This is a genomic window from Kitasatospora terrestris, from assembly GCF_039542905.1.
In the GTDB taxonomy this organism is placed as follows: domain Bacteria; phylum Actinomycetota; class Actinomycetes; order Streptomycetales; family Streptomycetaceae; genus Kitasatospora; species Kitasatospora terrestris.
The window spans coordinates 4,285,994-4,342,331 of record NZ_BAABIS010000001.1 but is presented as its reverse complement, the minus strand read 5'-3'; the positions used below and the strand labels follow the sequence as shown (position 1 = coordinate 4,342,331).

The window sequence follows — 56,338 nt, the reverse complement described above, 5'->3', positions numbered from 1 at the left end:
CTCTTCCCCGGCGATCCCGGCAGGCGCAGAATCTCCCGTTGCCACCGTGTTCCGCGCCATCCTGCACGACCGAGCGCAGCCACGGAACCGGTGTGCCCGAAGGGGGAGTCAGCCGATGGTCATCGGCATCGCGGGCGCCGTCGTGGCGTCCATCATCGTCCTGATCGTGCTGTTCAAGCTCATGTGGCGGGTCGCCGAGCCGAACGAGGCGCTGATCATCTCGGGGTCCAAGCACGGCGAGGGGCTGGGCTTCCGGACCGTCACCGGCCGGGGCACGCTGGTGCTGCCGGGCATCCAGGTGGTTCGCCGGCTGTCGCTCGACCTGAACGAGGCCGAGTTGGACGTCGAGTGCGTGACGAAGCAGGGGATCCCGGTCCACGTCAAGGGCGTTGTGATCTTCAAGGTGGGCGACGACCCGGTGTCGATCGCCAATGCGGCCCGCCGTTTCCTGGACCAGCAGAAGGCGATGGGGCAGCGCGTGCACAACGTGTTCGCCGGTCATCTGCGGTCCATCGTCGGCGGGTTGACGGTCGAGGACATGATCCGCGACCGCGAGCGGATGACCGGGGAGACCCGGGCCGCGTCCGGGTCGGAGATGGAGAAGCTCGGCCTGATCATCGACTCGCTGCAGATCCAGGAGATCCTGGACCCGACCGGCTACATCGAGAACCTGGCCGCGCCGCACGCCGCAGCGGTCCACCGGGACGCCCGCATCGCGGCCGCGGAGGCGGACCGGGCGGCCACCGAGGCGGAGCAGGAGGCGGCCGCCCGCAAGGCCGAGGCGACCCGCAACTCCGGCATCCAACAGGCCGGTTACCAGGCGGAGCTGGACACCGCGGCGGCCCGCGCGCAGCAGGCGGGTCCGCTCGCCCAGGCGGCGTCCCGGCAGGAGGTCGTGGTCCAGGAGACCAAGGTCGCCGAGCTGGAGGCGCACCACCGGGAGCAGCAGCTGCAGGCGGACGTCCGCAAGCCGGCCGATGCCCGGGCGTACGAGACCCGGACGAAGGCGGTGGCGGACCGTGACGCGCGGATCTCGGCGGCGGAGGCGCTGGCCCGGGAGACCGAGCTGAAGACCGCGGCGGAGGCGAACCGGGTGAAGGTCGCGGCGACCGCGGAGGCGGAGGCGACCAGGGCCCGGGGCCTGGCCTCGGCGGAGGCGACCCGGGCGACCGGTGAGGCGGAGGCCGCGGCGGCGGAGGCGCGCGGTCTGGCGCAGGCCGAGGCGGCGCGGGCGCTGGGTCTGGCCGAGGCGGAGGCGATCAAGGCCCGTGCGGCCGCGCTGGCGGAGAACCAGGAGGCGGTGGTCGCGCAGCAGTTGGCGGAGAACTGGCCGCAGATCGTGAAGGCCGGTGCCGAGGCGTTCGGCAACGTCGAGCACATGGTGCTGCTGAACGGCGCGGACGGCATGGCGGACATGTTCGCCAAGGCGCTGACCATGGGCGGCACCGGCCTCGGGCTGGCCCGTCAGTTGCTGGCCACCATGGGGGCGGACGGGGCGAAGGCCGAGCCGTCGGCGACCGGGAAGCCGCCGGTCCCCCAGGTGATCCCCGTGCAGCAGGAGCAGGCGCGTTCCTGAGCACCGTGCGGCGGGTGGCCGGTTTCCGCATGCCGCCCGTCGCACGGACCGGTGCCCCGCCGCTCACTCGGCCTCGGCGATCACCTGGTCGGCCATCCGGCCGGCCACCGCGTTGCCGGCCAGGACGCCCAGGCCGATCGCGGCGAGCAGGATGACGGTGCCCAGCCACACCATGGTCTCCACCGGCACGGTGTAGGCACCGGCCACCTTGGCGACGCACTCGGCGAGCAGCGCACCGCCCCAGATCAGCGAGAACAGCCGCTCCCGGCGGGCGAAGCGGGCGTCGCCGGCGGCGAGCCGGTCCCAGGCGGCGGCGCGGGCGGCCCGGCCCTTGACGATGAAGGGCCGCAGTCCGGCGGTCATCAGCGGTCGGCCGACCAGGGCGGAGACCATGACCGAGACGCCGATCACGCCGGTGGTCGCGCCGTCCTTGGCGAGCATCAGCCGCGGGTCCCCGGCCACCGCGGAGAGCGCGATGCCGACCGTGTTGACCAGCAGCATCAGCAGCGCCAGCCCGTTGACCCGGCGCTCGCGGAGCAGCGCGGCGGCGGTGCGGACGGCCGGGACGGCGCTGCCCAGGGCGAGCGAGGCGACCAGGCCGAGGCCGAGCGCGGAGTGCGCGACGTAGTAGGTGGCGAGCGGGACGGCCACGTCGATCGCCAGCGGCCTCAGCGCGGCGGTGCGCGACTCGTTCTGCCCGGTGGTGACGTGCGCGGTGGTGGCGTGCGCGGTGGTGGCGTGCGCGGTGATGGTGGCCATGGTCCGTCTCCCCTGTCCGGTCGTTCTCCCGTTGCCCCCAAGGCTCCCGCGGCGGCCCGGTCGGTCGGCAGTGTCGCCCGTGCCGGAAAGCGCATGACGGATGTCATGGTTGGGCACCGTCCCCGGGCCCGGCTGAGTACCCGTACTCAGGCCGGCGACCGGCCCGGGGCCCGACCATGGCTGGCATGGACCTCCACTTCACGCGCGTGGGCATCACCGCGGTCGGATCCTGCCTTCCGGAGCGGGAGTTGACCTCGCAGCAGCTCCAGGACGAGGTGACGGCCGGCAGCGGGCTGCGCCTGCCGGAGCGGACCTTCGAGAAGGCGACCGGGATCCGCACCCGGCGCTTCGTCACCGACGGCGAGTACGCCTCGACCCTGGCCCTCGGCGCGGCCCGCCGGGCGCTGGCGGGCGGCGGGTACCTCCCGGCCGACATCGACCTGCTGGTGTACGCCTCCGCCACCCGGGACGTCTGCGAGCCCGCCACCGCCCACCTGGTGCAGGCGGAACTCGGCTCCCGGGCACACGCGTTGGACGTATCCAACGCCTGCAACAGCTTCCTGAACGGGATCGACACGGCACGCGCCATGATCCTGGCCGGCCGGGCCCGCCGGGCGCTGGTGGTGACGGGGGAGACCCCGAGCCGGGCGATGCGGCGCGACCCGGGCGGCCTCGCCGAGTTCCGGGACGGCTTCGCCGGGTACACCTTCGGCGACGCGGGCGCGGCGGTGGTGGTGGAGCCGGTGGCGCGCGGCGGCATCCTCGACGTGGAGACCGAGACCGCGTCCGAGCACTGGTCGGTCGGCGGCATCCCGGGCGGCGGTTCGCGTCACCCGCGCGGCGACGAGTGGAGCTATTTCCGGGGCGGCGGGAAGGAGTTGCGCGGCGTGTTCGAGAAGATCGGCGGCGACATCCTGACCCGGACCGCCGCCCGGACCGGCTTCGGCTGGGACGCGTACGCGAAGGTGCTGGTCCACCAGGTGACGCTGCCGTACCTGGAGCGCTTCGTGGAGCTGACGGGGGTGCCCGAGGAGAAGCTGGAGGTCACCGTGGCCGAACTCGGCAACCTGGCGAGCGCCACCATCGGCGTCCAGCTCGACCGGGTCCAGCCCGGCCTGGCGCCCGGCGACCGGGTGCTGATGGTGGGCCTCGGCGGCGGGGTCAGCCTGATGACGATGGTCTGGGAGAAGTCATGACCGAGCTGTGGGTGGTGGTCCCCGCCTACCAGGAGGCCGCCCGGATCACCGGCACCCTGGAGGCCCTCGCCGCGCAGCGGGACCGGGAGTTCACCCTGCTGGTGGTCGACAACGGCTCCACCGACGCGACCGCCGAGCTGGTCCGGTCGTTCGCCGCCCGGGCGCCGTTCCCGGTCGAGCTGCTCACCGAACCGGAGAAGGGCGTCGGTTCGGCGGTGGACACCGGCTTCCGGTACGCCATCGCGCACGGGGCCGCCCTGCTCGCCCGCACCGACGCCGACTGCCTGCCGCAGCCCGGCTGGTCCGCCGCCGCCCGGGCCGGGCTGGTCGCCTCCCGCGGCCTGGTCTGCGGCCACATCACCGCCCGCCCCGACGAGCACGGCCCGCTCGGCCGGTCGGTCTTCCGCACCCTCGTCGTGCTCGGCGCGTTCTTCGGCCGGATCCGGCCCGCGCACCACCGCCGGCACGGCTACCTCACCCCGTACCGGATGCACGCCGGCAACAACATGGCGATCACCGCCGAGCTGTACCAGGCGGTCGGCGGCATGCCGCGGCGTCCCTCGCCGACCGACCGGATGTTCATCAACGCGGTCCGCCGGCACACCACCGCGATCGTCCACCGCCGCGACATGGTGGTGCAGAACTCCACCCGCCGGATCCGCGCCTACGGCGTGCTCGGCACCGCCCGCTGGTACCTGGAACGCGGCGCCGGCGCGCGCGGCGTCGACGTCCGCTGAGGAGAGCGCCGTGCTCGACCGCCTCGACCACACCCTGCGCACCGGCGGCAGCCGGCCCGCCCTGCTCGGCGCCACCCGCGGCGGCCGCCCGCGGGTACTGGCCCGCTGCGACGAACTCGCCTCCGCGGCCGACGGGCTGGCCGCCGCCCTGCACCACCGGTACGGGCTGCGGGCCGGCGACACCCTCGGCGTCGCCGTCCGTCCCGGGCCGCGCGCGCTCACCGTCCTGCTCGCCGCCCACCGGCTCGGCCTGCGCGCCGCGGTCCTGGACCCCGCCGCCGGGCCGGACGTGCTGCGCGCCCGGCTCGCCCTCGCACCGCCCGCCCTGGTCCTCGCCGACGCCGCCGCCCAAGCGGTCGCCGGCTGGGCCCGCCCGCTCGCCCGCCGCGCCGACCTCGCCCTGCCCCCGCTGCGCACCCTCGGTCCGGTCGCCACCCTCGGCCCCCGCCGCCCCGGCTGCGCGCCCGCGCTCGCCACCGCCGCCGCCCCGCCGCCGGCGCCGTACGACGGGGACGGCGACGCCGTGATCGTCTTCACCTCCGGCACCACCACCGCGCCGCGCGCCGTGGTCCACACCCGCGGCGGCCTGGCCGCGGGCATGCGCGGCGTCACCGCACTGGTCGACCCGCGGCCGGGCTCCGCCGTCCTCGGCGGCACCTTCTTCGTCCTCGCCCCCGCCCTCGCCGCGGGCGCCACCGTCGCCCTCCCGGCCCGCTCGGCCCGCACCCTGCAGCGCCAGATCGACGCCCTGCGGCCGGACGAGACCTACCTGACGCCGCCCCAGCTGCGTTCCCTCGACCGGTTCACCGGCCGGGTCTGGACCGGCTCCGCCCCCGCCTCCGCGGCGCTGCTGGCCCGGGTCCGCCGGTCCGGCGCCCGCCAGGCCTGGGGCGTGTACGCGCTCACCGAGCTCTTCCCCGCGGCCGCCGTCGAGGCCGCCGACAAGGCCGCGTTCACCGAGGACGGCGACCTGCTCGGCCACCCGCTGCCGGGGGTCAGCACCCGGCTCGGCGACTGCGGCGAACTGCTGCTCGCCGGCCCCGCGGCCCGCGACCGCTACCTCGGCGAACCGTCCGACCCCTGGATCCGCACCGGCGACCGGGCCCGGATCGACCCCGGCGGCCGGATCGTGCTGGCGGGCCGGCTCAAGGACATGGTGCTGCGCCGCGCCGAGAACATCTACCCCGGCCTGTACGAGCCCGCCCTGCACCTGCCCGAGGTCGAACTAGCCGTCCTGGTCGGCGTCCCCGACCCCGACCGGGAGGGCGACGAACGCCTGGTCGCCCTCGTCCAGGCCCGTCCCGGCGCCGATCCCCGCCGCCTGCGGGCCGCCCTCCAGCAGCCCCTCGCCCGGATGGGCAGCGCCCGCCCCGACGCCCTGCTGCTCGCCGACGTCCCGCTCGCCGGCCGCTCCCGCAAGCCCGACCGCGCCGCCGCCGCCCGCTACTGCGCGCAACAGCTGGGCACCCGATGACCACTCCCGCGCCTCTCCCCCCTCGCGGCTGCCCCGCCCACGCCCACTCCACCGACCGCGTGCCTGCCGACGTCGACTCCGCGCCAACCGCGGCCGACCGGGCACCAGGGCGCTCCGCCTCCGCGCAGCGGCCGTCCGCCGCCCCCGGGTGCCCGGAGCCCGCCCACCCCGTCGACCGCGCCCTTCCCACCGACCGCACCCTCCCCGAAGCCGGCTCCCCCGTGCCCGCCGCAGCCTCCCGTCGCTCCGCCGCCCGGCGGGCGGACCGGGGCGTGTACCTGGCCTCGCACCCGGTGCTGTTCGCGCTGCTCGCGGCCACCCGGCGCCGCCCGGTGCTCCGGCTGGGCCGGACCGTCCTGGTGCACGACCCCGACGCGTACCGCCACGTCCTCACCCGCGTCCCGCTGGACCGCACCGCGGAGCACACCACCGGCGGCGCCGCCGCCCGCCTCACCGACGGCGGCGGCCTGCTCTTCGACCAGGACGGCACCGAGCACCGGGCCGCCCGCCGCGACCTCACCGCCCGGCTCGGCGCCCGGGCCGTCGCCGAGCTGCGGCCCGCCTGGCAGCGGCTGCTCTCCGACCGGCTGGGCGAGCTGCGCGGGCCGACCGACCTGGTGCCGGTCGTCCGCGAGCTGGCCGGTGCCACCGCCGCCGCACTGACCGGCAGTCCGGCCCCGCCGCAGGTGCTGGCCGACGCCGCGCTGGACGCCGCTGCAGCCGCCGCCCGCGACCACCTCCCCACCCTCCGCCCCCGTAACGGAACCGCCGAGCGGGCCGCCGCCCGGCTGAACGCGCTGCTGCCGGACCCGCGCGACGCCATGCTCGCCGTGGCCGCCGTCAACACCACCGTCGCCGCGCTCCCGCGCGCCGCCGCCTGGTGCGCCCGGGCCCGGCTCTGGGACCGGACCGGTCCCGAACTCGCCTCCGAGCTGCTCCGGTTGACCGCGCCGTCGCCGATCCTGCCGCGGGTCGCCGCCGCCGACGCCACCGTCGCCGGCACCCGCATCCGTCGCGGTGACCGGCTGGTCCTGGTCGCCCGGCACGCCGCGCAGTCCCACCGCGACTCCCCCGCCGATCCGGCGGCGGCCGCCCAGGCGGTCTTCGGCGCCGGCCCGCACGCCTGCCCCGGGGCGGCCCTGGCCCGCGTCCAACTCACCGACTTCCTGGTGGCCCTGGCCCCGCACCGGCCCGTTCTGCTCCGGTCCGTCCCGGCCCGCCGCACGGCGCTCCCCGGCTACGCCGAGGTGGTCGTCACCGGCGAGCGGTACCACGGCAGGACTCCATGAGCCACCGTCACCACGAGCGAGAGGCAGCAGGCGTGCGCATCGCCATCACCGGGGCGTCCGGTTTCTGCGGCGCCCGGGTCGCCCTCGCGGCGGCCGACCGCGGCGCGGACGTCCGCTGTCTGGGCCGCCGGCCGGGCCCGGTGGGCACGCACGTCCGCTGGGACGCGACCGCCGAACTCCCCGACCTCGGCGACGCCGACGTGGTCGTGCACTGCGCGGCGGCGGTCGGCGACCACCTCCCGGGATCGCCGGCCGAGGCCGAGCAGTTCGCCGTCAACGTGGACGGCACCGCCCGGCTGCTCGAAGCCGCCGCCGGCCGCCCGGTGGTCTGGGTGAGCAGCGCGAGCGTCTACGACCCGCGCCGGGACCGCTCGTCGGTGACCGAGGAGCACCCCACGTCCGGTGGGCACCTGAACGCCTACGGCCGCAGCAAGGCCGCCGGTGAGCGCCTCGCGCTCGCCGCGGGCGCCGTGGTGCTGCGTCCGCGCGCGGTGTACGGGCCGGGCGATCCGCACCTGCTCCCCCGGCTGCTGGCCCGGGTCCGCCCGGGCGGGGTCCTCGCGCTTCCGGGTCCGGATGTCGGGTTGAGCCTGACCTCGGTCCACAACCTGGCGGCCGCCTGCCTGGACGCCGCCGGCTGGCCCGCCGGCGCGTACAACATCGCCGACGCCGTCCCCTACCGGCGGGACGCGGCGCTGCGCCGGGTGCTCGCCGCGCACGGGGTCCGGGCCCGGATCCTGCACCTCCCGCTGCCCCTCACCGGGCTGGCCCGGCTGGCCCGTTCGCGCACGTCGACCCCGTACGCGATCGACCAGCTGGCCCGCAGCGTGGTGCTGGACACCGCCAAGGCGCGTGCCCTGGGCTGGCGTCCGGTCCACGACCTCGACGGCTTCTGCCGCGACAGCGCGGAGCGCCCGCACACCGGGGGTGTGCGGGCGCTCGGTGAGCGGGAGTCGGGCTAGCTCTTGGCTGCCTTCTTCACCAGGATCACCACGGCGGCGGCGATGCCGACCAGCAGCAGGACGTTGATCAGGAAGCCGACCAGGCCTGCGACGACGCCGATCACGAACCACATCAGCTTCCAGGCGACCACCAGCGCGATGATCGGGACGACGATGTTGCGCACCCACGAGGGCAGCGACTTCCAGAGCTCAGCCATGTCCGTTCCTTCTCTCCCCTCGGGCTCGGCGTCGGTCTGTTCCGCCGCGGTCCCGCTGTCTTCCGGTACTTCGACCGTACAGGGACGGCAGAGGGGAAACGAGGGCTCACGGCCCCGAGAGAACCCGGAGATCACCCCGAGACCCGGTCTGGGGGGCATCCCCCATCCGGCGGGTCGGGCCGGTCAGACCGGCCAGCGCTCGCCGCGCCAGGCGGCGTCCCAGAACATCCACTCGTAGCGCGAGGTGGTGGCGAAGTGCTCGACCGCGCGCCGCCGTTCGGCCGGGGAGATCTCCTCGCCGAGCCGGTCGGTGAGCTCCAGCACCCGGCGGACCACCGACTGGAAGGCCTCGTCGCCGTAGGTCGCGATCCACTTGGCGTAGAGCGGCTCGGGGGAGGACTTGGCCAGCAGTTCCTCGCCGACCCGGGCGTAGATCCAGTAGCAGGGGAGGACCGCGGCGACGGCCTCGGCGAACGAGCCGCCGTACACGGTGGCCAGCAGGTAGCTGGTGTAGGCGCGGGTGGTGGGCAGCACCGGCTCCTCGGCGGCCTGTTCGGCGCTGCCGCCGAAGGCGGTCATGAACTCGGCGTGCATGCCCTGTTCGGCGGCGATCGCGCCGACGGCGTCGTCGGCGAAGGCCCGCACCTCGGCCTCGCCGGGTGCCTTGGCGGCGCAGACGGCGAGCGCGCGGGCGTAGTCGCGCAGGTAGTGCGAGTCCTGGACGACGAAGTGGCGGAAGGCGTCCTGCGGCAGCGTGCCGTCGGTCAGGCCGCGCAGGAAGGGGTGGTCGAGGATCTCCGCGTAGATCGGCTCGATCGCCGCCCACAGCTCGTCGGTCAACTTCACGGGAAAACGCTCCTCACAGGCTGGTTCACGGTTCCGGCGGCGAGAACACGACCAGGACCCGCAGTTCCTCGGTGATGTGGTGGAACCGGTGCGGCACCCCGGCGGGGACGTAGGCCACGGTGCCGCGGGCGACGGTGGTGGTCTCGTTCCCGACGGTCAGCTCGGCCCGGCCGCTGATCACCTGGTAGATCTCGTCCTGGTCGTGGGGCGTCTGCGGGTCGGTGTCCCCGGGGGAGAGCGCGAACAGCCCGGCGGACATGTTCCGCTCCTTCAGGAAGCGCAGGTACGCGCCCCGGCCGCCCGCCCGTTCCACGTCCAGCTCGTCCAGCCGGAACACCTTCATCGGCGCCGCTCCTCTCCGGGTCCGGCCCCATTGAACAACATCGCCGCCGAGAGCTTCCCAGCGGCCGCTCGGCCTGCGACGATCCGCTGCATGAAGAGTTTCGTGGTCAAAACGCTCATCAACGCGCTGGCGATCTGGGTGGCGGCCTGGATCGTCACGGGCATCACGCTTTCCGGGGACGACTGGCAGCAGAAGACGGTCACGGTGATCGCGGTGGCCCTGATCTTCGGGCTGGTGAACTTCCTGATCAAGCCGTTCGTGAAGCTGTTCTCCCTGCCGCTGTTCGTCCTCACCCTGGGGCTGATCACCTTCGTGATCAACGCGCTGATGCTCTGGCTGACCTCCTGGGCCTCGGACAAGCTCGACCTGGACTTCCACGTGGACGGTTTCTGGGCCGCGCTGCTCGGCGCGCTGATCATCAGCGTGGTGTCCTGGGGCCTCAACCTGGCCCTCGGGGACGACTGAGCCCGGCGCCGCGGAGCACGAGGGCCCGCCGCCGGATCGACTCCGGCGGCGGGCCCTCGTGCTCCGTGCCCCTCAGCCCGCGTTCTCGCAGCCCGGTGCGGAGAGGATGCTCGCCAGCTGCGCGTCGAGCTCGCCGCCGCTGAGCTCCTGGCCCATCGGCACGATCCGGTCGGTCCGCGCCAGGAAGGCGATCAGCGGCGCGGCCGCGGCCCGCAGCATGGCGTCGCCCTCGGTGGAGTGCAGCACGATGCACACCTCGCCGAGGTCGTCGCCCAGCGGGTGGATGTGCACGTCTCCCTCCCCGGTGGGCCGGCTGATCCCGTCCACCAGGAGCTCCCGGGCGAAGACCCAGGTGACCGGGGCGTCGCCGGGGAGGTGGAAGGTGAGGGCGACCGCGAACGGGTCGTCCGCGTCGTACTCCAGGTCGACCACGATGCGGAAGGAGAGCTCGGTCGACGCCACGAGGTGCATGACCATGTGGGCTTGGACTGTGCTGTGCATGCGCCAGTACCTCTCGTGTTCACTGCGGTGGAACGGCTTGTGGGGACGGTTTGTGAAGTTTGTGTCCCTGAGTCCCCGTTCGATCCTCATCGTCCACGTTTGGCAACGATCCGGACAAGATGAGGTTTTTCAAATGGTGAACGAACACGGGCGGATGTCAGCGAACGAATGACGGGGACATCGCGCCGACCAGCGAGCGCAGCCGTCCGGCCGCGGGCACCAGCCGCTCGGACTGCTCCAGCGGCAGCGAGATCGCCATGGTGGCGACCGCCGAGCCGATCGTGATGGGCACCGCGGCGCACACCGTGCCGAGCGCGTACTCCTGGCGCTCCAGCACCGGCATGGTCGGCCGGGCCGAGGCCAGCCGACGCATCACCACGGCCGGTTCCGCCACGGTGGAGGGGGTGAGGGCGTCCGGGCGGTACCGGGCCAGGTGGTCGCGCCGCTCCTCCTCGCCGAGCTGGGCGAGGAGGCAGAGTCCGATCGCGTGCGCGTGCGCGGTGGCCCGGAAGTCGGCCCACTCCTCGACGGCGGGGCGGCCGCCGTCGGCGACCACGTCGACCACCCGGATCTCGCCGTCCTCGTAGACGGCGTAGTACACGGCGGCGTCGAGCTCGTCGCCCAGCTCCTCCATCCGGCTGCGGAGGTCGGCGCGCTCGGCCTGCCGGGAGTCGGCGCGGCTGATCCCGTCGACCGAGTCGCCGTAGAAGAACTTCCCGCCGATCCGGCGCAGGTAGCCCTCGTGGGTGAGGGTGCGCAGCAGGTGGTAGGTGGTGCCGAGGGGGAGGTCGGCGGCGCGGGCGAGCTGCTTGGCGGTGGCGCCCTGCAGGTGGTTGCCGACCGCCTCGAGCAGGCGCAGCGCGCGCTGCACCGAGGCGATCAGGGTGGGGGAGCGGGGCGTCCGTATGCCCCGCTCCCCCTGCCCGGCCGCCTCCGCCGTCTGGTTCACGGCCATCACTTCCCCCTAGCCACGAGGAGCGGTTTGCTCCACTTCCGCCCGGTAGCGGCTCATTGCAGCACAGGGCCACCCGGCCTGCAATTATTTCCCTGCACACAGAGGCCTTTTCACCTTCATTTCGAAGGTGCAAGGTGCGTTCGGCGCCACGCTGGTGGATTCCTGGCATCGATCAGCCTCGACATCGAAGATCCACTCGCACAGGTTCCATCGACCGACCCTGACACACCCGGGCATGCCGGATCCACCGTTCGGCGGAACCGGCCACTCCGATTCGTTCGTCTGTACGAGTTTCACCCCCTCCGCCGCGCGGGAGACTCCCGCACAACGCTCGCGCCCCGGAGGTGGCAGCATGGTCGGCCCGGTCCGCCCGGTCGTCAAACGCACGGCCAGGGCGATCCTGCTGGAGCTGGACCCGGACAACCCGCACGCGCCCGCCACCATCGTGCTGATCAAGCGCGTCCGGCCGGGCTCCCCGCACCCGTACTGGATCACCCCCGGCGGCGGCGTCGAGCCCACCGACCGGAGCGTGGTCGACGCCCTGCACCGCGAGGTGGACGAGGAGCTCGGCGGCAAGGTCGAGGACGTGGTCCCCGCCTTCGTCGACACCGTCGCCCACTCCCACCACGAGGACGGCACCCTGGCGCACCCGCACGGGGTCAAGGTGCAGCACTTCTTCGTCTGCCGGCTCACCGGGATGGACCCGGCCCGCCGGCACGGGCCCGAGGTCGACGAGCCGCACGGCGAGTACGAGATCGTCCGGCTGCCCTTCACCCGGGAGGGCGTCACCTCGGTGAACGTGGTCCCGCCGAGCCTGCGCCGCTACCTCGCGGCCAACATCGAGGGCGTCCGCGCGCTGCTCGCCCCCGACCTGGGCTGACCGGCCGGGGCCGTCAGGCCAGGTCGTCCACCAGGTCGTGGTGGATGTCCCGGCTGCGCAGTCCGGAGCGCTTGAGCGCCGCCGTGCCGCGCCGCACCATGGCCGGCGGCCCGCTCAGGTACGCCCGGAAGCCGTGCCACGGCGCGTACCGGGCCACCACCTCGGGCAGCTCCCCGGCCAGCGCACCGCCCGGCACCGCCTGCTGCTCGGAGACCACCGGCCGCACGGTGAGCCAGGGGTGCAGCTCGGCCAGGCCGCGCAGCCGCTCCAGCTCGTACAGCTCGGAGCTCTGCCGGGCGCCGTAAAAGACCTCCACGGAGCGGCCGGCGGCCCCGTGCTCGGCGACCTCCTCGATCAGCGCGCTGATCGGCGCGATGCCGGTGCCGCCGCCCACGCAGAGCAGATTCGCGTGCGCCGCGTGGTCGACCACCATGCCGCCGGCCGCCGGACCCAGCCGCAGCACGTCGCCCGGGCCGGCCCGGTGGACCAGGGCGTTGCTCACCCAGCCCGCCTGCACCGCCTTGACGTGGAAGGTGAGCAGGCCGTCCGGGCGGGGGGCGGTGGAGAAGGAGAAGTGCCGCCACACCCGCGGCCACCAGGGGGTCTCCACGGTGGCGTACTGGCCGGCCCGGTAAGGGTAGGCCTGGTCGGGGCGCAGGGTGAGCACCGCGATGTCCCGGGTGCGCCGCTCGTGCGCCACCACCTCGGCCTGCCACCAGGGCGGGGAGGTCCGGGCGGCCTGCTCGGCGGCCCCGATCATGATCGAGGAGACCAGGCCGTAGACCCGGCGCCAGGCCAGCTCGGTCCGGGTGTCCCAGCGGCTGCCGCAGTAGCGGGCCAGCGCGGCGATCAGGCACTCGCCGACCGGGGCGTAGTGCCCGCTCAGGGTGCCGTACTTGCGGTGCCCGCTGCCCAGCCGGGTCAGGTAGGCGGTCAGCCCGGCGGGGTCGTCGGCGCTGGCGGCGGCCATCAGCAGGGCGTGGAACAGCCGGTCGCGCTGGACGTCCATGGCCGCCGGGAAGAGCGCCCGGACCTCCGGGTGGTTGACGAAGATCAGCGCGTAGAAGTGGGCGGTGGCCCGGTCCGCGACCGGCTCGACCACGGCCAGCGTGGCACGGATCAGCTCGATGTCCTCGGCGGTGGGCGGCTGCAGCGCGCCCGGCTGCCCCGGTGCGGCGGCCGGGGCGGCGGGCGCCTCGGCGAGCGTCTCCAGCGCCCAGGCCCGGCTCCAGCTGTCACCCGGGCCGGCCCAGTTGAGGCCCGGCGCGTCGGTGAACAGCGGCTGGTAGCCGGTCGGGTGGACGTCCTGCGGCAGGCTCGGCGCGGGAATCAGTGGCGGCTCGCTGGGCTTCGCCGGAATGGCCGGCAGCGCGGCCGCCGCCGTACCGCCGTCCTCCTCGGCCGGCCGGTCCACGGCCGCCTCCGGCTCGGGCTCCGGCTCCGCCTCGGCGGGCTCCGCGGCCGGTGTCGCCGGTGCGGCCGGTGCCGGCGCCGCCGGAGCGACGGGCAGCAGCCCCGGTACGTCGGATGCCGCCATCGAACCGTGTCCGGCCCGGACGACCTTCAGCGGCCTGCTTTTCAGCGCGATCTGACGAGTGCCCAAGAGAATCGTTTCGCTTCCGGTCGACCAATCTGCTGACGCCTTCAGCACATTGGCACCACGCGTGAAGCTCATCCGACAAATCCCGCGAATCCCGGACACCCGCGCCCGGCGCACGCTAGGCTCGCTCGACCTGTGGCCACCTTGCGCAGTGGAACCACCACGCAAGGTGACCGGTCGCCGCCCCTCAGAGCCTGCGCAGCAGCGTCCCGGGCTGCTCGACGCAGTCCGCGACGAAGCGCAGGAAGCCGCCCGCCGTGCCGCCGTCGCACACCCGGTGGTCGAAGGTGAAGGACAGCTGGGTGACCTGGCGGACCGCCAGCCCGCCCTCGTGCACCCACGGCTTGGGGGTGATCCGGCCGACGCCGAGCATCGCCGCCTCGGGGTGGTTGAGGATCGGCGTGGAGCCGTCCACCCCGAAGACCCCGTAGTTGTTGAGCGTGAAGGTGCCGCCGGTGAGCTCGGCCGGGGTGAGCGCGCCCACCCGGGCGGCCTCGGTCAGCCGGGCCAGTTCGACGGACAGCTCCTCGGTGCGCAGCAGGTGGGCGTCGCGCACCACCGGCACCACCAGGCCGCGCTCGCTCTGCGCGGCGAAGCCCAGGTGGACGGCGGAGTGCCGGCGGATGCCCTCGGCGACCACGCTGGTGTTGAGGTCGGGGAAGCGCTCCAGCGCGGCGGTGCAGATCCGGGCCAGCAGGGCGAGCACGCTGACCTTGGGGCCGGGCGCCTCGTTGAGCTGCCGGCGCAGGGCCATCAGCTCGGTGGCGTCGGCGTCCACCCAGCAGGTGGCGGCCGGGATCTCCTGGTGGCTGCGGGTGAGCTTCTCGGCGATCGTCCGGCGCAGCCCGCGCAGCGGGACGACCTCGTCGGCGGTGGCCGCTGTTTCACGTGAAACAGCGGGCGCCGGGGCCGGGGCGGACAGCGCCCGCTCCACGTCGCGCCGCATGACCAGCCCGTCCGGGCCGCTGCCGGCCACGGTGGCGAGGTCGATCCCGTGCTCGCGCGCCATCCGGCGCACCAGCGGCGAGATCACCGCCACCACCGCCGGAGCCGCTGTCACGGTCACGGTCGCGCTCGCGGTCGCGGTCGCGGCGGGAGCCACGGGCGCCGGAGCCGGGGCCGGAGCCTGCGCGGCGGGTGCCGCGGCGGCGTTCGCCACCACCCGGCGGCGCCGGGCGCCCTTGCCGCCCTCGGCGACGCCGTAGCCGACCAGCGGCCGTTCCACCTCGGCCACCGGCGCGCCGTCCGCCGGGGCGACCGCGACGGTCACCAGCGGGGCGCCGACCGGAACCTCCTGGCCGACCTCGCCGAACCGGGCGGTGACCACCCCGCCGTACGGGCAGGGCACCTCGACCACGGCCTTGGCCGTCTCCACCTCCACCACCGGCTGGTCCACGGCGATGACCTCGCCGACCTCCACCATCCAGCGGACCACCTCGGCCCCGGTGAGCCCCTCACCGAGGTCGGGCAGCGTGAATTCCCGTACGACCGGCATGGCCATCAGTCCTCCCACTGGAGCCGGGCCACGGCGTCCAGGATCCGGTCCACCCCGGGGAGGTGGTGGTGCTCCAGCATCGGCGGCGGGTAGGGGATGTCGAATCCGGTCACCCGCAGCACCGGGGCGGACAGGTGGTGGAAGCACTTCTCGGTGAGCCGGGCGGCGATCTCCGCACCGGCCCCGCCGAAGCCGCTCGCCTCGTGCACCACGACGGCCCGCCCGATCGAGCGGACCACCTCGCAGGCGGTCGCCTCGTCGAACGGCACCAGGGAGCGCAGGTCGAGCACGGCGAGGTCCCAGCCCTCCGCCCTGGCCGCCTCGGCGGCCTCCAGGCAGACCGGCAGCGAGGGGCCGTAGGTGATCAGCACCGCGGAGTGCCCGGTACGGCGCAGCACGGCCTTGCCGATCGGCTCGACCGGCGCGGTCGGGTCCCACTCCGTCTTGCCCCAGTAGAGCCGCTTGGGCTCCAGGAAGACCACCGGGTCGTCGGAGGCGATCGAGGCGCGCAGCAGCCCGTAGGCGTCGGCGACGGTGGCGGGGGTGACCACGTGCAGGCCGGGGGTGTGGGCGTAGTACGCCTCGGAGGCGTCGCTGTGGTGCTCGACGCCGCCGATGCCGCCGCCGTAGGGGACCCGGACGGTGATCGGCAGCGGCAGCTTGCCGCCGGTGCGGTTGCGCATCTTGGCGACGTGCGAGAAGAGCTGCTCCAGCGCCGGGTAGGCGAAGGCGTCGAACTGCATCTCGACCACGGGGCGCAGCCCGTACATGGCCATGCCGACGGCGGTGCCGAGGATGCCGGCCTCGGCGAGCGGGGTGTCCAGGCAGCGCTCGGGACCGAACTCGGCGGTCAGTCCGTCGGTGATCCGGAAGACTCCGCCGAGGGTGCCGACGTCCTCGCCCATCACGTGGACGGTCGGGTCGGCCCGCATGGCGTCGCGCAGGGCGCCGTTGAGCGCCTGCGCCATGGTGGAGGTCCTGGTGGCTGTGCCGTTCAGGGCGGGAGCCGTGGTCATCAGTGGTGCACCTCGGCCTCGGCGGCCAGTTCGGCAGCGAGCTGCGCGGCCTGCTCGCGCAGCTGCTGGGTGGGCTCGGCGTAGACGTGGGCGAACAGCGACATCGGGTCGAGCTCGGGGTCGGCGTGGAACTCGGCGCGCATCCGGGCGGCCAGGGCCTCGGCCTCGTCGGCGGCGTCCTGGACGAGCTGCTCGTCCAGCAGGCCGAGCTCGCGCAGGGCACGCTCCATGAGCAGGATCGGGTCGTGCTCGCGCCAGGCGGCGACCTCCTCGTCCTGCCGGTAGCGGGTGGCGTCGTCGGCGTTGGTGTGCGCCTCGACGCGGTAGGTCAGCGCCTCGACCAGGGTCGGGCCGCCGCCCTGCCGGGCCCGCTCGACGGCCTCGCCGAGCACCGCGTGCACCGCGGCGGCGTCGTTGCCGTCCACCAGGCGGCCGGGCATGCCGTACCCGACGGCCTTGTGGGCCAGGGTCGGTGCGGCGGACTGCTGGGTGAGCGGGACGGAGATGGCGTAGCCGTTGTTCTGCACCAGGAAGACCACCGGGGCGTGCAGCACGGCGGCGAAGTTCAGCGCCTCGTGGAAGTCGCCCTCGCTGGTGCCGCCGTCGCCGAGCATGGTCAGCGCGACCACCGGGTCGCCCGCCAGGCGGGCGGCGTGCGCCAGGCCGACGGCGTGCGGGGCCTGGGTGGCGAGCGGGGTGGAGAGCGGCGCGGTGCGGCTGGCCCTCGGGTCGTAGCCGGTGTGGGCGTTGCCGCGCAGCAGGGTCAGGGCCTCCAGCGGGTCGACGCCCCGGGAGACCACGGCGAGGGTGTCGCGGTAGCTGGGGAACAGCCAGTCCTGGTCGCCGAGGGCGAGTGCGGCGGCGACCTGGCAGGCCTCCTGGCCGGTGGAGGCCGGGTAGACGGCGAGCCGGCCCTGCTTGGTCAGCGTGGTGGCCTGCTGGTTGTAGCGGCGGCCGACGACCAGGCGGCGGTAGAGCTCGCGCAGCAGCGCGGGGTCGGCCTTCTCCGCGGCGGGTGTGCCGAGGACGCGGACCGGCGCGGTGTCCGGCAGCAGGGGCGCGGGGTCGGTGCGGGGGGCGGTGGCGCCCGGGAGCCAGCCGGGTACGGCGGCGGTGTGTCTGTGGTCGAGAACGGTCATCTCGGGCACCTCCGGGGGTGGTGGGGGCTCCCTACCGATTGTTCGGTCGTCTGTTCATCTTGACCAGAAGCGTGACAAGGTGGTGGACAGTCGGCCCGAATGGCTGTCTTCTGGAGTCAGCACGTCCAATCGGCGAGGGTGGGGGGCCATGTCGGCTGAACAGATGTCCAGACTCGACCGTGTCGACCGGTCGATCCTGCGGCTGCTGCAGCAGGACGGTCGCGCTTCCATCCGCTCGGTGGCCGAGCGGGTGCACGTCTCCCGGGCCAACGCGTACGCCCGGATCTCCAGGATGGTCGAGGACGGCATCATCCGCGGCTTCACCGCCCGGGTGGACCACGAGCGGGCCGGCCAGGGCGCGACCGCCTACATCACCCTGAAGATCGTCCAGAACTCCTGGCGGACGGTCCGCGAGCAGCTGCTCCAGCTCCCCGGTGTCGCCCACATCGCGCTGGTCGGCGGCGACTTCGACGTCCTGCTGCTGGTGCACACCGCCGACAACCGCTCCCTGCGCGAGCTGGTGCTCAACCGCATCCAGTCCGTCCCGCAGATCCTGTCCACCCAGACCATGCTGGTGTTCGAGGAGACCGATCAGGTGCCCCCGGACCTCTGAGAACGCCGCTGCCCCGGGCGGCGGGCCGTCCGGGGCAGCGGTGTGGTGCGGGCCGTCCGGGGCAGCGGGGTGGTGCAGGCCGTGCGGGTCAGACGCCGGCCACCGCCAGGGCGGCGACCCGGTCCACCGGTCCCGCGGCGAAGGCGTCCTCGGTGTCCATCCAGCGCGACCAGCGGCCGACGGCGTAGTCGCCGTTGGCGTTGAGGATCCGGCCGTCGGCCACGCCGAAGACCCGCAGGCTGGAGCCGGTCCAGGTGGCGGCGATCGCGCTCATCGGGGTGGTCTGGCCGGTCGCGCCCGCCACGTCGCCCCATCCGCTCCACACGCCGGCCGCGTAGTCGGCGCTGGCCTGCCGGACCCGGCCGTCGGCCAGCACCAGCAGGTGCTGCTTGCTGCCGACCGAGACGGTGGCCAGCCCGGTGACGGTGCCCGGCAGGGCGCCCACCGCGCCGGTGATGTCGCCCCAAGCCCACCGGCCCCGGTCGTAGTCGGCGTCGGCGACGTGGACCCGCCCGTCGGTGCCCACGCCGTCCACGTGCAGCACGTTGCCGTTGGCCGCCGCGGCGATCCGGGTGAGGCCCCCGGTCGGGAGGCCGATCGCGCTCGACACGTCGCCCCACGGGTACCAGCGGCCGGCGCCGTAGTCGGCGGTTGCCTCCAGCAGGCGCCCGCCGGCGACGACGACCACGTGCATCCGGTTGCCGATGGCGGCGACCGCCACCTCGGTGGCGGGGGCCGGCAGCGTGCCGGGGCCGGACGTGTCCAGGTTGTACCAGGGGGTCCACTCGCCGCTGTCGAGGTCCCGGTCGGCGGTGTAGACCCGCCCGCCGGCGACGGTCACGGCGTGCAGCCGGTTGCCCAGGTAGAGCTCGGCGAACCGCTGGTTCGGGTCGGACGTGCCGCCGGGGGCCGGGATCGGGTGGTAGAACTCCCAGACGCCCCGGGTGAAGTTGGCGCCGGCGTTGACCGGGCCGGACGCGGTCCGGGCCAGCAGTTGGACGCGCTCGCCGGTGGAGAGCGCGTCGGTCGGCGCAGGCACCAGCCGGACGTCCTCGGCCGCGACGTACGCCAGCCGGTGGTTGTACTGGATCGGGTAGTACGTCCGGCCGCCGGTCACCAGGGTGCGGTCGTGGGCGGCGCTGCCGTCGACGGTCGGGGCGTAGTAGAAGTCGCCGGCCACCGGGGTGGTGGTGCCCGGCACGTAGGACTGCCCGGCCGGCAGGGTGGCGTTCAGCGGCGTGATGTTGGGGTCGGGCACCGGCACGTCGGCCGCCGTGTAGGCCTCGGGTTCGGGGTAGGAGCGCCCGTACACCGGGACGGACGCGGCACCCGCCCGGGCCGTCAGCAGGAACTGGCCCTTGCGGTTGTCCGCGGCGGCGATCGAGCCGTCGTTCCAGAACCACGCCTTCTGGCCGTTGAACCAGATGGCCGTCCACTGGCCCTGGATGTCGGCGACCGCGTAGCTGCTGCCGGCCACCGCCTTGTCCGTCCAGTCGGAGGCGTTCTGGGTGCCGTTGCCGATCAGCGGGCCGCCGGGGGAGGCGTACAGGTAGACGAAGTTGACCGGCTGGGAGGCGGCCCCGTTGACCACCGGGCGGTAGGCGTTCGAGAACGGCGGGTTGATCACGACCCGCCCGCCGACCACGTAGTTCCGGTCCGCGCCGACGTGGGCGCCGACCAGGTCCATGTAGTGGTTCCAGTCCCAGAACGTGCCGGGGTCCCAGTGCATGCCGGCGACGGCGCTCTGGGTCGGGCCGGGGACCTCGTCGTGGCCGATGATGTGCCGGCGGTCCAGCGGGACGCCGAAGCGGTCCGCCAGGTAGCGGGTCAGCGTCGCCGACGACTGGTACAGCTGCTCCGAGTACCAGCTGGCGCCGCTCAGCGCGAAGCCCTCGTGCTCGATGCCGACGCTGTGCATGTTGAGCGTCTTGTTGCCGGCGTGCCAGGCGATGTTCTTGTCGGCCACCATCTGGGTCACGTGACCGTCGCTGGAGCGGATCAGGTAGTGCGCGCTGGCCTCGCTGGACGCCTTCTGGAAGGTGGCCAGCGCACCGGCGTAGCCGCCCTCGGTGTCGTGGACGACGATGTGGTCGATGTCCGCGCCGGTCCGCGCGGCGATCGAGTAGTTGCCGAAGTCGCCGGTGGTGGCGCCGTACTGGGCGTACGCGGCCGGGTTGAAGTCGCAGTCGAGGGTGGCCGGGCACTCGAGCGGGTCGGCGGCGGCCGCCGCGGGGAGCGCGGTGCGGACCGCGGCCCGGGAGGCCGGCTGGCGCTCCACCCCGCGGTCCACCGCCGGGCTGTGCGCGGCGGCGGCCGGGTCGGCCGCCAGGACGACCGGCTGGCCCTCGGAGGTGGTCCGGGCCGCGCCGACCTTGAGGGTGCCGTAGACCCGGTCGGCGAACTCCCGGCCCTCGGCCCGGCCGTCGCCGGCACCGCCGTTGCTGAACGCCACCACGGCGCCGAACCACGCCGCCGGGTCGGCGGCCGGCGGCTTCTTCCCCCGGCGCTGCTGCTCGGCCAGCAGCGCCGCGCCGCCGCGGATCGACTGCAGGGTGTCCTCGCGCAGCTCGGCCGCCGGGCGGCCGATCAGCTTGGCGGCCGCGTCCAGGGTGTGCAGCGCGGGGCTGTCCACCGGGGCCTCGGGGACGGGCACGGCGTGCTTGCGGGCCTTGGGGTCGCCGTCCCCGCGCAGGTCGACCTCGGGCTGGGCGGCGGCCTGGGCCGCGGCGACCGCGGCCAGGTCGACCTGGGTCAGCCCCATCACGTTGTAGTTGCCGGTGGTGCTCGGCCGGCCCTGGTGGGACTCCCAGCGGGTCTGCTGGTAGGCGACGGCCAGCAGCAGGCTCTCCGGGACCTTGAACTCCTTGGCCGCGGCGGCGAACTGGGCCTGCAGGCCGGTGGGGGCCCCGGGCTGGGCCAGCGCCGGGCCGGAGCCCGCGCCGGCCACCAGGGCCAGCGCCGCGGCCGAGGCCGCGGCCGTCCGCAGCGGCAGTCGGGTGAACGGTTTACGGGTGGGCTGGGGCAACGGGTCGTCCGATCTTCCCTGTGCGACCGACAACGGATCGAGGGGAAGGTATCAGGGCGCCAGGACGCCCGGTCCCCGGGTCCGCCCCCGGCGTCAGCGCGCCCGCAGGCCGTCGAAGGCCAGGTGCACCACGGCGTCGGCCACCCCGTCCGGGGCCTTGCTGCCCGGGCGGTACCACTCGACGATCGAGTTGATCATGCCGAAGAGCAGCCGGGTGGCCAGCCGGGGCTCCACGTCGGCGCGCAGCTGGCCCTCGGTGACCGCGTCGCGCACCAGCTCGGCGACCCGGTGGTCGAAGTCCCGGCGCCGCTCCAGCGCCCACTGCTCGGTGGTGGTGTTCCCGCGCACCCGCAGCAGCAGGGTGACGTACGGCAGCTCCGCGAGCAGCACCTCGGTGGTGCGCCGCACCACGTGCTCCAGCCGGTCCACCGGCTCGCCGGTCGTCGCTTCCGCCTCGTCGAGGATCGCGAACAGCGCGTCCAGGGCCCGGCCGACCGCGAGCCGCAGCAGTTCCTCCTTGCCGCGCACGTGGTGGTAGATGGAGGACTTGGAGATCCCCGCGGCCTTCGACAGGTCCTCCATCGAGGTGCCGTCGTACCCGCGCTCGTTGAAGACCTCGACCGTGACGGCGAGCAGGGACTCGACGGTGTAGGCGGTGCGCGTGGTGTTCTCGGCCATGGTCATGAGTATCCCCGTCGGCGATCACCCGCGGCAGACCGGGTCAGCGCTGGGCGGTGGGGTCCGTCCCGGTGTCCTCGGCGACGAAGTAGGCGGGCCGCCGCTGGACCGCGGTGTAGATCCGCGCGACGTACTCGCCCAGCAGCCCGACGCAGACCAGCTGCACCGCGCCGATGAACAGCACGCCGACGAAGAGCGAGGTCCAGCCGGGGACGGTCATCCCGGCCAGGTAGACGCTCAGGCTGAAGACCACCAGCAGCAGGCAGGTCAGGAACGAGAGCACGCCCAGCCAGGTCGCCACCCGCAGCGGGGCGGCCGAGAAGCCGGTGACGCTGTCCAGGGCGAGCCGCACCATCTTGCCGACCGGGTACTTGGTCCGCCCGGCGACCCGCTCCTCCCGGACGTAGCGCACCTCACCGCTGGGGAAGCCCAGCCACGGCACCAGCAGCCGGTAGACCCGGTGCTGCTCGGGCAGCTCCCGCAGCGCCTCCACCGCCTCCCGGCTGAGCAGCCGGAAGTCGCCGGCCTGCGCGGGCACCTGACGGCCGACCAGGCGACGGATCAGCCAGTAGTAGGCGCCGGCGGTGCGCCGCTTGAAGCCGCTGTCGGTGGAACGGTCCTCGCGGACGCCGTACACGATGTCCAGCCGCTCGGCGCGGGCCAGCGCCAGCATCTCGGCGACCTTCTCCGGCGGGTCCTGCAGGTCGGCGTCGATGCTGGCCACGTACGCGCCGACGGCCAGCTCCAGCCCGGCGGTCAGCGCCGCCTGGTGCCCGCAGTTGCGCCGCAGCCGGACCATCCGCAGCTCGGGCCAGCCGGCCCGCAGGTCGTGCAGCAGCTCCGGGGTCTTGTCGGTGGAGCCGTCGTCGACCGCGACCACCTCGTACGGTTCGCCGATCCCGTCGAGCGCCGGACGCAGCCGGGCGACCAGCGCCGCCAGCGCGTCCTGCTCGTTGAACATCGGGACGACCACGGAGAGCGTGATCCCGGTGCGTGCCGCTGAACTCATCAGGTGCCCCCGCGGGTCGTCGTACGGTGCTCGGATCCTACCGATCCGACGCTCCGGCAGGTACAGACCAGTGACCCGTGCCGTAGGCTCACCCGGACACGCCGAGCAGGAGGGGACCAGATGTCCACCGGCGCACTCCCCGAGACGGTCGACCACGCGGAGCCCCCGGAGCGCCCCGCACCCGAGACCTTCCGGCAGTGGGCCCGCCGCAGCGGGCGCGAGTACGGGCCGTCCCTCGCCGTGTACGGGGCCGTCAAGCTGATCGGCTTCACCGCCTTCATGGCGCTGCTCGGCTGGTCCGGCGAGTACCTCACCAAGAACCCGCGGTTCGGCGGCGGCACCCACACCTGGGACGTGCTCGGCGGCTGGGACGGCTGGTGGTACCAGCGGGTCGCCGTCGAGGGCTACCACCCGGCGCTGGTCCCCCTCACCAGCGGCCCGTGGGCGTACGAGCAGAACTCGGTCGCCTTCTTCCCGCTCTACCCCGGCCTGATGCGGCTGGTCTCCACCGTCACCGGGCTCGGCCCGTACGGCGCGGGCATGCTGGTCTCCGTCCTCGCCTCGTTCGCCGCGGCGGCCGGCATCTACGCGGTGACCGCCAAGCTGACCGGCCGCCGGGCCGGCGTGATCGCCGCCGGCGTCTGGGGCCTGTTCCCCGGCTCCGGCGCCGAATGGGCGGTCTACTCGGACTCCCTCTTCGTCGCCCTCGCCGCCTGGACCTGCTGGTTCGTCATGTGCGGCAGCTGGCTCCCGGCCGGTGTCACCGCCTTCGTCGCGGGCCTCAACCGCCCAACCTCCGCCGCCCTGATCGCCGCCCTCGGCGTGGCCGCCCTGATCGCCCTGTATCGCCGCCGCGACGGCGTCGTCGGCCCGGTCGCCGCCGTGCTGATCGCCCCGATCGGCCTGGCCGGCTACATCGCCTGGGCCAGCTGGCGGATGGGCAGCTGGACCTCCTACTTCGAGCTCCAGCGCGGTGGCTGGCTGCACTTCTTCGACTGGGGCGCCCACACCGGCAAGGTGCTGCGCGGCGTCCTGCTCGGCCACCACGACTACGTCTTCGGCTACCCCACCGAGGACCTGATCGGCGTGCTGCTGGTCTTCTCGCTGCCGGTGCTGATCTTCCTGCTGGTCCGGCTGCGCCCGCCGGTCTTCCTGCTCGTCTACACCCTGGTCACCGTCGTCCTGGTGCTCGGCAGCCAGCAGATCTTCGGCAACACCTCCCGCTACCTGCTCCCCTGCTTCCCCCTCTTCGTCCCGATCGCCGTCGCCCTCAAGCGCCTCTCCCTCCCCTCCCTCGCCGTCGTCCTCGGCCTCACCGCCGCAGCCTCCGGCTGGTACGCCGGCTACGTCCTCTTCGAGCTCGGCATCCCGTAACGGGCACCGGTGTCCCTCGTCCCGGACGGGCCGAACGGCCGCGACCGGAACTGTCGCAGCCGCTCCTCGTCCCCCGTCGGGGTGCTCAGTTCGGCGCGATCGGCATCGCGTCGAAGCCTTGAGCATGTCGTCACTGGGGTCGAGGTGGCGCTGGGGTCCGTGGCCCTGCTTGCGCAGGCCGTTGACGCGGGTGCCGATCCGCTTGTGGTACTGCTCGCGCAGGCCGTGCTCGCCGAGCACCTGTTCGCCGACCTTGACTTCGACCCCGGCCTCGCGGGCCCGGTGGTCCCGCTTGAGCTGCTTGCGGATCGACTCCTCGGCATCGTCGATGTTCTTCCGGGTGATCTATCGCTCCCGGGTGCGGGACCCGAGGTTCCGGGCGCGTTCGTCGACCCGGTCCGCGTGCTCGTGCGCCTTCCTGGCCGCCTCGTCGAGCCCGTTCGGGTCCGCCTGGAATCCACCGCTCATGCCGCTCTTCCGAGTGCCGCCTCGACGCCTTCGAAGACCAGGCCGGAGACGGCCCGGGAGATCTCTTCCTGGAAGGGTTCGATCGCCAGCGAGACCAGCCGGCCGATGATCTCCTGCTCGATCTGGTCGAGGATGGCGTTCACCACCCGCTTCCCGGCCTCGATGATGAGGACGTTGGCGGCCTCGGCGAGGCCGAGGGTGGCGACCGCGGCGGCCTGTTCGGCGGCGAACTCGGCGACCATGGCGACCAGCTCGGCGATCACCGCGCCCTTGGCGGCGACGATGCCGACGGCGGCGACCTCCAGGCCGGCGGCCAGCACTTCGCAGCAGTCCAGGAGCACCGTCATGTGCTCCGTGGAGGCACGCCCCCAGCGTTCGACCAGGGCCTCGTAGGAGGCGCCCTGGTAAGCCCCGCCGAGGCCCTGCACCATGCCGTGTGTGCCGTCCTGCGCGTCCTGCAGTCCGGCAGCGAACTCCCTTACGTGGGAGGCCCATTCGCGCAGTTCGTCCTCGTCCACGTCGGGCCAGTTGAGCCCGATGAGGTTCATCACCCAGACCAGTTCGTCCGGAAGTTCGATCGACAAATCCAGACCTCCCCCGAGATCCCCGCCACTCCCCGTCGCCCGTACGGACGCGGGCTGAGGTCAGATCGTTGCAGAGCCGCGCGGACGATCACCGGGCGGGGTCTTCGCCCCGACCGATCGTTCGGTTACGCTGAGGAGCGGAACCGTCCGCCGCCCCTATGAGGAGCGCACCATGGCTGCTGCGACCCCCACCCCGTCGGTCGCCGTACTGATCGACCGCCATCAGGAGACCCTCGATCGCGCGCTGGCCGCGATCGACAGCCGCGACTACTGGTCGCCGTACCCGGAGATCGCGAAGGCGTACGGCGAGACCGGCCCCGCGGACGGCAAGGCGGCGTTCGAGGCGCTGCTGGGCCAGGTCTTCCCGATCGAGGGCCAGCCGGGCGACGGCGACCTGGTCGCCGGGGAGGCGTCGCCGTTCGGCATCGAGCTGGGGGTGAGCTACCCGCACGCGGAGACGGACGCGCTGTTCGCCGCGCTGGAGGCGGCCCGCCCGGCGTGGGCGGCGGCCGGGCCGGCGGCCCGCGCGGCGGTCTGCCTGGAGATCCTGGGCCGGATCAACGCCCGCTCGCACGAGTTCGCGCACGCGGTGATGCACACCACCGGCCAGGCGTACGGCATGGCGTTCCAGGCGGGCGGCCCGCACGCGCAGGACCGCGGCCTGGAGGCGGTGGCGTACGCGTTCCGCGAGCAGACCAGGCTGCCGCAGAGCGCGGGCTGGACGAAGCCGCAGGGCAAGCGCGACCCGCTGTCCATGGTGAAGGAGTTCACCGTGGTGCCGCGCGGCACGGCGCTGCTGATCGGCTGCAACACCTTCCCGACCTGGAACGGCTACCCGGGCCTGTTCGCCTCGCTGGCGACCGGCAACGGCGTGCTGGTGAAGCCGCACCCGCGGGCGGTGCTCCCGCTGGCGCTGACGGTGCGGATCGCCCGTGAGGTGCTGGCCGAGGCGGGCTTCGACCCGAACCTGGTCTGCCTGGCGGCCGAGCACGAGGGCGGCACGGTCGCGGCGACCCTCGCGGTCCGCCCGGAGGTGAAGCTGATCGACTACACCGGTTCGACCGGGTTCGGCGACTGGCTGGAGGACAACGCCCGCCAGGCCCAGGTGTACACCGAGAAGGCCGGTGTGAACACGGTGGTGATCGACTCCACCGACAACTACCGCGGCATGCTGAACAACCTGGCGTTCGCGCTGAGCCTGTACAGCGGCCAGATGTGCACCACCCCGCAGAACCTGCTGGTCCCGCGCACCGGCATCCGGACCGACGAGGGCTCCAAGTCGTACGACGAGGTGGTCGCCGACCTGGCCGGCGCGATCTCGGGGCTGCTGGGCGACGACGCCCGGGCGGCGCAGATCCTGGGCGCCGTGGTCAACCCGGGTGTGCTGCAGCGCAGCGTGGCCGCGGCGGGCGGCGAGTTCGGCGAGCTGGCGCTGGCGCCGCGGGTGGTGGAGTCGCCGGAGTTCCCGGCGGCGACGATCCGCACGCCCGCGCTGGTGAAGGTGGACGCGGACAAGCCGGACGACCGGACGGCGTTCCTCGGCGAGTGCTTCGGCCCGGTGGCGTTCGCGGTGGCGGTGGAGTCCACCGAGGCCGCCGTGGAGCTGCTGCGCCGGACGGTGAGCGAGCAGGGTGCGATGACGGCGGGCGGCTACACCGTGGACGACGCGGTGGAGGCGGCGATGGTCGCGGCCTGCCTGGACGCGGGCGTGTCGCTGTCGCTGAACCTGACCGGCGGGGTGTTCGTCAACCAGACGGCCGCCTTCTCCGACCTGCACGGCACCGGCGCCAACCCGGCGGCCAACTCGGCCTACTGCGACGGCGCGTTCGTCGCGAACCGCTTCCGCACGGTGGAGATCCGCCGCCACGTCTGACGCGGACGCCCGTAGGACCGGTGGCCCGCTCCCGGAGGGGGCGGGGAGCGGGCCACCGGAGTCCGTGCGGAGGAGGGGACGGGGCCTATCTCCGGGCCCGCCGCGGGTTGAACACCCAGACCCGCAGCAGCAGGAAGCGCACCAGGGTGGCCAGCGCGTTGGCGCCGATCAGCGCGGCCAGCTCCACCGCGCGCCCGGCGTCGGGCCGCACGGCGTGCAGCAGGGCGATCGCGCCGCTGCTGAGCACCAGCCCGATGACGAAGGCGATCCCGCCCTCCACCTGGTGCTTGAGCGCGTCGCGCGGCCCGGTGACGCCGAAGGTGAAGCGCCGGTTGGCGGCGGTGTTGAAGACCGCGGTGACGCCGAGCGCGAAGGCGTTGGCGAGCAGCGCCGGCACGACCTGGCGCAGGCCCAGGTAGAGGAGCACGTACGCCAGGGTGGAGAGCGTCCCGATCACCGCGAAGCTGGCGAGCTGCCAGCCGAGGCCGGGCGGCAGCCGGGCCTGCTCGACCCTCCCCCAGCCTCCGGCCGGGGGGACCCCCACGGGCACCTCGACGCGGGCGGTGCCGGCGAGCGAGCGGCGGGCGACCCGGGCCATGCCCTTGAGGTCGTCGAGCGCGGTGCGGACGATGTCGACCCGGCTGTCCGGGTCGTCGACCCAGTCGACCGGCACCTCGTGGATGCGCAGGCCGGAGCGTTCGGCGAGGAGGAGCAGCTCGGTGTCGAAGAACCAGGCGTTGTCCTCGACCTCTGCGAGCAGTCGGCGGACCACGTCGGTGCGTCCGGCCTTGAAGCCGCACTGGGCGTCGGAGAACTTGGCGGCCATGGTGGCCCGCAGCAGGAAGTTGTAGGTGCGGGAGATGAACTCGCGCTTGGGGCCGCGCACCACGGCCGAGCCGCGGTGCAGCCGGCTGCCGATGGCCAGGTCGCTGTGGCCGGAGAGCAGCGGGGCGACCAGCGGCAGGAAGGCCTCCAGTCCGGTGGACAGGTCGACGTCCATGTAGGCGACCACGTCCGCGTCGCTGTCGCCCCAGACCTGGCGCAGCGCCCGGCCGCGGCCCTTGAGGTCCAGGTGGACGGCGCCGACCTGCGGGATCTCCTCGGCGAGCGCGGTGGCGACCTGCCAGGTGCCGTCCACGGAGGCGTTGTCGGCGATGGTGATCCGGTAGTCGTACGGGAAGGTCTCGCCGAGGTACGCGTGCAGTCGGCGCACGCAGCGCTCGACGGTGTGCTCCTCGTTGTGGACCGGGACGACCACCTCGACCAGCCGCGTACGCACCGCGGTGTCGTCGGTTGTCAGGGGGGCGATCGCGGTCGCGCCCCGCATTGCGGGCTGTGTCATGGGAAGGAGGTTCACAGCCCCGGATGGGGCAGCCATGATGGCAGTCTGAGAGCGCGCTGAGAACCCGCACTCCGAGCAACGGGAGACGACGATGTCCGAGATGGAGCTCACCGCCGACGTCCTGGTCGTGGGGGCCGGACCGACCGGTCTGCTGCTGGCCGGCGACCTGGCGACGGCCGGGCTGCGGGTGACGGTGCTGGAGAAGCGCGCGGCGGAGTCCAACCTGACCCGGGCGTTCGCGGTGCACGCCCGCACCCTGGAGCAGTTGGACGCGCGCGGGCTGGCGGACGAGCTGATCGCCACCGGGCGGCCGTTGGGGTCGCTGCGCCTGTTCGGCCGGCTGCGGATCGAGCTGGGCAACCTGCCGACCCGTTTCCCGTTCGTCCTGATCACTCCGCAGTCCAACACCGAACGGCTGCTCCAGGAGCGGGCGTTGAAGGCCGGGGCGGTGCTGGTGCGGGGTGCCGAGGTGACCGGTCTGCGGCAGGACGCCGAGGGGGTGTCGCTGACGGTCCGCGAGGGCGGTTCGACGGTCGTCCACCGGGCCCGGTACGCGGTCGGCGCCGACGGGGTGCACAGCTCGGTCCGGGACCTGCTGGGCATCCCGTTCCCGGGCGAGTCGGTGGTCAACTCGGTGATGCTGGCGGACGTCCGCGTCGACCGGGAGCCGGACGAGGCGGTCACGGTCGGCGCGACCGAGGCGGGGTTCGCCTTCATGGCGCCGTTCGGCGACGGCTGGTACCGGGTGATCGCCTGGGACCGGGAGCGGCAGCGCCCGGACTCCGATCCGGTCGACATGGTCGAGCTGGCGGAGCTCGCCCGGACCGTGTTCGGCGAGGACTTCGGTCTGCGGGACGCCCGTTGGACCTCGCGCTTCCACAGCGACGAGCGGCAGGTGCCGACGTACCGCTCGGGCCGGGTGTTCCTGGCGGGCGACGCCGCGCACTGCCACTCCCCGGCGGGCGGCCAGGGCATGAACACGGGCCTGCAGGACGCCGCCAACCTGGGCTGGAAGCTGGCCGCGGCGGTCCGGGGCTGGGCGCCCGACGCCCTGTTGGACACCTACCAGACGGAGCGTCACCCGGTCGGCAGGGCGGTGCTGCGCAGCTCCGGCGCGCTGGTGCGGGTGGCGCTGGCGCAGAACACCCCGGCGCGGGCGCTGCGTTCGGCGGTCTCCACGGTCGCCGAGCACCTCGGCCCGGTCGCCGCGCTGGGTGCCAAGCAGGTCTCGGGGATCGGCATCTCCTACCCGGCGCAGAAGGGTTCGCACCCGCTGGTCGGCCGCCGGCTGCCCGACCTGCGTCTGGCGGTGGACGCGCCGGGCGACCCGTCCCGGCTGTACGAGGCGCTGCGGGCCGGCAAAGCGGTGCTGATCAGCAACGACGAGCTGTCGGTGGCGGACTCCTGGGCGGACCGGGTGGTGACGGCCGCGCCGGCCGACCCGCACGGCAAGCTGCGCGACACCGTGCTGCTGGTCCGGCCGGACGGGTACGCGGCCTGGGCCGGGGTGGACCCGACCCGCGGCGAGCTGCGCACGGCGCTGGGCCAGTGGCTGGGGCGGCCGGCGGACTGACCGCTATCCGGTGATTTTCTGGTAGTGCCGGGCCGCTTTCGCCCGGTTTCCGCAGACGGCCATCGAGCACCAGCGCCGGCGGCCGTTCTGCGAGGTGTCGAGGAAATGCAGGATGCAGGTCGGATGGGCGCACGCCTTGATGCGGTGGGCGCCCTGGTCGAGCAGGTCCAGGTAGTCGTCGGCGGCGAGCCAGGCGGCCAGCCACAACGGCCGGTCGACCTCGACCTCGCGGCGCGGCCCGGCCTCGGTGAGCCGGTGGACCGTGCGCCCGTGGGCGAGCACCGCGTTCAGCCCGTCGAGCGGTGCCGGACGCTGCTGCTCGGCGGCCTCGACCAGCTGCGCCAAGGCCTCCCGGGCGGTCAGCACCGCCTCCAGGCCGGCCCGGTCGGCCGGGCAGCGCTCGGCCAGGCCGTTGGAGGACAGCCAGATCCGGTAGCCCTCGACGTCGGTGAGCAGGTCGTTGACGGGGGTGCCGCGCCAGCGCGTGTTCAGCAGATCGAGCGCCAGGGGCTCACCGATCAGCGGGCGCGGGTCACGGGGGTCGGTCATGCGGTCGAGTGTAACTCTGTTCCGTGCGGCCGATATTCAGTGTTTTGAATTCACATTCCACACTTGACTGTTATTGGCTGAGTAATTGCCCAGGCATGGGCCTATTCCTGAGAGTTCTCTGGGAGATTCTGGCAAGCGTTTTCGAAACCGGACGCCCCACACCTTCCGGAGGAGCCCCGTGCGACCCCGCTCGCTCGTCCTTGCCTCGGCGCTTGCCGTCCTGCCGCTGACCGCGGTGACCCTCGGCGCCGGCAGCGCCCAGGCCTCGGTCCCGACCCCCAACGCCACCGCCCGGGTGGCCCTGCCGCAGACCGTCACCCCCGCGGTCGCCCGCTCGCAGAAGAAGGGCGACCTGCCCACCGACCGTCAGATCGGCGTCGCGGTCAGCCTCAAGCTGCGCGACACCGCGGAGCTGGACCGCTTCCTGCAGGCGGTGGCCACCCCCGGCACCGCCGAGTACGGCCACTACCTGACGCCCGAGCAGTTCGGCGCCCGGTTCGGCGCCACCCAGGGCGACGTGGACCGGGTCAGTGCCTTCCTGGCCTCCCAGGGCCTGAAGGTCACCTCGGTCAGCGCCAACCGCCAGGTGATCAACGCCACCGGCTCCGCGGCGAAGGTCGCGCAGGCCTTCGGCACCCACGAGTCGACCTACAGCGACCCGCAGCAGGGCGGGCGGACCTTCTTCGCCAACGACGCCGCCGCCTCGGTGCCGGCCGCGCTGGCGGGCGTGGTCGAGGGCGTCTCCGGCCTGAACGACCACACCGTGCGCACCACCCGGCTGGCCAAGCCTGCGGGCGCCGCGCTCGCCGCCACCCCCGGCGGCTTCGGCCCGGCGCAGTACGACGGCGCCTACAACCTGAACAAGGTCGGCACCGACGGCACCGGCACCACCGTGGCGCTCTGGGAGTTCGACGGCTACAAGAGCGCCAACCTCTCCACCTACGACACCCAGTTCGGCCTCTCGGGCCCGGCGGTCTCCACGGTGTCGGTGGACGGCGCGAACTACGACTCCAAGCCCGGCGAGGGCCAGGGCGAGGTGGAGCTGGACTCCGAGATCGTCCGCGGCGTCGCCCCCAAGGCCACCCAGCTGGTCTACGAGGCCCCCAACAGCGACCAGGGCGAGATCGACATGGCCGCCAAGATCGTCGCCGACAACCGGGTCTCGGTGATCTCGATCTCCTGGGGCTCCTGCGAGCCGGACACCACCGCCTCCTCGATGACGGCGGTGAACAACTCCTTCAAGCAGGCCGCCGCCCAGGGCATATCCGTCTTCTCCGCCTCCGGCGACGACGGCTCCCGCGACTGCACCCGCTCCACCAGCGGCTCCACCGTCAAGGCGGTCGACTTCCCGGCCTCCAGCCCGTACAACACCGGTGTCGGCGGCACCAACCTCAAGGTCTCCGGCACCGCCTACTCCTCCGAGTCCGCCTGGTCCACCGCGGGCGGCGGCGTCTCCACCCAGTTCGCCAAGCCCTCCTGGCAGACCGGCACCGGGGTGAGCGGCACCATGCGCACCGTCCCGGACGTCTCCTCCAACGCCGACCCGGCGAGCGGCTTCGCGATCTACACCCAGGGCTCGACCAGCGCGGGCTGGCAGGTCTACGGCGGCACCTCGGCGGCTGCCCCGCTCTGGTCCGGCTACGCCGCGCTGTTCAACCAGAAGGCCAAGGCGTCCGCCCAGCCGGTGCTCGGCGAGGCCAACCCGAAGCTCTACGCGCTGGCCAACTCCGCCTCGTACGGCTCGGCCTTCCACGACGTGACCAGCGGCGCCAACCAGGACTTCTCGACCAGGGCCGGCTACGACCAGGTCACCGGCTGGGGCACCCCGGTCGCCGACGCGCTGACCACCGCCCTGCTCGGCGGCACCACCCCGCCGCCCACCGGCACCTGCACCGCCGCCCAGCTGATCGGCAACGGCGGCTTCGAGACCGGCACCGCCGCCCCGTGGACCACCTCCGGCGGCGTGGTCGACAACAGCACCTCCGAGGCCGCCCACACGGGCTCCTGGAAGGCCTGGATGGACGGCTACGGCTCCGCCCACACCGACACCGTCTCGCAGACCGTCTCGATCCCGGCGGGCTGCCGGGCCACCTTCAGCTTCTGGCTGCACGTGGACACCGCCGAGACCGGCACCACCGCGTACGACAAGCTGACCGTCCAGGCCGGCACCACCACCCTGGCCACCGTCTCCAACGCCAACGCGGCCACCGGCTGGGTCCAGAAGTCCTTCGACCTGTCGGCCTTCGCCGGACAGAGCGTGACCCTGAAGTTCACCGGCACCGAGGACTCCTCGCTGCAGACCAGCTTCGTGATCGACGACGCTGCGGTCAACGTTTCCTGACGTGGACTCAGGTGACGCCGGTGCGGCCCTCGGTGGCCGCGCCGGCGTCCATTGTTGCGAGAATGTTTCAACCTGGGCTGATCTGCGATTTCTTTGTCGTGACCACTGTCATATGTCCGGGTTGATGACGTAGCCTCTCGACCCTGATTAGGGTTCCCACAGCTCGGTGGCACTCCCTCCGGCGCAAAGTGGCGCCGGGGGCGAACCCGCCCCGATCTCGCCTCGTGGGGAAGGTGTCGCATGGGCTCACAGCAACCACAGCACGCCGGCCGGCTCCGACTGGTCGGCCAGCGCGACTCCGGACCCGACGAGGCTCCGGCCGCCGCGGCGGTCGGTGCCGTCCCGGTGCCTGCCGTGGCCGGGCCGGCTCCCGGCCCCGTCACCGGTGCGGGCTTCGCCGAAGTGCTGAACGCCGCCATCGAGGCGAGCGGTCTCAGTCTGGACCGGATCCGCTCCGCCCTGGCGAAACAGGGTGTCAGGGTCTCCATCACCACGCTCAGTTACTGGCGCCGCGGCCGCAGCCAGCCCGAGCGCGCCACCTCGCTGCGGGCCGTGCACCTCCTCGAGGAGCTGCTGGGCCTGCGCCACACCACGCTCACCGCGCTGCTCGGCCCGCCGCGCCCGCGCGGCCGCTGGGTCGCCCAGACCGGCACGCCGGACGGCCTGCGGGTCGAGCAGGTCTGGCCGGGCGAGCAGGAGATCGCCGAGGTCTTCGCCGAGCTCGACGCCCCCGCCAGCGGCGAGCTGGAGCGGCTGTCGATCCACGACTCGTACTTCGTCGACGCCGGCCGCCGCGGCCACCTGCTCCGGATGCGCCAGGTCGTGCGCGCCACCGTGGCGGAGGTCACCCGCCACGTCGTCGTCCACAAGGCGGACGAGGGCGTCACCGTCTGTCCCGAGATCACCTCCGTCCGGCACGCCCGCCTCGGCCGGGTCCGCCGTCGCCCCGAGAGCGGCCTGCTGGTCGCCGAACTCCTGCTGGACCGGCCGCTGGCCCTCGGCGACTCCACCGTCTTCGAGTACGAGGTGCAGATCCCCGACAGCGGCGAGACCACCGACTACGGCCGGTTCTTCGCCGTGCCGGTCCGCGAGTACGTGCTCCAGGTGCACTTCGACCCGTCGGCGGTGCCGGTGCAGTGCGAGCGCTTCGACCGGTCCCCCGCGGAGGAGACCGACCGCAGCCGCCAGCAGCTCTGGATCGGCGCCTCCGCCAGCGCCCACGTCCTGGTCACCGACCAGCAGCCGGGCCAGGTCGGCATCCGCTGGCAGTGGGAGTGACCACCCTCTAACCCCTTCAGAACTCCATACCGGTTGACCTCTCGATCATCTAACCCTTACTCTCTTCAGTAACGGTTAGATGATCGAGGGGAACAGACATGCCCAGCACCCTGCAGACCGGCCACGTCGGCCTGAACGTCACCGACCTGGCCCGCTCAACGGCCTTCTACCGCCGGGTCCTCGGCCTCGACGTGGTCGCCGAGAGCCACGACGCCGAGCGCCCCTTCGCCTTCCTCGGCCGCGACGGCGCCCCCGTCCTCACCCTCTGGCAGCAGTCGGCCGGCGCCCACGCCGCCGACCGCCCCGGCCTGCACCACCTCTCCTTCCGGGCCGACTCGGTGGAGGACGTCCGGGCCGCCGAGGCCGTCCTCAAGGAGCTCGGCGCCGTCTTCGCCCACGACGGCCTCGTCCCCCACCGCGAGGGCGCGAGCTCCGGCGGGATCTTCTTCCACGACCCCGACGGCATCCGCCTGGAGATCTTCACCCCCGAGGGCCTGGAGCAGGCCGAGGCTCCCGCCGGGGCGGCCCCCACCTGCGGCTTCTTCTAGACCCTCGGCTCCCCCACCCCGGAGGCCCGCATGCCCAGCACCTTCCACCCCGGCGAGCGCGCCGCCCAGGCCCGCGCCGGGGTCGCCGACCGGGCGGACCACGTGGGCCGCTCGATCGGCTCCACCATCCCCGCCGTCGCCGCCCGCTTCCTGACCGAGCGCAGGATGCTGGTGGTGGGCGCCGCCGACCGCGAGGGCCGGCTCTGGGCGACCGCGCTGACCGGTGAGCCGGGCTTCCTGCGGGCCGCCGACGCGTCCACGCTGACCGTCGCCGCCCGCCCGGCGCCCGGGGACCCGCTCGCCGAGGCGCTGGCCTCCCCCGCCGAGGTCGGCACCATCGCCCTCGACCCGGCGAACCGCCGCCGGATGCGCCTCAACGGCCGGGCCGCCCCCACCGCCGAGGGCTTCACCGTCGCCGCGGCCCAGGTGTACGCCAACTGCCCCAAGTACATCCAGCGCCGCACCCCCGCGCCCTCCCCCGCCCACCCGGGCGGCGCCACCGCCACCGCCACCGACCGGCTCTCCACCGGCCAGCAGCTCGCCGTCTCCACCGCCGACACCTTCTTCGTCGCCTCCGCCGGCCCGGACGGCCGCGTCGACGCCTCGCACCGCGGCGGGAACCCCGGCTTCGTCCGGGTCCTCGGCCCCGACCGGCTGCGCTGGCCCGAGTACGCCGGCAACGCGATGTACAACACGCTCGGCAACCTGGAGCTCGGCCCGTCCGCCGGCCTCCTCCTCCCCGACTGGGAGACCGGCGGATCCCTCCTGCTGACCGGCCGCGCCACCGTCGACTGGAGCGACCCGGGGGCCCCGGCCGTCGACTACGCCGTCGACCGGGTGGTGGAGCTCGCCCACGCCACCGCCCTGACCTGGTCGGCCCCCGAGTTCTCGCCGGTCAATCCACCGGTCGCCCGGCCACGTCACCCGATTCGCCCTGTTTGACGCCCTATCGGGTGGTACGGCGTCACTCCGCCGTACACGGTTGTGCCATTCCCCGAAGGAAAGGCAGGCCCCCGTGCTGATGGAGTTCACGGACGTCGAGCCGGACGCGGACTGCGTCTGCGGCGGCTGCGCGTCGCGCCGCCGCGCCCGGCTGCACGCCGCGCGGATCGAGGACGGCGGCCACCGCTCGGCACGCGGCGCCCGCCGCGCAGCCGTCCTGGTGGCCGCGGTCGGCAGCGTGCTGGGCGGTGCCGGCGGTGCCACGGCCGCCCCCGCCCCGCAGCCGAATTCCGGCACCCCGATACCCGACACGCCGCAGGGCGGGGTGAGCGGCCTGCACGGCGAATCCACCACCGCCCCGCGGCTGCGGGCCGCCCAGCCGGCCACCACGCGCGCCGAGATCATGCAGCGGGCGCAGCGCTGGGTCGACCAGCAGGTGCCGTACTCGATGAGCCGCTACTGGTCGGACGGCTACCGCCAGGACTGCTCGGGCTTCGTCTCGATGGCGTGGAACCTGGGCTCCAGCCAGACCACCTGGACCCTGCCGAACTTCGCCGACCGGATATCCAAGGACGACCTGCAGCCCGGCGACGCGCTGATCTACAACAACCCGGCCAACCCGGAGTCGGGTTCGCACGTGGTCCTGTTCGGCGGCTGGACGGACTCCTCGCGCACCCGGTACGTCGCGCTGGAGCAGACCCGCCCGGCCACCACCAAGCGCTCCACCCCGTACGCGTACTGGAGCAACTCCGGCAGCTACCTGCCCTACCGCTACCGGGGGCTGTCGCAGCCGATGCCGGTGCCGGACGCCTTCCCCGGCACCGACAAGTTCGGGCCCGGCAAGGTCAACCCGTACGTCACCCGGCTGGGCGAGATGCTGGTCCAGCGCGGCGGCGGCCGGTTCTACAGGGAGGGGCCGAGCCCGGACTGGGGCGAGGCGGACCGCCGGGCCACCGAGGCGTTCCAGCTGGCCCAGGGGTGGCGCGGCGCCGAGGCGGACGGCATCCCGGGCAAGGACACCTGGGACTACCTGGTGAACCACCGGGGCAAGGACATCCCGCCCGCCGCCGCCGGCACCTCCCCGCCGGCCCCGTCGACCACCACGCCGCCCGCGCCGCCCGCGCCGCCCGCACCGGCCGGCTTCCCCGGCGCCGACCGGTTCCGGCCCGGCCAGGTCAACGACTTCGTCCGGCTCCTCGGCGAGCAGCTGGTCCGGAAGGGCTACGGCCGCTACTACACCGAGGGTCCGAGCCCGGACTGGGGCGAGGCGGACCGGCGCAACGTCGAGGCCTTCCAGCGGGCGCAGGGCTGGAGCGGCGCCGAGGCGGACGGCTACCCGGGCCCCGACACCTGGAAGCTGCTGTTCGGCTGAGCCGCGGCGGCGGGAGCGGCGGCGGTCAGACCTTCGCGTGCGCCCTGATCCAGGCGTGCATGGCGATGGCGGCCGCCGCACCGGCGTTGATGGACCGGGTGGAGCCGAACTGGGCGATCGAGCAGACCGCCGCGGAGTGCGCCCACGCCTCCTCGGTCAGGCCCGGCCCCTCCTGGCCGAAGAGCAGCACGCAGCGCTCCGGCAGCTCGAAGGTCTCGATCGGCACCGCGCCCGGCAGGTTGTCGATCCCGATGACCGGCAGGTCCCGCTCGGCCGCGAAGGCGGCCAGCGTGGCGACCGAGTCGTGGTGCCGCACGTGCTGGTACCGGTCGGTGACCATGGCCCCGCGCCGGTTCCAGCGGCGCCGGCCGACGATGTGCACCTGCTCGGCGAGGAAGGCGTTGGCGGTGCGCACCACCGAGCCGATGTTGAAGTCGTGCTGCCAGTTCTCGACCGCGACGTGGAAGCCGTGCCGGCGGGTGTCGAGGTCGGCGACGATCGCCTCGCGGGTCCAGTAGCGGTAGCCGTCGACGACGTTGCGCCGGTCGCCGCCGGCCAGCAGCTCCGGGTCCCACCGGGGCCCGGTGGGCCACGGCTCGGGATGCGGGCCGACTCCGATCTCGCGGTCCTCGGCGGCGAAGCCGTCGTCGTACTGCTCCCCCTGGTGGGGCTCACCCGTCTGGTTCACGCCCTCGAGGGTACGGCCCCGGCCGGGTCGGCCGGGGCGGCGGTGGCCCGCGGGCGGACGGCCTTCTCCAGCTCGGCCAGCGCGTGCATCACCAGCTTGGCGCCGGCCCGGGCCACCTCGATCCGGTCGTCGGCGGGCCGGGCGGCGAGCTCGGCGTCCCAGCGGGCGTGCTCGGCGCGCAGCTGGGTGAAGTCGACGCCCTGGCCGAGCAGCACGGCGGCGGCGGCGACCGCGGTGGCGTCCCGGACGTCGTCGGCGAAGCCCGCCGCGCCCGGCACCGGCTCGCTGTCCGGGCCGGGCAGGTGGGCCTCCATCAGCACGGTGGAGCGGCCGAGCAGGCCGACCGCGGTCCGGGCCCGTTCGATCTGCTTGCGGGTCAGCTCGGTGCCGGTGCGGTGGACCGGTTCGACCTCGGCCCGGTCGAGGGCGGCCAGCATCTCGCTGCGGGCCTCCCGGGAGTCCAGCAGCGCGGCCCGCACCAGGTCCGGGCTCGGCCCGGCGGGGTCGCCGAAGGCGGCGAGCACCGCGGCGGAGTACCGTCCGGCGGCGGCCAGCCACTCGGCGAGCCGCTCGGGCAGCCGGGAGGTCTGCCAGGTGGGGAAGAGCGCGTACGCGCCGAGCGCGAGGGCGCCGCCGAGCAGCGTCATGACGACCCGTTCCAGCGCGGTCCGCACCGGGTCGCCGGGCTGCAGGCCGAGCAGGAACACCACGTACGAGGAGACGCAGACGGTCATCAGGGCGTATCCGGTGCGCAGGGTCAGGTAGGCGCCGCCCATGCAGAGCACGGCGAGGACGGCGAGCACCCAGGGGCCCGGGTGGAAGAGCTGCACCACGCCGGTGGCGATCAGGACGCCGGCGGTGGTGCCGGCCAGCCGGGCGACGCCCCGGCTGTAGGTCTGGGCGAAGTCGGGGCGCATCACCATCGCGGCGGTCATCGGCGCCCAGTACCCGTGGTGGATGCCGGAGATCCGGGCGGCGAGGTAGGCGAAGACGGCCACCCCGGACAGCCGCAGGGCGTGCTGGAAGACCGCCGAGCGGGGCTGGAACTGGCGGCGGACGGTGCGCAGCGCGCTGGGCACCACCCGGAACAGCGGCGGGCGGCGCAGGCCGGTGCCGGCCGGGGCGGCGGGGGTGACGGCGGAGCGGTCCTCCCGGTCGAGCCGGTCGGCGGCCTTGCCGAGCAGGCCGACCAGTCGGCGGGCGGAGCGCCGGGCGGCGCCGCGCAGGCCGGGTCCGTCGGTGGCGGGGCGGGCCAGGGCGAGGCTCGCGCTGTCCTCGGGCATGGTGAAGGGGTCGCCGCTGCGGATGGCGCGGGCGAGTCCGTCCAGCACCTGGGCGGCGCCAGCCAGGATGTGCCGGGCCCGGTCGCGTTCGGGGCCCTCGGCGGGGGCGCCGACCTTGGGGTCGGCGAGGGCGGCCAGGGTGGGGCGGATCCGTTCGGCGATGGTGCGCAGGCCCCTCAGTTCGGGCGGTCGGCGCCGTTCCTGCCAGGGCGTCAGTGCGGCGGCCTGCCGGGCGACCACGAAGGGTTCCGGGTCGACGTGCGCGGTCGGGTCCTGGCGCAGCCGGCGGGCGTAGTCGGCAAGGGCGGCGTAGGTGTCGGCGAGGGCGTCGCGCTGGGCCCGCCAGCTGTCGATCGGCCAGGCGAGGACGACCAGGGCCTGGACGGCGCCGCCGAGCGCGCAGAGCAGCCCGTGGCCGAGCGCCCCGGTGACCGAGACGGGCAGCTCGACGACGACCAGCATCACGGCGAGGGTGGTGGCGGCGACCACCCCGGCGGTGGGTCCGACCGCCCAGGCCATGCCCGCGCCGAACGCCCAGAGGGCGAGCAGCGCGACGAAGGCGACGGGGACGCCGACCGCCAGGTAGCCGAGGAAGGTGGACATGCCGAGGCCGATGCCGGCGGCGACCGCCAGCGAGGCGCGCGGGCGGAAGCTGCGCTGGAAGGTCGCGGTGCCGGCGATGAAGGCGCCCATCGCGGCGGAGGTGGCCTGCGAGGGGCCGAGGACCGCGAGGGTCGGCAGCACGACCAGCCCGGCGGCGACGGCGCCGCGCAGGGCGCGCATCGGGTTGGTGAGGGAGCGGTCCAGGGTCAGCCCGGCCTTCGCGGTGTCACGAAGCGCTGCAAACCAGGACATAACGGGAGCTTAGCTGCTGATCGGCTCCGGGTCGGGCACCCGGAGCCCGACCTCCCGCCCCGGTCGGCGCCCCGGCAGCTGCACCGGCAGCCGCCCGAGCACGGCCCCGATCCCCAGCAGCCAGGCGGTCGGCAGGAACACCGCGTCCGCCGCGGCCATCGCCAGCGAGAAGAACGGCAGCCCGAGGACGACCGCGATCGCGGCGTGCTCGCCGAGCATCAGCAGCAGCAGCGCGTTCTTCAGCCGCCGGTTCGCCAGCGTGAAGGGGAAGGCGACCTGGACGGCCACCGTGCCGTACGACAGCGCGAAGGTGAGCAGCAGGCTCGCCGAGACCAGCCCGGACAGCGCCGGCCAGGGCGAGAAGTAGCCCAGGTGCAGCGGGTAGTGCACGGCGGTGCCGTCCTGCCAGCGGGTGCCCTGCACCTTGTACCAGCCGGCGGTGGCGTAGATCAGCACCACCTGTGCGGCGATCACCAGCAGCCCGCAGTTGTGCAGCATCGAGACCAGGCCGTCCCGGACGGCCCGCCACTCCGGCTCCGGCCGCGGCTCGGCCCCCGGCTCCGACTCCGGCTCGGCGCGCCTGCGGGCGCGTCGGGCGTCCAGCGACCAGACCAGTCCGCAGCGGGTGAGCACCAGGTAGATCGCCAGCAGGTGCACCACGTTGTCGCCGCCGTCGCCGACCAGCACGTTGCGGTTCTGCAGCGACAGCACGGTCACCGCGAACAGCACGCTCGTCGCCCGGGTCCGCCAGCCGACCAGCAGCAGCGCCGCCGCCACGATCGCCAGGTGGTAGACCGCCTCGAACCACAGCCGTCCGTCGGACCAGGCCAGCGCGGTGAACGCGTGGCTGTCGGCCAGCAGCCGGTGGGAGAGCTCCGCCGACCAGGGCGAGCGGTCGCCGTACAGCACCCGCCGGTTCGGCCACTCGCGGAGCAGATAGCCGCCCCAGGCGAGGGCGGTGCCGATCCGCACCGCGGCCAGCTGGTGGCGGCCGTGCGGGCGGGTGAGGGCGGCGAGCAGCGCGTCGAGTCTCACCGCAGCCCCCGCAGGTCCGCCTCGTCCACCGGCCACCAGGGCAGCTCGCGGGTGTGCGCGGCGGTGTCGACCTGCTCCTCGCTCCACGGCGGCGGGGCGACGGTGGCGGTGGAGACCCGGAACTGGATCTGCAGGATCCGCTCGCCGTCGGAGGAGGGTCCGGTGCGCTGCAGGGCGATCCGCTTCAGGTACTGCTCGGCGAGCCTGCCCTGCGGGCCGGCGGGCGCGCCGTCCTGCTCGGAGTGGGTCGACCGGTAGAAGTCGAAAGCCCGGCGCAGCAGGTTCTGGTCGACGTGGCTGGGCGCCGGGTTGTGCCGGACGGCGGCGAAGTCGCGCGCGGTCAGCCCGAACCAGTCGCGGGTGGAGATCCGGCCGTCCTCGGCGATGGTCTGCACCCGGGCGTCCAGCGTGATGTTCTGCTGCAGCGGGTCGGGGGCGAACAGCTTCCAGTTCTGCTCGAACTCGGGGTAGACCACCGCGTCGACCTCGGCCGCGTACGCCCGCGAGACCGAGTTGGCCGGTGCCACGTGCAGGAACAGGGCGGCCAGGAACGCCAGCGTGCCGGCGGCCAGGGCGAGGGCCGCGACCGAGAGCACGGCCCGAGCGGGCACCGACCAGACACGCACGGCGGCCATCCTGCCGCACCCGCCCCCGGGTGCGACAGGGTGGGGAGCGGACGATCAGAGGACGAACGCGGTCCCGCCGGAGGCGCTGACCATCGGGCGGCCGGCGGCCTCCCACGCGTACATGCCGCCGTCGATGTTGACCGCCTCGCGGCCCTGCGCGACGAGGTACTGCACCACCTGCGCGGAGCGCCCGCCGACCCGGCACATCACGTACAGCTTCTCCTCCGGCAGCTCCTCGATCCGGGCGATCAGCTCGCCGATCGGGATGTGCAGCGCGCCGTCGACGTGCCCGGCGTCCCACTCGTCCTGCTCGCGGACGTCCAGCAGGGGGGCGTCGGCGGGCACCGAGGCGGCGGCGATGGTGGGCAGCTGAGCGAACACCTGGTGACTCTCCTGGTCCTTGGGGTCTGTCCCCCCATTGTGGCTCGCCGGGGCCGGGCCCTCGGGCAGCAGCCCGACCAGCACGGCCTGCCGCTCGGCGGCGGTGGCCAGCAGCCGCTCGGCGAGCTCCTCCAGCAGCAGCTCGGGACGCTGCCGGTCGAGCAGCAGCAGCTCGCCCATCGGGGTCATCTCCAGACGGACCTGCTCGGTGGCGAGCGCGCCGATCCGGCCGGTCAGCCACTCCAGGCGGCGGCGCAGCCAGTCCGGGCGCTCGGCGGCGTCCTCGGCGGGCGCGGAGTCGGGGGAGGTGGACCACTCCTGGGCGAGCTGCTCCAGGGCGGCGGTGTCGCCCACCGCGTACGCCTCGTTGGCGCGGGCGATGAACGCCGAGCGGCGCTCCCGCTCGCCCTCGTCGGTGGTCAGGTCGGGGTGGGCGCGGCGGGCCAGCTCGCGGTAGACCCGCTGGGCGTCGCGGTCCGGGCGGACCCGGCGGGCGTCCGGTTCGGCCTCGCGCAGCTCCGGCTCGATCGGCGGCTCGACCCGGGCCCGGGCCTCGGCGGCCAGCCGCAGGTCCTCCGGGTCGCCGCTGAGCGCCGCCCGCGCCTCGGCGACCAGGGCGTCCAGCTCGTCGAGGCGCGCGTAGAGCGGGCCGAGCAGCTGGTGGTGGAGCAGCGCGAAGTTGTCGATCTCCACCCGCAGGGTGGCCACGTCGACGTCCAGGGTCAGCCAGGCCAGCTCGGCCGCGGCGACCTGTTCCTCCAACTGCTGCCGCTCCGGGTCGAAGCGGACCGCGGGGCTCTGTGCACTCACCCGCGCCACCCTACCCGCGGCCCCGCAAGGCGACACCCGCCTCCGCCGGGGTGAACCCGGGGCGTCCGGGGGCGCACGGAGGGTGACACGCAACTGATACTCACGAATCTCCCCGATTCGCTGTCGAATGCGCCCCCGTCCGTGCTTCGCTGGAAGACGCACGAAAACCAGGCGAGGAGCAGCGGCCGACAGCAGACCGGGGTCAGACCGGGGCGAAAAGGGGCAGACCGAATCCATGGTGGACCAGCCCAACTCCACACCGAACCGGGGAGACGTGCCGGGTGGCCACCCGGCGGGCGTGGTCGCCCTGCTCCGGGTCGCCGCCGTCCTGGTCGACCCGGACGGCCGGATCGCCCAGTGGAACCGCACCGCCGAGGAGCTGTTCGGCCACCGCGCCGAGGTCGCCTTCGGCCGCTCCGCGCACGGCCTGCTGCCCGCCGTCGAGCCGCGCGGCGAGACCGCCGGGCCCGGCGGCGCCGGCCGCCGCTGCGACGCCCTGGACACCCTCGACGACCTGACCCGCCTGGACACCCCGTGGGCCGGCGCGATGGCCGTCCACGACCGCGAGGAGCGGCTGCGGGACGTGCTCTGGTGGGCGTACCCGCTGGTCGAGCCGGTCGGCCGGTCGCTGCTCGCGCTGGCCGCCGACGCCCGCCCGCTGCGCGCCGCCGGCCCCCGGCTCGCGCTCGGCGACAGCCTGTACGCGGCCGCCCCGGGCGGCGGCCGGCCGCACCGGGTGGCCGCCGCCTTCGCCCCGCCCGGCCCGACCGACCCGGCGGCGCTCGCCTCGCTGCTGCCCAAGAGCTCCGAGGAGCGCCGTGCCCGGCTGCTCGCCCAGCTCGCCGAGGCCGGCCTGCCGGCCCTGTGGGTGGACGCGGCGACCAGGCTTCCGGTGGTGCCCTACCAGCCGTCCGCGTCCGGCACCGCCCGGCTGGCGGCCGGGATCGGCCGCCGCTACCCCACCCCGCAGCAGCGCGCGGCCCGCCGCCCGCCCGAGCCCCAGCGGCCCGTCGCCGGCCGGATACTCCCCACCGCCGAGGTCCCGCCGTCCGGCGAGGGCCGAGGTCTCGGCACCACGGTCCCGGGCCAGCGCGGCGCGCAGCCCCGGGACGCCGACGGCACCTCCACCGCCCACGGTCCGACCCCGGGAGGCCCCACCATCGACGCCGCCGCGAACGGCCGCGCCCCCGCCGTCCCCGACCCGTCCCCGAACGGCACCGCGCACCGCACCGCCGAGGTGCCCCCGCAGCCCGCCGCGCCGAACGACGGCGTCGAGGTGGTCCGCGGCGTCCCGGACGACAACGAGCTGGCCCTGCTGTCCACCATCGGCAGCCAGGTCGGCACCACCCTCGACCTGGACACCACCGCGCACGAGCTGTGCGAGGTCCTGGTCCGCCGGGTCGCGGACTTCGCCTGCGTCGACCTGCTGGACGGGCTGATCTCCGACGCCGAGCTGTCCGACGCCCCGCCGGACGACCGCACCGAGCTGCGCCGGGTCGCCCGGGCCTTCAACCCCGCCTCCGGCCAGTGGGACCACGTCCTGGACGAGGGCGCGCTGCTCACCATGCCCGCCTCCACCCCGCCGGGCCTGGCCCTGCAGGAGAACAAGCCGGTGCTGGTCCCGACGATCAGCCCGGACGTGGCGGTGGAGTACGCCATCTCGCTCGGCGGCCCGGAGCTGGTCCCGGTGGTCGCCGGCCGCTCGATGCTGGTGCTGCCGCTGTCCGCGCGCGGCAAGATGCTCGGCATCCTCAAGCTGCTGCGGCTGCCCGACCGGGCGCCGTTCACCCGGAGCGACGCCGACACCCTGCAGGAGCTGGCGGTCCGCGCCGCGCTGTCGCTGGACAACGCCCGGCTGCACCGGGCCGAGTCCAAGGTCGCCACCACCCTGCAGCGCTCGATGATCCCGACCCGCCCGCCGAAGATCCCCGGCGTGCAGATCGCCCACCGCTACATGCCGGGCGACCGCAAGGCCGAGGTCGGCGGCGACTGGTTCGACGCGATCCAGCTGCCCGGCAGCCGGGTCGCCCTGGTGGTCGGCGACGTGATGGGCCACGGCCTGCACTCGGCGGCCGCGATGGGCCGCTTCCGCACCGCGATGCAGACCCTGGCCGCGCTCGACCTGCCGCCCGGCCAGCTGCTGCGCCACCTGGACAACCTGGCCCACAAGCTCGGCGACGACCACCTGGCGACCTGCCTGTACGCGGTCTACGACCCGATCAACCGGACCTGCGAGCTGGCCAGCGCCGGCCACGTCCCGCCGGTCCTGGTCCACCCGGACGGGCGCGGCGAGCTGCTGGAGATCCCCGAGGGCGCGCCGATCGGCGTCGGCGGGGTGCCGTTCGTGGCGAAGAAGATCGACGTCTCGGACGGCTCGATGCTGGTGCTGTGCACCGACGGCCTGGTCGAGGTCCGGGGCGGCGACATAGGGGAGGGGCTGGCCGCGCTCTGCGGCAACCTGATCGACCCCAAGCAGACCCCGGAGGAGGCCTGCGACACCGTCCTGAACACCCTGCATTCGGAGGACCGGCAGGACGACATCGCACTGCTGGTGGCCCGCTTCGACGGCGTCCCGCCGACCGAGGTGGCCACCTGGCAGCTCGGCGTCACCGAGGCCGAGGTCGGCCGGGCCCGCGGGCTGGTGCGCAGCCAGCTGGCCGCCTGGCAGCTGAGCGCACTCACCGAGTCCGTCGAGCTGCTGGTCTCCGAGCTGGTCACCAACGCCGTCCGGGTGGCCCGGGCCGAGGTGCAGCTCCAGCTGATCCGGGTGGACAAGCTGCTGGTCGAGGTCAGCGACGACAACCACAACCTGCCCTCGCTGGAGCCGGCCGAGTCGATGGACGAGCACGGCCGCGGCCTCAACCTGGTGTCCAAGCTCGCCGAGAAGTGGGGCACCGCCCGCAAGGCGGTCGGCAAGGTCGTCTACTTCGAGATGCCGCTGCCCCGCGGGTAGCGGGTCAGCGCGGCGCCAGCACGGTGCGGCGCCCGGCCTCGGCGGCGACCGAGGCCGCGGCCCGCACCCCGCCCAGCACCCGCGGCCAGAAGTCGCCGAACACCTCGACCGAGCAGGCGATCAGCACCGCGGTGAGCCCCGCCACCACGTGCTCCAGGCCCGCCAGGTTGGGCAGCAGCACGGCCTCGACGACCATGGCCAGCAGCACCGCGCCGGCCGTCCACCAGGCACGGCAGCGGAATGCCACCACCACGGCCAGCGCCACCACGGCCGCCGACGGCCCGGTGTCGCGCACGTGCGCCACCCAGCGCGGGAAGCCGAACAGGTGCTCCGGGCCGATCATCACCCCGACCCGGGCGAAGAGCGTGCCCGCCAGCGTGCAGGCGTACGCCACCACCAGGGTCAGCCGCCGGCCCAGCACGATCTCGGCGACCCCGAAGACCAGGAAGACCTGCGCCAGCGCGCCCCAGACCGGCAGGTCCAGGGCCGGCACGTACAGCGACAGCGGGGTGCGCAGCAGCGACACGTCCAGCGGCAGCGAGGCCTTGACCACGCCCAGTCCGGTGACGAAGCGCTCGCCGCCCGGCAGGTGCTGGACGATCGAGAAGGCCAGGATCAGCAGCGTCGCCGTGGTGGCCAATGGAACGGCCGCGAACTTCCGCCGCAGCAGCCCGTCCTTCAGGGTGGCGAACAGCGTGCCCCACTCCGCCACAGCGGCCCGGACGGCAAATGCGCCGAGCCCCAATTCTGCGCCCCCCGCGCGTGAGTTCCGTCCCACAGCCGCCCGCTCCCCGTCCGATCCGATGAGAAACATCTTTCTCTGTGCCACTACATCGAGCCTATGCATCGGATAAACGGCGGGCATCAGCTTTACCGCCCAACCGAAGTCATCCCAAAGAAGTAGCGGACACCGGTCTCCCTCCGCCCCCCGGCGGAGGGACCACCCCTACCCGCGCTTGTGCCGTCGCCGGAACAGCGCGGGAAGTCCGGGAGCCGTGATGAATCCCTCGGCCCGGGCACTGGCGATTCCGATCCGCGGGATCTCGCTGCTCTTCTCGAACAGCAGGTAGCGCGGCTCCCAGATCGGCCGGTACTTCGCATTGGCCCGGTAGAGGGATTCGATCTGCCACCAGCGGGAGAAGAATCCGAGCACGGACCGCCACAGCCTGAGCACCGGCCCCGCACCCAGCCTCGAACCGCGCTCGAAGACCGAGCGGAACATCGCGAAGTTCAGCGACACCCGCTCCAGCCCGACCTCCTCGGCGCGCTGCAGCAGCTCGATCACCATGAATTCCATCAGGCCGTTCTCGCTGTCGCGGTCACGGCGCATCAGGTCCAGCGACAGGCCCTTCCCGCCCCACGGGACGAAACTCAGCAGCGCCCGCAGCTCGCCGTCGCCGTCGAAGCACTCCAGCATCACGCAGCGCCCGTCCCCCGGATCCCCGAGCCGGCCCAGCGCCATCGAGAAGCCGCGCTCGGTCGCGCCGTCGCGCCAGTGGTCGGCCCTGGCCACCAGGGCGGCCATCTCCGCCTCCGGAATGGCCTCGTGCCGGCGGATCCGCACCGTGTACCCGGCCCGCTTGACCCGGTTGTACGCCTGGCGCACCACCCGCATCGCCCGGCCGTCCAGCGAGAACTCGTCCAGCTCGACGATCGCCTCGTCGCCCAGCTCCAGCGCGTCCAGCCCGTGCCGGGCGTAGATCACCCCGGCCTCCTCGGACGCCCCCATCACCGCCGGCACCCAGGCGTGCTCCCGGGCCTCCGACAGCCACGCCTCGATCGCCCCCGGCCAGGCCTCCGGGTCGCCGATCGGATCCCCCGAGGCCAGCGACACCCCGCCGACCACCCGGTACGCCACCGCCGCCTTCCCGGACGGCGAGAAGACCACCGCCTTGTCCCGGCGCAGCGCGAAGTACCCCAGCGAGTCCCGCTCGCCCTGCCTCTCCAGCAGCGCCCGCAGCCTCTGCTCGTCCTCGTCGCTGAGCAGTTCCTCACCGCGCGGGCTGCGGAAGGTCACGTACACCACGGCCAGGAACAGCAGCGCGCCCATCACGTTGATCGCCGCGTTCACCCAGATCGGGACGGAGATCACGTCCGCCACCCGGCTGGACGGGTTGACGGTGACCATCCGGAAGAACGAGTACACGAAGCGGTCGGCGAAGCTCGCGCCGTTCAGCTCGTTGGTCAGCTGCACCAGCATCGAGCCGACCAGGCCGCCCAGGCCCAGGCCCAGCACGGTCGCCGCCACCGCGGTCTTCGGGTTCGACCGGTCGCCCTTGGAGGTGAACAGCCGCCAGGACGCCAGCAGCGCCAGGAAGAAGATTCCGGTCAGCACCGTGGAAATCCAGTTCAGCGGATGGGTCCGGTACTTCTCGTCCGAGACCAGCCAGCCGACGAAACCGGCCAGCAGCACCCCCGACACCACCGTGTTGAAGATCCACGCCGCGCGCTTGCGCCGACGCATCGCCACCGCCAGGAACAGCGCCAGCAGCACCGTGGTCAGACCCGCGGTCACCAGGTACGGGGTGAAGTACTCGCCCTCGTTGTGGGTGCGCACCTGCTCCCGGAACGGCACCGAGAGCACCGCCACCAGATTGAGCAGCGCCGCCAGCCGCAGGTACCAGACCGTCAGGGCGGCGGCCCGCCGCTGCCAGCGGGCCGAACCGGATTCATCACCCTGCCGGTCGGCAGGCACGGCCGAGGGCGCCGTCTTCACCGTGGACACAGCTTCCATTCCAAACGATCGGATTTCGGGGCGCATCCGCACGACACCCGGGCAACACCGCCCGATTTCCATGGTTGCCCACCCCGGATGAGAATTGCGTGAATCCGGTAGCGGATTCCGACCCCCGCCGATCGGCGGGGGTGGACGTCGCCCGGGCGGCCACCTCCCGGCGCCGCCCGGCCGCCTAGGCTCGTAACCGGGCACACCCGTGCACCGCGCACCCGTACGGAAAGAGACCTCCGCATGCCGCCGACCCGGGTCCTGATCGTGGACGACGAGGTACTGGTCCGCTCGGGTCTCGGCCTGATCGTCGGCTCCGCCCCCGACCTGGAGGTGGTCGGCAGCTGCTCGGGCGGCCAGGCCGAGCAGCAGACCGCCGACCTCGCCCCCGACGTCGTGCTGCTCGACATCCGGATGCCCGACCTGGACGGCATCAGCGTGCTGCGCCGGCTGCGGGCCCTGCCCGACCCGCCGGCCGTGGCGATGCTCACCACCTTCGACACCGACGAGTACATCGGCACCGCGCTGCGGGCCGGCGCGGCCGGCTTCCTGCTCAAGGACACCGCCCCCGAGCAACTGGTGCACGCCGTCCGGGTGCTCGCCAGCGGCGGCAGCGTGCTCTCCCCCACCGTCACCCGCACCGTGATCGGCGGCTACGTCGAGGGCGGCGGCCCCGACACCGAGGCCACCGCACTGACCCGCCAGCTCACCGGGCGCGAACTGGACGTGCTCGCGCTGCTCGGCGAGGGCCTGTCCAACGCCGAGATCGCCGACCGGCTCTACCTGGGCACCGGCACCGTCAAGGACCACATCAGCGCCATCCTGGCCAAGCTCGGCGCCGCCAACCGGGTCCAGGCCGCCGTGGTCGCCCACCGGGCCGGCCTGGTCCGCGACGGCGACCAGGCCGGCTCATGACCACCCCGAGAACCTGGCTCACCTCCCGCCGCACCACCCTGCTGGTCCCCGTCGCGGTCGCCGTCCTGGACTCCGCCCTGGTCGCCCGCGACTCCCCGCCCTGGCAGCTGGCGCTGTCCTTCCTCGCCGCCTTCGCCCTGCTGCTGCGCCGCCGGCTGCCGCTCACCGTGCTGCTGCTCACCCTGCCCGGCGCCTGGGTCAACGACATCTGGCTGGCCCCGATGACCGCCGTCTACTCGGTCGCCGCCGCCTACAGCGCGCTGCGCGTGGTGGTGCCGAGCGCCGCCGCCTTCTCGCTGGTCGAGTTCTTCCACTGGCCGCTCGCCGAGGAGCTGTACGAGCTCACCCGCGACAACGCGCTGTACGCCATCCAGTCGCTGATGCTCGGTGCCGGGCCCGCCGCGCTCGGCCTGCTCACCCGCACCCGCCGGGAACTCGCCGCCCGGCTCACCGAGCTGACCGAGGGCCGGCAGCGGGAGAGCCGGCTGCTCGCCGAACGGGTCCTCGCCGCGGAGCGCGCCCGGCTCGCCCGCGAGATGCACGACGTGGTCTCCCACCAGGTCAGCCTGATCTCCATCCAGGCCGGCGCGCTCCAGGTCTCCACCGCCGACCCGGCCGCCCGGGACACCGCCCGCACCATCCGCGAGCTGTCCGTGCGCACCCTGGAGGAGCTGCGCCAGATGGTCGGGGTGCTGCGGGCCGCCGGCGTGCGGCGCGACGAGCCGCTCGCCCCGCAGCCGCGGCTGGCCGACCTCGCGCGGCTGATCGAGGGCAGCGGGCAGCACGTCACCGCCGAACTCCACCCCGGCGGCCGGGTCTGGCCCGAAGCGGTCGAGCGGGCCGCGTACCGGACCGTCCAGGAGGCCCTCACCAACATCAGCAAGCACGCGCCCGGGGCCGCCGTCACCGTCCGGATCACCGCCCGCGGCGCCCGGCTGCTGGTCGACGTCCACAACGGGCCCGCGCCCGAGCGCCCGAGCGCCGCGCCCGCCCCGCTGCCCGGCGGCGGCCACGGCCTGGTCGGTCTGCGCGAGCGCGCCCAACTGCTCGGCGGCACCTTCTCCGCCGTACCGACCTCCGACGGCGGCTTCGCCGTCCGCGCCGAACTCCCCGCCGTCGGCGAGTAGTCCGGCGACGACCGGACGCCCCGGGCACCGGCCGGAACCTCCGGGGCAACGAGAAAGGCCCCGCAGATCTTTCGATCTGCGGGGCCTTCGCTGTGCGCGAGGGGGGAGTTGAACCCCCACGCCCTTTCGGGCACTGGAACCTGAATCCAGCGCGTCTGCCTATTCCGCCACCCGCGCATGGGTGTTGTCTTCAGATGCTTGCCGCTCTTCCGACCTGTTGAGAAGCTTAGCGCATCTCGCGGGGTCTTCCGTCCGGCTCCCTCTCGGGCGCCCCTTCCGACATGGAAAACATTAGCACGACCTGCGGGCCACCTCCGAATCCATATCCCGGGGACCCGCAAACGGAGGGAGGCGAACGAGTGAGCGGGGCCCCGGGCGGGTAGCCCTCCCGGGCGCGACGTGCCCGGGGGAACCGTACGGACGGGCCGGGCGTGGATACGATCAGTACGGAAGTACCGCTTTCGGGCCGACCGAACCCCGGCCCGGCCCCGACGCCCTGGAAGGGGGTGCCCCGTGGGAGTCCTGAAGAAGTTCGAGCAGCGGCTCGAGGGTCTCGTGAACGGCACCTTCGCCAAGGTGTTCAAGTCCGAGGTCCAGCCGGTGGAGATCGCGGGCGCGCTGCAGCGCGAGTGCGACAACAACGCCACCATCTGGAACCGCGACCGCACGGTCGTCCCCAACGACTTCATCGTCGAGCTCAGCCCGCACGACCACGAGCGGCTGAGCCCCTACTCGACCCAGCTCGGCACCGAGCTGGCCGGGATGGTGCGCGAGTACGCCGAGGCGCAGCGCTACAGCTTCATGGGCCCGCTCCAGGTCACCCTGGAGAAGGCGGACGACCTCGACACCGGCCTGTACCGGGTGCGCAGCCGCACCCTGGCCGCCGAGCAGGCGCCGCAGCCCCCCGCCCCGCCGGCCGCGCCCCCGGGGTACGGGCGCCAGCCCACCCCGCCCGCGCCCGGCGCGCCGTGGCAGCAGCAGGGCGCGGCGCCGTACGGCGCGCCACCGCCGCCGGCCGCGCCCCCCGCGATGCCGCCGGCCCCGCCGGCCGCCGCGGGCAACGTCCGGCCGTTCCCGGGTGCCGGGCACTCCGGCGCGGCCACCCGGCGCTGGATCGAGGTCAACGGCACCCGGCACCAGATCACCGGGAACGCCGTGGTCCTGGGCCGTTCCACCGAGGCGGACATCCGGATCGACGACCCCGGGGTGTCCCGCAAGCACGCGGAGATCCGCCCCGGGACGCCAGCGATGGTGCTCGATCTCGGGTCGACCAACGGCATCGTGGTGGACGGGCAGCACACCCAGCGCGCTACGCTCCGCGACGGCTCCCGAATCGTCCTCGGGTCCACCACCATCGTCTACCGACAGGTCGAAGGGTAGAGCGGGCACCGATGTCAGATTTGACCCTGACGGTCATGCGGCTGGGATTCCTCGCCGTGCTGTGGCTGTTCGTCATCGTCGCGGTGCAGGTCATCCGCAGCGACCTGTTCGGTACGCGGGTGAACCAGCGGAGCGGGCGGGCAGCGGCCCCGGCCGCCGCCGGCACCCCGGCCGCGCGGCCGTCCCAGGAGCGGCCCGCCCCGGCGCAGCAACAGCAGCAGCCGCGGCAGCGCCGCGGGGCCCCCACGCACCTCGTGGTGACGGCCGGCTCGCTGCAGGGCACCACGGTCGCCCTGCAGGGCCAGACCATCACCCTGGGCCGGGCCCACGACTCCACCATCGTGCTCGACGACGACTACGCGTCCTCCCGGCATGCCAGGATCTACCCCGACCAGACTGGGCAGTGGACGGTCGAGGATCTAGGCTCCACCAACGGCACCTACCTGGACCGGCAGCGGCTCACCGCGCCGACGCCGCTCCAGGTCGGGATGCCGATCCGCATCGGCAGGACCGTCATCGAGCTACGGAAGTAGTCAGCGCATGAGGACCAGCACCCCGTCCACCCAGAGGAGGGTACGGACCGCATGACTCTCGTGCTGCGCTTCGCCGCCGGCTCGCACAAGGGCCTGATCCGGGAGGGGAACGAGGACTCCGGCTACGCCGGTCCCCGGCTGCTGGCCGTCGCCGACGGCATGGGCGGCGCGGCCGCCGGCGAGGTGGCCTCCTCCGAGGTGCTCGGCTCGATCGTCCGCCTGGACGAGGACGTGCCCGGCGCCGACCTGCTGACCCTGCTGAACGACGCCGTCCAGACCGCCAACGACCGGCTGCGGCAGATGGTCGAGGAGGACCCCCAGCTCGAGGGCATGGGCTGCACCCTGACCGCGATGCTGTGGACCGGCCAGCGGATGGGCCTGGTGCACATCGGCGACTCCCGGGCGTACCTGCTGCGGGACGGCTCGCTGATGCAGATCACCCAGGACCACACCTGGGTGCAGCGCCTGGTCGACGAGGGGCGGATCACCCCCGAGGAGGCCGAGACCCACCCGCAGCGCTCGCTGCTGATGCGCGCCCTGGACGGCCGCGGCCAGGTCGAGCCCGACCTGTCGATCCGCGAGGTCCGGGCCGGCGACCGCTACCTGATCTGTTCCGACGGCCTCTCCGGCCCGGTCAGCCACGAGACCCTGGAGGCCACGCTCGGGAGCTTCTACGCCCCGCAGCAGACCGTCCAGGAGCTGATCCAGCTGGCGCTGCGCGGCGGCGGCCCGGACAACATCACCTGCATCGTCGCCGACGTGATCGACGTCGGCGCCACCGACACCCTCAGCGGTCAGCTGGTGGACATCCCGGTGGTGGTCGGCGCGGTCGCCGACGCCCCGCCGCACCCGCTGGCCGACCCGAGCGTGCTGGACACCCCCGCCGGGCGGGCGGCCGGCCTCGGCCGTCCGCAGACCCCGCAGGGCGCCTTCGGCCCCGCCGAGGGCTACGGCGACGGCTACGGCGAGGGCGCGGCCGGGTACGGCGCCGGCTTCGGCCCGGCGCAGGGCTACGACGAGAGCCCGGCCGGCTCGTTCGGCGACGCCGACTACGAGGACTACGAGCCGCGGGCGCCGCGCAGGCGCCGCCGCCGGCGCGGCCTCAAGATCACCGTGTCCGCGCTGGTCGCCCTCGGCCTGCTCGGCGCGGCCGGCTGGTTCGGCTACCAGTGGACGCAGGACCAGTACTACGTGGGCGCCGACGGCGAGTCCGTCGCGGTGTACCGCGGGGTCAACCAGAACCTGGCCGGCTTCGGGCTCTCCTCGGTCTTCGAGAAGCACGCCGACGTCGAGCTGAAGTTCCTGCCCGCCTACCAGCGCACCCAGGTGACCAACACCATCCAGGCCAAGAGCCTGGCCGACGCCAAGGACCAGGTCCGCAAGCTCGGCGAGCAGGCTGCCGTGTGCAAGAAGGTGGCCGCCGCCAAGGAGGCCTCCACCCAGGCCGCCGCGGGCACCGCCGGCACCGCACCCAGCCCCGCCCCGCTGACCGAGGCGGAGCAGCAGCTGGCCGCCTCCTGCCCGGGCCAGTAGGCCGCACCAGCCGTCGGGGAGCGGCCACAGACGTGAGCACTTTTGACTTGAACGCCCAGAGCAGCAGCACCGGCAGACGCGCCAACACCACGATCACGCCGCAGGCGGCGCCGAACCGGCGCAACACCGAGCTGGCGATGCTCGGCTTCGCCGTCGCCATCCCGGTGCTGGCCTACGCCAACGTGGGCCTGGCGATGGACGGCGCCCTGCCCGCCGGCATGCTCGGCTACGGCCTGGGCATGGCGGTGCTCGCCCTGCTCGCCCACCTCGCGGTGCGCCGCTTCGCAGCGTACGCCGACCCGCTGCTGCTGCCGCTGGCCACCCTGCTCAACGGGCTCGGGGTGGTGATGATCTGGCGCCTGGACAAGGCCGGCAAGCTGCTGCGCAACAACTTCCCGGCGGCCAGCAACCAGCTGATGTGGTCGGGCCTGGGCGTGCTGCTGTTCATCGGCGTGGTCTGGCTGCTCAAGGACCACCGGATCCTGCAGCGCTACACCTACATCTCGATGGTGGTCGCGCTGGTGCTGCTGGCGGCGCCGGCCTTCTTCCCCTCCCGGGACGAGGACTTCGGCGCCAAGATCTGGATCCGCTTCGGCAGCTTCTCGATCCAGCCCGGCGAGTTCGCCAAGATCATCATCACGGTGTTCTTCGCCGGCTTCCTGATGGTCAAGAAGGACGCGCTGGCGCTGGCCAGCCGTCGCTTCATGGGCATGCTGCTGCCGCGCGGGCGCGACCTCGGCCCGATCCTGCTGGTCTGGCTGCTGTCGATCCTGATCCTCGTCTTCGAGACCGACCTCGGCACCTCGTTCCTGTTCTTCGGCCTCTTCGTGGTGATGCTCTACGTCGCCACCGAGCGGACCAGCTGGATCATCTTCGGCCTGGTGATGTCGATCGGCGGCGCGGCCGTGGTCGCCACCGTGGAGCCGCACGTCAAGACCCGCATCAACGCCTGGCTGGACCCGATGGCGGCGTTCGGGCCGCACCCGCCCAAGCAGTCCAGCGAGCAGATCGGCCAGACCCTGATGGCGCTGGGCTCCGGCGGCACCACCGGCACCGGCCTCGGCCAGGGCCGGTCCTGGCTGATCCAGTTCGCCGCCAAGAGCGACTTCATCCTCGGCTCCTTCGGCGAGGAGCTCGGCCTGACCGGGCTGATGGCGATCTTCCTGGTGTACGGGCTGATCGTGCAGCGCGGCCTGCGCACCGCGCTGGCCGCCCGCGACGCCTTCGGCAAGCTGCTCGCCACCGGCCTGACCTCGGCCTTCGCGCTGCAGGTCTTCGTGGTGGCCGGCGGCGTCACCGGGCTGATCCCGCTGACCGGCATGACCATGCCGTTCCTGGCGCAGGGCGGATCCTCACTGGTCGCCAACTGGGCGCTGATCGCGATCCTGCTGAAGATCAGCGACATCGCGCGCCGCCCCACCGCCGAGCCGGCCGCCGCCATCCCGGAACCGACCAGGGGACCCGCCTCGTGAACAAGCCCATCCGCCGCGTCGCGATCTTCTGCCTGGTGCTGGTCCTGGCCCTGATGGTGCGGGTCAACTGGGTGCAGGGCGTCCAGGCCACCGCCTGGGCGAACAACCCGCACAACGACCGCAACAAGTACGACCGCTACGCCTACCCGCGCGGCAACATCATCGTCGGCGGCCAGGCGATCACCAGCTCGGACAAGGTCAACGGCCTGCGCTACAAGTACAAGCGCTCCTGGGTCGACGGGCCGATGTACGCGCCGGTGACCGGGTGGTCCTCGCAGTCCTTCGACGCCAGCCAGCTGGAGAAGCTCGAGGACGGCATCCTCTCGGGCAACGACTCCCGGCTGTTCTTCCGCAACACCCTGGACATGCTCACCGGCAAGCCCAAGCAGGGCGGCGACGTGGTGACCACGATCAACCCGAAGGCGCAGAAGGCCGCCTTCGAGGGCCTGGGCAACCGCAAGGGCGCCGCGGTCGCCATCGACCCGCGCACCGGGGCGATCCTGGCGCTGGTCTCCACCCCCTCGTACGACCCGGGCAGCTTCTCCGGCAGCTCCGACGCGGACTCCAAGGCCTGGACCGACCTCAACGCGGACCCCAACAAGCCCATGCTCAACCGGGCGCTGCGCGAGACCTACCCGCCCGGCTCGACCTTCAAGCTGGTCACCGCGGCCGCCGCGTTCGAGAACGGCAAGTTCCAGTCGATCGACGACAGGACCGACACCCCGGACCCGTACGTCCTGCCGAACACCAAGACCGAGCTGAAGAACTCCAGCGACGACGAGCCCTGCGAGAACGCCACGCTCAAGGTCGCCATGGACTACTCGTGCAACACGGTCTACGGCAAGATCGGCGCGGACCTGGGCAAGGACAAGATGCGCGCCCAGGCGGAGAAGTTCGGCTTCAACAACGACAAGCTGGACGTCCCGATCCGGCCGGTCACCAGCGTCTTCCCCAAGGCGTCCGACCCCGCCGGCACCGCGATGGACTCGATCGGCCAGCACGACACCCGGGCCACCCCGCTGC

The 56,338-nt window shown here is 73.7% G+C and carries 49 protein-coding genes and 1 tRNA gene (1 of these 50 only partly in view); 25 read left to right on the top strand and 25 right to left on the bottom strand.

The genetic code is table 11. The features are described 5' to 3' along the window. The first annotated feature begins 115 nt into the window (after positions 1 to 115). Positions 116 to 1,576, top strand: a complete 1,461-nt coding sequence (locus tag ABEB06_RS20070) for an SPFH domain-containing protein (protein WP_345698243.1) — start codon at positions 116 to 118, stop codon at positions 1,574 to 1,576. Between the two features lie 63 nt (positions 1,577 to 1,639). Here ABEB06_RS20070 and ABEB06_RS20065 read toward each other — a convergent pair whose 3' ends face one another. Next, a complete protein-coding gene (locus ABEB06_RS20065) occupies positions 1,640 to 2,335 on the bottom strand; it encodes a VC0807 family protein (RefSeq protein WP_345698242.1) in 696 nt (231 codons plus the stop codon). Between the two features lie 185 nt (positions 2,336 to 2,520). Here ABEB06_RS20065 and ABEB06_RS20060 point away from each other — a divergent pair, with 185 nt between their 5' ends. From ABEB06_RS20060 to ABEB06_RS20040, 5 genes are read left to right on the top strand one after another with little or no spacing between them, the layout of a single operon-like run. After that, on the top strand, positions 2,521 to 3,531 hold the full coding sequence (locus ABEB06_RS20060) for a 3-oxoacyl-ACP synthase III family protein (protein WP_345698241.1): 1,011 nt from the start codon (positions 2,521 to 2,523) through the stop codon (positions 3,529 to 3,531). Further along, on the top strand, positions 3,528 to 4,268 hold the full coding sequence (locus ABEB06_RS20055) for a glycosyltransferase family A protein (RefSeq protein WP_345698240.1): 741 nt from the start codon (positions 3,528 to 3,530) through the stop codon (positions 4,266 to 4,268). The genes ABEB06_RS20060 and ABEB06_RS20055 overlap by 4 nt, the downstream gene beginning before the upstream one ends. 10 nt (positions 4,269 to 4,278) lie before the next feature. Then, positions 4,279 to 5,742: an AMP-binding protein gene (locus tag ABEB06_RS20050; RefSeq protein WP_345698239.1), complete on the top strand. Its 1,464-nt coding sequence runs from the start codon at positions 4,279 to 4,281 to the stop codon at positions 5,740 to 5,742. 59 nt (positions 5,743 to 5,801) lie between these two features. After that, positions 5,802 to 7,031 (top strand): cytochrome P450, encoded by a 1,230-nt coding sequence (locus tag ABEB06_RS20045; RefSeq protein ID WP_345698238.1) that lies wholly within the window; start codon positions 5,802 to 5,804, stop codon positions 7,029 to 7,031. A gap of 32 nt (positions 7,032 to 7,063) precedes the next feature. Continuing rightward, positions 7,064 to 7,993 carry an NAD-dependent epimerase/dehydratase family protein gene (locus tag ABEB06_RS20040; RefSeq protein WP_345698237.1) on the top strand — a complete coding sequence of 310 codons (930 nt, stop codon included), beginning with the start codon at positions 7,064 to 7,066 and terminating at the stop codon, positions 7,991 to 7,993. Here the strand turns inward: ABEB06_RS20040 and ABEB06_RS20035 are convergent. The 3 genes from ABEB06_RS20035 to ABEB06_RS20025 all read right to left on the bottom strand — a co-directional run bounded on the left by ABEB06_RS20035 (position 7,990) and on the right by ABEB06_RS20025 (position 9,379). Beyond that, positions 7,990 to 8,190, bottom strand: coding sequence for a DUF5326 family protein (locus tag ABEB06_RS20035; RefSeq protein WP_345698236.1), 201 nt, complete (start codon positions 8,188 to 8,190; stop codon positions 7,990 to 7,992). The two genes, ABEB06_RS20040 and ABEB06_RS20035, sit on opposite strands and share 4 nt — an antisense overlap. Positions 8,191 to 8,373: 183 nt before the next feature. Beyond that, the gene (tenA, locus tag ABEB06_RS20030) at positions 8,374 to 9,036 is read right to left on the bottom strand and encodes a thiaminase II (RefSeq protein WP_345698235.1); all 663 of its coding nucleotides are present in this window, start codon (positions 9,034 to 9,036) and stop codon (positions 8,374 to 8,376) included. A 25-nt stretch (positions 9,037 to 9,061) separates the two neighbouring features. Continuing rightward, a complete protein-coding gene (locus ABEB06_RS20025; protein ID WP_345698234.1) occupies positions 9,062 to 9,379 on the bottom strand; it encodes a cupin domain-containing protein in 318 nt (105 codons plus the stop codon). 90 nt (positions 9,380 to 9,469) lie between these two features. On the opposite strand from ABEB06_RS20025, the gene ABEB06_RS20020 reads away from it, so the two are divergent. Further along, positions 9,470 to 9,844 (top strand): phage holin family protein, encoded by a 375-nt coding sequence (locus ABEB06_RS20020; protein ID WP_345698233.1) that lies wholly within the window; start codon positions 9,470 to 9,472, stop codon positions 9,842 to 9,844. Between the two features lie 72 nt (positions 9,845 to 9,916). On the opposite strand, the gene ABEB06_RS20015 is transcribed toward ABEB06_RS20020, so the two are convergent. Then, positions 9,917 to 10,345, bottom strand: a complete 429-nt coding sequence (locus tag ABEB06_RS20015) for an SsgA family sporulation/cell division regulator (RefSeq protein ID WP_345698232.1) — start codon at positions 10,343 to 10,345, stop codon at positions 9,917 to 9,919. A 157-nt stretch (positions 10,346 to 10,502) separates the two neighbouring features. Next, positions 10,503 to 11,300: an IclR family transcriptional regulator gene (locus ABEB06_RS20010; protein ID WP_345698231.1), complete on the bottom strand. Its 798-nt coding sequence runs from the start codon at positions 11,298 to 11,300 to the stop codon at positions 10,503 to 10,505. A 352-nt stretch (positions 11,301 to 11,652) separates the two neighbouring features. On the opposite strand from ABEB06_RS20010, the gene ABEB06_RS20005 reads away from it, so the two are divergent. After that, positions 11,653 to 12,180, top strand: coding sequence for an NUDIX domain-containing protein (locus ABEB06_RS20005; RefSeq protein WP_345698230.1), 528 nt, complete (start codon positions 11,653 to 11,655; stop codon positions 12,178 to 12,180). 13 nt (positions 12,181 to 12,193) lie between these two features. Here ABEB06_RS20005 and ABEB06_RS20000 read toward each other — a convergent pair whose 3' ends face one another. From ABEB06_RS20000 to pdhA, 4 genes are all read right to left on the bottom strand, one after another. Continuing rightward, complete coding sequence (locus tag ABEB06_RS20000; protein WP_345698229.1) at positions 12,194 to 13,717, bottom strand: globin domain-containing protein; 1,524 nt, start codon at positions 13,715 to 13,717, stop codon at positions 12,194 to 12,196. A gap of 250 nt (positions 13,718 to 13,967) precedes the next feature. Beyond that, complete coding sequence (locus tag ABEB06_RS19995; RefSeq protein WP_345701917.1) at positions 13,968 to 15,275, bottom strand: dihydrolipoamide acetyltransferase family protein; 1,308 nt, start codon at positions 15,273 to 15,275, stop codon at positions 13,968 to 13,970. 5 nt (positions 15,276 to 15,280) lie between these two features. Continuing rightward, complete coding sequence (locus ABEB06_RS19990; protein ID WP_425559659.1) at positions 15,281 to 16,291, bottom strand: alpha-ketoacid dehydrogenase subunit beta; 1,011 nt, start codon at positions 16,289 to 16,291, stop codon at positions 15,281 to 15,283. After that, entirely contained in the window at positions 16,291 to 17,430 is a 1,140-nt protein-coding gene (gene pdhA / locus ABEB06_RS19985; protein ID WP_345698228.1) for a pyruvate dehydrogenase (acetyl-transferring) E1 component subunit alpha, read from the bottom strand. The genes ABEB06_RS19990 and pdhA overlap by 1 nt, the downstream gene beginning before the upstream one ends. A gap of 163 nt (positions 17,431 to 17,593) precedes the next feature. On the opposite strand from pdhA, the gene ABEB06_RS19980 reads away from it, so the two are divergent. Further along, entirely contained in the window at positions 17,594 to 18,043 is a 450-nt protein-coding gene (locus ABEB06_RS19980) for an Lrp/AsnC family transcriptional regulator (RefSeq protein WP_393071299.1), read from the top strand. An 88-nt stretch (positions 18,044 to 18,131) separates the two neighbouring features. Here ABEB06_RS19980 and ABEB06_RS19975 read toward each other — a convergent pair whose 3' ends face one another. From ABEB06_RS19975 to ABEB06_RS19965, 3 genes are all read right to left on the bottom strand, one after another. Continuing rightward, positions 18,132 to 21,068, bottom strand: a complete 2,937-nt coding sequence (locus tag ABEB06_RS19975) for an N-acetylmuramoyl-L-alanine amidase (protein WP_345698226.1) — start codon at positions 21,066 to 21,068, stop codon at positions 18,132 to 18,134. 93 nt (positions 21,069 to 21,161) lie between these two features. Further along, complete coding sequence (locus tag ABEB06_RS19970) at positions 21,162 to 21,752, bottom strand: TetR/AcrR family transcriptional regulator (protein WP_345698225.1); 591 nt, start codon at positions 21,750 to 21,752, stop codon at positions 21,162 to 21,164. A gap of 37 nt (positions 21,753 to 21,789) precedes the next feature. Beyond that, positions 21,790 to 22,755: a glycosyltransferase family 2 protein gene (locus ABEB06_RS19965; protein WP_345698224.1), complete on the bottom strand. Its 966-nt coding sequence runs from the start codon at positions 22,753 to 22,755 to the stop codon at positions 21,790 to 21,792. Positions 22,756 to 22,875: 120 nt separating this feature from the next. Between ABEB06_RS19965 and ABEB06_RS19960 the strand changes: the two genes are divergently transcribed. Then, positions 22,876 to 24,129, top strand: a complete 1,254-nt coding sequence (locus tag ABEB06_RS19960) for a hypothetical protein (RefSeq protein WP_345698223.1) — start codon at positions 22,876 to 22,878, stop codon at positions 24,127 to 24,129. Positions 24,130 to 24,474: 345 nt separating this feature from the next. Here the strand turns inward: ABEB06_RS19960 and ABEB06_RS19955 are convergent, their stop codons facing one another. Next, positions 24,475 to 24,597: a hypothetical protein gene (locus ABEB06_RS19955; RefSeq protein ID WP_345698222.1), complete on the bottom strand. Its 123-nt coding sequence runs from the start codon at positions 24,595 to 24,597 to the stop codon at positions 24,475 to 24,477. Next, positions 24,594 to 25,181: a WXG100-like domain-containing protein gene (locus ABEB06_RS19950; protein WP_345698221.1), complete on the bottom strand. Its 588-nt coding sequence runs from the start codon at positions 25,179 to 25,181 to the stop codon at positions 24,594 to 24,596. Before ABEB06_RS19950 ends, ABEB06_RS19955 begins: the two co-directional genes overlap by 4 nt. A gap of 172 nt (positions 25,182 to 25,353) precedes the next feature. Between ABEB06_RS19950 and paaN the strand changes: the two genes are divergently transcribed. Continuing rightward, a complete protein-coding gene (gene paaN, locus ABEB06_RS19945) occupies positions 25,354 to 27,054 on the top strand; it encodes a phenylacetic acid degradation protein PaaN (RefSeq protein ID WP_345698220.1) in 1,701 nt (566 codons plus the stop codon). A gap of 85 nt (positions 27,055 to 27,139) precedes the next feature. On the opposite strand, the gene ABEB06_RS19940 is transcribed toward paaN, so the two are convergent. Continuing rightward, a complete protein-coding gene (locus ABEB06_RS19940) occupies positions 27,140 to 28,396 on the bottom strand; it encodes a bifunctional glycosyltransferase family 2/GtrA family protein (RefSeq protein WP_425559658.1) in 1,257 nt (418 codons plus the stop codon). A gap of 91 nt (positions 28,397 to 28,487) precedes the next feature. Here ABEB06_RS19940 and ABEB06_RS19935 point away from each other — a divergent pair, with 91 nt between their 5' ends. Then, positions 28,488 to 29,969: an FAD-dependent monooxygenase gene (locus tag ABEB06_RS19935; protein ID WP_345698219.1), complete on the top strand. Its 1,482-nt coding sequence runs from the start codon at positions 28,488 to 28,490 to the stop codon at positions 29,967 to 29,969. 3 nt (positions 29,970 to 29,972) lie between these two features. On the opposite strand, the gene ABEB06_RS19930 is transcribed toward ABEB06_RS19935, so the two are convergent. Next, entirely contained in the window at positions 29,973 to 30,518 is a 546-nt protein-coding gene (locus tag ABEB06_RS19930) for a CGNR zinc finger domain-containing protein (RefSeq protein WP_345698218.1), read from the bottom strand. 178 nt (positions 30,519 to 30,696) lie between these two features. Between ABEB06_RS19930 and ABEB06_RS19925 the strand changes: the two genes are divergently transcribed. The 5 genes from ABEB06_RS19925 to ABEB06_RS19905 all read left to right on the top strand — a co-directional run bounded on the left by ABEB06_RS19925 (position 30,697) and on the right by ABEB06_RS19905 (position 36,999). Further along, positions 30,697 to 32,859: a protease pro-enzyme activation domain-containing protein gene (locus tag ABEB06_RS19925; protein WP_345698217.1), complete on the top strand. Its 2,163-nt coding sequence runs from the start codon at positions 30,697 to 30,699 to the stop codon at positions 32,857 to 32,859. A gap of 240 nt (positions 32,860 to 33,099) precedes the next feature. Beyond that, entirely contained in the window at positions 33,100 to 34,137 is a 1,038-nt protein-coding gene (locus tag ABEB06_RS19920) for a hypothetical protein (RefSeq protein WP_345698216.1), read from the top strand. Between the two features lie 98 nt (positions 34,138 to 34,235). Beyond that, entirely contained in the window at positions 34,236 to 34,685 is a 450-nt protein-coding gene (locus tag ABEB06_RS19915; RefSeq protein WP_345698215.1) for a VOC family protein, read from the top strand. 30 nt (positions 34,686 to 34,715) lie between these two features. Further along, positions 34,716 to 35,627 carry a pyridoxamine 5'-phosphate oxidase family protein gene (locus ABEB06_RS19910; protein WP_345698214.1) on the top strand — a complete coding sequence of 304 codons (912 nt, stop codon included), beginning with the start codon at positions 34,716 to 34,718 and terminating at the stop codon, positions 35,625 to 35,627. A gap of 79 nt (positions 35,628 to 35,706) precedes the next feature. Beyond that, the gene (locus tag ABEB06_RS19905; RefSeq protein WP_345701914.1) at positions 35,707 to 36,999 is read left to right on the top strand and encodes a peptidoglycan-binding protein; all 1,293 of its coding nucleotides are present in this window, start codon (positions 35,707 to 35,709) and stop codon (positions 36,997 to 36,999) included. A 25-nt stretch (positions 37,000 to 37,024) separates the two neighbouring features. Here ABEB06_RS19905 and ABEB06_RS19900 read toward each other — a convergent pair whose 3' ends face one another. From ABEB06_RS19900 to ABEB06_RS19880, 5 genes are read right to left on the bottom strand one after another with little or no spacing between them, the layout of a single operon-like run. After that, a complete protein-coding gene (locus ABEB06_RS19900) occupies positions 37,025 to 37,687 on the bottom strand; it encodes a TrmH family RNA methyltransferase (protein WP_345698213.1) in 663 nt (220 codons plus the stop codon). Beyond that, positions 37,684 to 39,825: an FUSC family protein gene (locus ABEB06_RS19895; RefSeq protein WP_345698212.1), complete on the bottom strand. Its 2,142-nt coding sequence runs from the start codon at positions 39,823 to 39,825 to the stop codon at positions 37,684 to 37,686. The genes ABEB06_RS19900 and ABEB06_RS19895 overlap by 4 nt, the downstream gene beginning before the upstream one ends. 9 nt (positions 39,826 to 39,834) lie before the next feature. Further along, a complete protein-coding gene (locus ABEB06_RS19890; RefSeq protein WP_345698211.1) occupies positions 39,835 to 40,860 on the bottom strand; it encodes an HTTM domain-containing protein in 1,026 nt (341 codons plus the stop codon). Then, positions 40,857 to 41,495 carry a DUF5819 family protein gene (locus ABEB06_RS19885; protein WP_345698210.1) on the bottom strand — a complete coding sequence of 213 codons (639 nt, stop codon included), beginning with the start codon at positions 41,493 to 41,495 and terminating at the stop codon, positions 40,857 to 40,859. The genes ABEB06_RS19890 and ABEB06_RS19885 overlap by 4 nt, the downstream gene beginning before the upstream one ends. 45 nt (positions 41,496 to 41,540) lie before the next feature. Continuing rightward, on the bottom strand, positions 41,541 to 42,677 hold the full coding sequence (locus tag ABEB06_RS19880; protein ID WP_345698209.1) for a rhodanese-like domain-containing protein: 1,137 nt from the start codon (positions 42,675 to 42,677) through the stop codon (positions 41,541 to 41,543). A gap of 235 nt (positions 42,678 to 42,912) precedes the next feature. On the opposite strand from ABEB06_RS19880, the gene ABEB06_RS19875 reads away from it, so the two are divergent. Further along, the gene (locus ABEB06_RS19875) at positions 42,913 to 45,630 is read left to right on the top strand and encodes an ATP-binding SpoIIE family protein phosphatase (protein ID WP_345698208.1); all 2,718 of its coding nucleotides are present in this window, start codon (positions 42,913 to 42,915) and stop codon (positions 45,628 to 45,630) included. A 4-nt stretch (positions 45,631 to 45,634) separates the two neighbouring features. Here ABEB06_RS19875 and ABEB06_RS19870 read toward each other — a convergent pair whose 3' ends face one another. Continuing rightward, entirely contained in the window at positions 45,635 to 46,342 is a 708-nt protein-coding gene (locus tag ABEB06_RS19870; RefSeq protein WP_345698207.1) for a hypothetical protein, read from the bottom strand. A gap of 234 nt (positions 46,343 to 46,576) precedes the next feature. Beyond that, positions 46,577 to 48,364, bottom strand: a complete 1,788-nt coding sequence (locus ABEB06_RS19865) for a phosphatidylglycerol lysyltransferase domain-containing protein (protein ID WP_425559657.1) — start codon at positions 48,362 to 48,364, stop codon at positions 46,577 to 46,579. A gap of 234 nt (positions 48,365 to 48,598) precedes the next feature. Here ABEB06_RS19865 and ABEB06_RS19860 point away from each other — a divergent pair, with 234 nt between their 5' ends. Both ABEB06_RS19860 and ABEB06_RS19855 read left to right on the top strand, forming a co-directional pair. After that, on the top strand, positions 48,599 to 49,270 hold the full coding sequence (locus tag ABEB06_RS19860) for a response regulator (protein WP_345698206.1): 672 nt from the start codon (positions 48,599 to 48,601) through the stop codon (positions 49,268 to 49,270). Next, complete coding sequence (locus tag ABEB06_RS19855) at positions 49,267 to 50,397, top strand: sensor histidine kinase (RefSeq protein WP_345698205.1); 1,131 nt, start codon at positions 49,267 to 49,269, stop codon at positions 50,395 to 50,397. Before ABEB06_RS19860 ends, ABEB06_RS19855 begins: the two co-directional genes overlap by 4 nt. A 93-nt stretch (positions 50,398 to 50,490) precedes the next feature. On the opposite strand, the gene ABEB06_RS19850 is transcribed toward ABEB06_RS19855, so the two are convergent. After that, positions 50,491 to 50,574, bottom strand: a tRNA-Leu gene (locus ABEB06_RS19850). A 336-nt stretch (positions 50,575 to 50,910) separates the two neighbouring features. On the opposite strand from ABEB06_RS19850, the gene ABEB06_RS19845 reads away from it, so the two are divergent. The 5 genes in view from ABEB06_RS19845 to ABEB06_RS19825 are tightly spaced (at most 51 nt apart) and all read left to right on the top strand, a layout consistent with a single transcriptional unit that may run on beyond the window. Further along, positions 50,911 to 51,777, top strand: coding sequence for an FHA domain-containing protein (locus ABEB06_RS19845; RefSeq protein ID WP_345698204.1), 867 nt, complete (start codon positions 50,911 to 50,913; stop codon positions 51,775 to 51,777). Positions 51,778 to 51,788: 11 nt separating this feature from the next. Further along, complete coding sequence (locus ABEB06_RS19840; protein WP_345698203.1) at positions 51,789 to 52,310, top strand: FHA domain-containing protein FhaB/FipA; 522 nt, start codon at positions 51,789 to 51,791, stop codon at positions 52,308 to 52,310. 51 nt (positions 52,311 to 52,361) lie between these two features. After that, positions 52,362 to 53,843 (top strand): PP2C family protein-serine/threonine phosphatase, encoded by a 1,482-nt coding sequence (locus ABEB06_RS19835; protein ID WP_345698202.1) that lies wholly within the window; start codon positions 52,362 to 52,364, stop codon positions 53,841 to 53,843. A gap of 32 nt (positions 53,844 to 53,875) precedes the next feature. Further along, positions 53,876 to 55,315 carry an FtsW/RodA/SpoVE family cell cycle protein gene (locus tag ABEB06_RS19830; protein WP_425559656.1) on the top strand — a complete coding sequence of 480 codons (1,440 nt, stop codon included), beginning with the start codon at positions 53,876 to 53,878 and terminating at the stop codon, positions 55,313 to 55,315. Beyond that, positions 55,312 to 56,338, top strand: partial view of a peptidoglycan D,D-transpeptidase FtsI family protein gene (locus ABEB06_RS19825; RefSeq protein ID WP_345698201.1) — the 5' portion only. Its footprint extends 431 nt past the window's final position; the window shows 1,027 of its 1,458 coding nt (coding positions 1-1,027); its start codon is at positions 55,312 to 55,314; its stop codon lies beyond the right edge, outside the window. The genes ABEB06_RS19830 and ABEB06_RS19825 overlap by 4 nt, the downstream gene beginning before the upstream one ends.

Bases quoted from the DNA above. Each gene is read 5' to 3' on its own strand.
- ABEB06_RS20070 (WP_345698243.1), top strand. From the start codon at position 116: ATGGTCATCGGCATCGCGGGCGCCGTCGTGGCGTCCATCATCGTCCTG.
- ABEB06_RS20065 (WP_345698242.1), bottom strand. From the start codon at position 2,335: ATGGCCACCATCACCGCGCACGCCACCACCGCGCACGCCACCACCGCG.
- ABEB06_RS20060 (WP_345698241.1), top strand. From the start codon at position 2,521: ATGGACCTCCACTTCACGCGCGTGGGCATCACCGCGGTCGGATCCTGC.
- ABEB06_RS20055 (WP_345698240.1), top strand. From the start codon at position 3,528: ATGACCGAGCTGTGGGTGGTGGTCCCCGCCTACCAGGAGGCCGCCCGG.
- ABEB06_RS20035 (WP_345698236.1), bottom strand. From the start codon at position 8,190: ATGGCTGAGCTCTGGAAGTCGCTGCCCTCGTGGGTGCGCAACATCGTC.
- ABEB06_RS20025 (WP_345698234.1), bottom strand. From the start codon at position 9,379: ATGAAGGTGTTCCGGCTGGACGAGCTGGACGTGGAACGGGCGGGCGGC.
- ABEB06_RS20020 (WP_345698233.1), top strand. From the start codon at position 9,470: ATGAAGAGTTTCGTGGTCAAAACGCTCATCAACGCGCTGGCGATCTGG.
- ABEB06_RS20015 (WP_345698232.1), bottom strand. From the start codon at position 10,345: ATGCACAGCACAGTCCAAGCCCACATGGTCATGCACCTCGTGGCGTCG.
- ABEB06_RS20010 (WP_345698231.1), bottom strand. From the start codon at position 11,300: ATGGCCGTGAACCAGACGGCGGAGGCGGCCGGGCAGGGGGAGCGGGGC.
- ABEB06_RS20005 (WP_345698230.1), top strand. From the start codon at position 11,653: ATGGTCGGCCCGGTCCGCCCGGTCGTCAAACGCACGGCCAGGGCGATC.
- ABEB06_RS20000 (WP_345698229.1), bottom strand. From the start codon at position 13,717: ATGGCGGCATCCGACGTACCGGGGCTGCTGCCCGTCGCTCCGGCGGCG.
- ABEB06_RS19995 (WP_345701917.1), bottom strand. From the start codon at position 15,275: ATGCCGGTCGTACGGGAATTCACGCTGCCCGACCTCGGTGAGGGGCTC.
- ABEB06_RS19990 (WP_425559659.1), bottom strand. From the start codon at position 16,291: ATGACCACGGCTCCCGCCCTGAACGGCACAGCCACCAGGACCTCCACC.
- pdhA (WP_345698228.1), bottom strand. From the start codon at position 17,430: ATGACCGTTCTCGACCACAGACACACCGCCGCCGTACCCGGCTGGCTC.
- ABEB06_RS19980 (WP_393071299.1), top strand. From the start codon at position 17,594: ATGTCCAGACTCGACCGTGTCGACCGGTCGATCCTGCGGCTGCTGCAG.
- ABEB06_RS19970 (WP_345698225.1), bottom strand. From the start codon at position 21,752: ATGACCATGGCCGAGAACACCACGCGCACCGCCTACACCGTCGAGTCC.
- ABEB06_RS19965 (WP_345698224.1), bottom strand. From the start codon at position 22,755: ATGAGTTCAGCGGCACGCACCGGGATCACGCTCTCCGTGGTCGTCCCG.
- ABEB06_RS19960 (WP_345698223.1), top strand. From the start codon at position 22,876: ATGTCCACCGGCGCACTCCCCGAGACGGTCGACCACGCGGAGCCCCCG.
- ABEB06_RS19955 (WP_345698222.1), bottom strand. From the start codon at position 24,597: ATGAGCGGTGGATTCCAGGCGGACCCGAACGGGCTCGACGAGGCGGCC.
- paaN (WP_345698220.1), top strand. From the start codon at position 25,354: ATGGCTGCTGCGACCCCCACCCCGTCGGTCGCCGTACTGATCGACCGC.
- ABEB06_RS19940 (WP_425559658.1), bottom strand. From the start codon at position 28,396: ATGACACAGCCCGCAATGCGGGGCGCGACCGCGATCGCCCCCCTGACA.
- ABEB06_RS19935 (WP_345698219.1), top strand. From the start codon at position 28,488: ATGTCCGAGATGGAGCTCACCGCCGACGTCCTGGTCGTGGGGGCCGGA.
- ABEB06_RS19930 (WP_345698218.1), bottom strand. From the start codon at position 30,518: ATGACCGACCCCCGTGACCCGCGCCCGCTGATCGGTGAGCCCCTGGCG.
- ABEB06_RS19920 (WP_345698216.1), top strand. From the start codon at position 33,100: ATGGGCTCACAGCAACCACAGCACGCCGGCCGGCTCCGACTGGTCGGC.
- ABEB06_RS19915 (WP_345698215.1), top strand. From the start codon at position 34,236: ATGCCCAGCACCCTGCAGACCGGCCACGTCGGCCTGAACGTCACCGAC.
- ABEB06_RS19910 (WP_345698214.1), top strand. From the start codon at position 34,716: ATGCCCAGCACCTTCCACCCCGGCGAGCGCGCCGCCCAGGCCCGCGCC.
- ABEB06_RS19905 (WP_345701914.1), top strand. From the start codon at position 35,707: ATGGAGTTCACGGACGTCGAGCCGGACGCGGACTGCGTCTGCGGCGGC.
- ABEB06_RS19895 (WP_345698212.1), bottom strand. From the start codon at position 39,825: ATGTCCTGGTTTGCAGCGCTTCGTGACACCGCGAAGGCCGGGCTGACC.
- ABEB06_RS19885 (WP_345698210.1), bottom strand. From the start codon at position 41,495: ATGGCCGCCGTGCGTGTCTGGTCGGTGCCCGCTCGGGCCGTGCTCTCG.
- ABEB06_RS19875 (WP_345698208.1), top strand. From the start codon at position 42,913: ATGGTGGACCAGCCCAACTCCACACCGAACCGGGGAGACGTGCCGGGT.
- ABEB06_RS19865 (WP_425559657.1), bottom strand. From the start codon at position 48,364: ATGGAAGCTGTGTCCACGGTGAAGACGGCGCCCTCGGCCGTGCCTGCC.
- ABEB06_RS19860 (WP_345698206.1), top strand. From the start codon at position 48,599: ATGCCGCCGACCCGGGTCCTGATCGTGGACGACGAGGTACTGGTCCGC.
- ABEB06_RS19855 (WP_345698205.1), top strand. From the start codon at position 49,267: ATGACCACCCCGAGAACCTGGCTCACCTCCCGCCGCACCACCCTGCTG.
- ABEB06_RS19840 (WP_345698203.1), top strand. From the start codon at position 51,789: ATGTCAGATTTGACCCTGACGGTCATGCGGCTGGGATTCCTCGCCGTG.
- ABEB06_RS19835 (WP_345698202.1), top strand. From the start codon at position 52,362: ATGACTCTCGTGCTGCGCTTCGCCGCCGGCTCGCACAAGGGCCTGATC.